66 protein-coding genes, 1 other RNA gene, 1 pseudogene and 1 other annotated feature (1 of these 69 cut by a window edge) are annotated in these 54,613 nt (G+C 49.8%); of the genes and pseudogenes, 46 read left to right on the top strand and 22 right to left on the bottom strand.

Annotated features, from left to right (window positions below; genetic code table 11):
• The 3 genes from A7Z29_RS19150 to A7Z29_RS19140 form a co-directional block, all read right to left on the bottom strand.
• Positions 1-596 carry the 5' portion of a hypothetical protein gene (locus A7Z29_RS19150; RefSeq protein WP_286135403.1) on the bottom strand. The gene continues 325 nt to the left of window position 1, outside the view, so only the first 596 of its 921 coding nucleotides appear in the window; its start codon is at positions 594-596; its stop codon lies off the left edge, out of view.
• 99 nt (positions 597-695) lie between these two features.
• On the bottom strand, positions 696-1,709 hold the full coding sequence (locus tag A7Z29_RS19145; protein ID WP_105290652.1) for a phage integrase: 1,014 nt from the start codon (positions 1,707-1,709) through the stop codon (positions 696-698).
• Entirely contained in the window at positions 1,709-2,284 is a 576-nt protein-coding gene (locus A7Z29_RS19140; RefSeq protein WP_105290651.1) for a phage repressor protein CI, read from the bottom strand. The genes A7Z29_RS19145 and A7Z29_RS19140 overlap by 1 nt, the downstream gene beginning before the upstream one ends.
• Positions 2,285-2,435: 151 nt before the next feature.
• Here A7Z29_RS19140 and A7Z29_RS19135 point away from each other — a divergent pair, with 151 nt between their 5' ends.
• The 9 genes and pseudogenes from A7Z29_RS19135 to A7Z29_RS23820 all read left to right on the top strand — a co-directional run bounded on the left by A7Z29_RS19135 (position 2,436) and on the right by A7Z29_RS23820 (position 6,927).
• A complete protein-coding gene (locus tag A7Z29_RS19135; RefSeq protein WP_021558615.1) occupies positions 2,436-2,624 on the top strand; it encodes a hypothetical protein in 189 nt (62 codons plus the stop codon).
• Between the two features lie 43 nt (positions 2,625-2,667).
• Positions 2,668-3,171 carry a phage regulatory CII family protein gene (locus A7Z29_RS19130; RefSeq protein WP_021293717.1) on the top strand — a complete coding sequence of 168 codons (504 nt, stop codon included), beginning with the start codon at positions 2,668-2,670 and terminating at the stop codon, positions 3,169-3,171.
• A gap of 9 nt (positions 3,172-3,180) precedes the next feature.
• Positions 3,181-3,354 (top strand): phage filamentation protein Fil family protein, encoded by a 174-nt coding sequence (locus A7Z29_RS23420; RefSeq protein WP_105290650.1) that lies wholly within the window; start codon positions 3,181-3,183, stop codon positions 3,352-3,354.
• A gap of 8 nt (positions 3,355-3,362) precedes the next feature.
• A complete protein-coding gene (locus A7Z29_RS19120) occupies positions 3,363-3,791 on the top strand; it encodes a hypothetical protein (protein ID WP_105290649.1) in 429 nt (142 codons plus the stop codon).
• Positions 3,791-4,192, top strand: a complete 402-nt coding sequence (locus A7Z29_RS19115; protein ID WP_105290648.1) for a hypothetical protein — start codon at positions 3,791-3,793, stop codon at positions 4,190-4,192. The genes A7Z29_RS19120 and A7Z29_RS19115 overlap by 1 nt, the downstream gene beginning before the upstream one ends.
• A 67-nt stretch (positions 4,193-4,259) precedes the next feature.
• A complete protein-coding gene (locus A7Z29_RS19110; RefSeq protein ID WP_105290647.1) occupies positions 4,260-4,493 on the top strand; it encodes a DUF2732 family protein in 234 nt (77 codons plus the stop codon).
• Positions 4,484-4,570, top strand: a pseudogene (locus tag A7Z29_RS23290) (DNA adenine methylase); the annotation flags it as partial. The gene A7Z29_RS19110 and the pseudogene A7Z29_RS23290, both read left to right, overlap by 10 nt.
• A gap of 7 nt (positions 4,571-4,577) precedes the next feature.
• Positions 4,578-6,593: a replication endonuclease gene (locus A7Z29_RS19105; protein WP_123058424.1), complete on the top strand. Its 2,016-nt coding sequence runs from the start codon at positions 4,578-4,580 to the stop codon at positions 6,591-6,593.
• A 115-nt stretch (positions 6,594-6,708) separates the two neighbouring features.
• A complete protein-coding gene (locus A7Z29_RS23820) occupies positions 6,709-6,927 on the top strand; it encodes a hypothetical protein (RefSeq protein WP_024169177.1) in 219 nt (72 codons plus the stop codon).
• Here the strand turns inward: A7Z29_RS23820 and A7Z29_RS19095 are convergent.
• The 3 genes from A7Z29_RS19095 to A7Z29_RS19085 are packed head-to-tail and all read right to left on the bottom strand — an operon-like array spanning position 6,901 to position 10,054.
• Positions 6,901-7,224 (bottom strand): Ogr/Delta-like zinc finger protein, encoded by a 324-nt coding sequence (locus A7Z29_RS19095; RefSeq protein ID WP_105290645.1) that lies wholly within the window; start codon positions 7,222-7,224, stop codon positions 6,901-6,903. The genes A7Z29_RS23820 and A7Z29_RS19095 overlap by 27 nt on opposite strands.
• Positions 7,221-8,282 (bottom strand): phage portal protein, encoded by a 1,062-nt coding sequence (locus A7Z29_RS19090; RefSeq protein ID WP_000038357.1) that lies wholly within the window; start codon positions 8,280-8,282, stop codon positions 7,221-7,223. The genes A7Z29_RS19095 and A7Z29_RS19090 overlap by 4 nt, the downstream gene beginning before the upstream one ends.
• Positions 8,279-10,054, bottom strand: a complete 1,776-nt coding sequence (locus A7Z29_RS19085; protein WP_105290644.1) for a terminase large subunit domain-containing protein — start codon at positions 10,052-10,054, stop codon at positions 8,279-8,281. Before A7Z29_RS19085 ends, A7Z29_RS19090 begins: the two co-directional genes overlap by 4 nt.
• Positions 10,055-10,215: 161 nt before the next feature.
• On the opposite strand from A7Z29_RS19085, the gene A7Z29_RS19080 reads away from it, so the two are divergent.
• From A7Z29_RS19080 to A7Z29_RS18965, 24 genes are all read left to right on the top strand, one after another.
• The gene (locus A7Z29_RS19080) at positions 10,216-11,019 is read left to right on the top strand and encodes a GPO family capsid scaffolding protein (RefSeq protein ID WP_105290643.1); all 804 of its coding nucleotides are present in this window, start codon (positions 10,216-10,218) and stop codon (positions 11,017-11,019) included.
• 62 nt (positions 11,020-11,081) lie between these two features.
• Positions 11,082-12,104 carry a phage major capsid protein, P2 family gene (locus tag A7Z29_RS19075; RefSeq protein WP_040080377.1) on the top strand — a complete coding sequence of 341 codons (1,023 nt, stop codon included), beginning with the start codon at positions 11,082-11,084 and terminating at the stop codon, positions 12,102-12,104.
• Between the two features lie 3 nt (positions 12,105-12,107).
• On the top strand, positions 12,108-12,809 hold the full coding sequence (gene gpM, locus A7Z29_RS19070; RefSeq protein ID WP_040080376.1) for a phage terminase small subunit: 702 nt from the start codon (positions 12,108-12,110) through the stop codon (positions 12,807-12,809).
• A 96-nt stretch (positions 12,810-12,905) separates the two neighbouring features.
• Positions 12,906-13,358: a head completion/stabilization protein gene (locus tag A7Z29_RS19065; protein WP_170283460.1), complete on the top strand. Its 453-nt coding sequence runs from the start codon at positions 12,906-12,908 to the stop codon at positions 13,356-13,358.
• Positions 13,355-13,861: a phage tail protein gene (locus tag A7Z29_RS19060; protein WP_105290642.1), complete on the top strand. Its 507-nt coding sequence runs from the start codon at positions 13,355-13,357 to the stop codon at positions 13,859-13,861. Before A7Z29_RS19065 ends, A7Z29_RS19060 begins: the two co-directional genes overlap by 4 nt.
• On the top strand, positions 13,858-14,565 hold the full coding sequence (locus A7Z29_RS19055) for a hypothetical protein (protein ID WP_105290641.1): 708 nt from the start codon (positions 13,858-13,860) through the stop codon (positions 14,563-14,565). The genes A7Z29_RS19060 and A7Z29_RS19055 overlap by 4 nt, the downstream gene beginning before the upstream one ends.
• Entirely contained in the window at positions 14,562-15,689 is a 1,128-nt protein-coding gene (locus A7Z29_RS19050; protein WP_105290640.1) for a DUF2586 domain-containing protein, read from the top strand. Before A7Z29_RS19055 ends, A7Z29_RS19050 begins: the two co-directional genes overlap by 4 nt.
• On the top strand, positions 15,686-16,141 hold the full coding sequence (locus A7Z29_RS19045; RefSeq protein WP_000166744.1) for a phage protein: 456 nt from the start codon (positions 15,686-15,688) through the stop codon (positions 16,139-16,141). Before A7Z29_RS19050 ends, A7Z29_RS19045 begins: the two co-directional genes overlap by 4 nt.
• Positions 16,142-16,150: 9 nt before the next feature.
• Complete coding sequence (locus A7Z29_RS19040; RefSeq protein WP_001155239.1) at positions 16,151-16,453, top strand: phage holin family protein; 303 nt, start codon at positions 16,151-16,153, stop codon at positions 16,451-16,453.
• Positions 16,440-16,781 (top strand): M15 family metallopeptidase, encoded by a 342-nt coding sequence (locus tag A7Z29_RS19035; protein WP_052912098.1) that lies wholly within the window; start codon positions 16,440-16,442, stop codon positions 16,779-16,781. Before A7Z29_RS19040 ends, A7Z29_RS19035 begins: the two co-directional genes overlap by 14 nt.
• Entirely contained in the window at positions 16,781-17,119 is a 339-nt protein-coding gene (locus A7Z29_RS19030) for a hypothetical protein (RefSeq protein ID WP_105290639.1), read from the top strand. Before A7Z29_RS19035 ends, A7Z29_RS19030 begins: the two co-directional genes overlap by 1 nt.
• Positions 17,091-17,279, top strand: coding sequence for a hypothetical protein (locus A7Z29_RS19025; protein ID WP_001270302.1), 189 nt, complete (start codon positions 17,091-17,093; stop codon positions 17,277-17,279). Before A7Z29_RS19030 ends, A7Z29_RS19025 begins: the two co-directional genes overlap by 29 nt.
• Positions 17,266-17,523 (top strand): putative phage tail assembly chaperone, encoded by a 258-nt coding sequence (locus A7Z29_RS19020; RefSeq protein WP_052912093.1) that lies wholly within the window; start codon positions 17,266-17,268, stop codon positions 17,521-17,523. The genes A7Z29_RS19025 and A7Z29_RS19020 overlap by 14 nt, the downstream gene beginning before the upstream one ends.
• Entirely contained in the window at positions 17,520-17,714 is a 195-nt protein-coding gene (locus tag A7Z29_RS24100; RefSeq protein ID WP_371000211.1) for a DUF6890 family protein, read from the top strand. Before A7Z29_RS19020 ends, A7Z29_RS24100 begins: the two co-directional genes overlap by 4 nt.
• The gene (locus tag A7Z29_RS19015; protein ID WP_105290638.1) at positions 17,711-19,678 is read left to right on the top strand and encodes a phage tail tape measure protein; all 1,968 of its coding nucleotides are present in this window, start codon (positions 17,711-17,713) and stop codon (positions 19,676-19,678) included. The genes A7Z29_RS24100 and A7Z29_RS19015 overlap by 4 nt, the downstream gene beginning before the upstream one ends.
• Positions 19,675-20,004, top strand: a complete 330-nt coding sequence (locus tag A7Z29_RS19010; RefSeq protein WP_040080368.1) for a DUF2590 family protein — start codon at positions 19,675-19,677, stop codon at positions 20,002-20,004. Before A7Z29_RS19015 ends, A7Z29_RS19010 begins: the two co-directional genes overlap by 4 nt.
• The gene (locus A7Z29_RS19005; protein WP_105290637.1) at positions 20,001-21,185 is read left to right on the top strand and encodes a baseplate J/gp47 family protein; all 1,185 of its coding nucleotides are present in this window, start codon (positions 20,001-20,003) and stop codon (positions 21,183-21,185) included. Before A7Z29_RS19010 ends, A7Z29_RS19005 begins: the two co-directional genes overlap by 4 nt.
• Positions 21,178-21,765 carry a hypothetical protein gene (locus A7Z29_RS19000; protein WP_123058422.1) on the top strand — a complete coding sequence of 196 codons (588 nt, stop codon included), beginning with the start codon at positions 21,178-21,180 and terminating at the stop codon, positions 21,763-21,765. Before A7Z29_RS19005 ends, A7Z29_RS19000 begins: the two co-directional genes overlap by 8 nt.
• A 10-nt stretch (positions 21,766-21,775) precedes the next feature.
• A complete protein-coding gene (locus A7Z29_RS18995) occupies positions 21,776-23,350 on the top strand; it encodes a phage tail-collar fiber domain-containing protein (RefSeq protein ID WP_105290635.1) in 1,575 nt (524 codons plus the stop codon).
• On the top strand, positions 23,350-23,937 hold the full coding sequence (locus A7Z29_RS18990; RefSeq protein WP_105290634.1) for a tail fiber assembly protein: 588 nt from the start codon (positions 23,350-23,352) through the stop codon (positions 23,935-23,937). Before A7Z29_RS18995 ends, A7Z29_RS18990 begins: the two co-directional genes overlap by 1 nt.
• Positions 23,927-24,652 carry a hypothetical protein gene (locus tag A7Z29_RS18985; RefSeq protein WP_105290633.1) on the top strand — a complete coding sequence of 242 codons (726 nt, stop codon included), beginning with the start codon at positions 23,927-23,929 and terminating at the stop codon, positions 24,650-24,652. The genes A7Z29_RS18990 and A7Z29_RS18985 overlap by 11 nt, the downstream gene beginning before the upstream one ends.
• Positions 24,624-25,169: a baseplate complex protein gene (locus A7Z29_RS18980; RefSeq protein ID WP_000200800.1), complete on the top strand. Its 546-nt coding sequence runs from the start codon at positions 24,624-24,626 to the stop codon at positions 25,167-25,169. The genes A7Z29_RS18985 and A7Z29_RS18980 overlap by 29 nt, the downstream gene beginning before the upstream one ends.
• Positions 25,169-26,872: a hypothetical protein gene (locus tag A7Z29_RS18975; RefSeq protein WP_105290632.1), complete on the top strand. Its 1,704-nt coding sequence runs from the start codon at positions 25,169-25,171 to the stop codon at positions 26,870-26,872. Before A7Z29_RS18980 ends, A7Z29_RS18975 begins: the two co-directional genes overlap by 1 nt.
• Positions 26,873-27,453: 581 nt before the next feature.
• Positions 27,454-28,851: a DNA cytosine methyltransferase gene (locus A7Z29_RS18965; RefSeq protein WP_105263914.1), complete on the top strand. Its 1,398-nt coding sequence runs from the start codon at positions 27,454-27,456 to the stop codon at positions 28,849-28,851.
• A gap of 32 nt (positions 28,852-28,883) precedes the next feature.
• On the opposite strand, the gene A7Z29_RS18960 is transcribed toward A7Z29_RS18965, so the two are convergent.
• From A7Z29_RS18960 to smpB, 3 genes are all read right to left on the bottom strand, one after another.
• Positions 28,884-29,654, bottom strand: a complete 771-nt coding sequence (locus A7Z29_RS18960) for a TdeIII family type II restriction endonuclease (RefSeq protein WP_105263913.1) — start codon at positions 29,652-29,654, stop codon at positions 28,884-28,886.
• A 233-nt stretch (positions 29,655-29,887) separates the two neighbouring features.
• Positions 29,888-30,250: a transfer-messenger RNA gene (ssrA, locus tag A7Z29_RS18955) on the bottom strand.
• A 215-nt stretch (positions 30,251-30,465) separates the two neighbouring features.
• Complete coding sequence (gene smpB, locus A7Z29_RS18950; RefSeq protein ID WP_000162574.1) at positions 30,466-30,948, bottom strand: SsrA-binding protein SmpB; 483 nt, start codon at positions 30,946-30,948, stop codon at positions 30,466-30,468.
• A 170-nt stretch (positions 30,949-31,118) separates the two neighbouring features.
• Here smpB and ratA point away from each other — a divergent pair, with 170 nt between their 5' ends.
• Together ratA and A7Z29_RS18940 are read left to right on the top strand one after the other, a co-directional pair.
• A complete protein-coding gene (gene ratA, locus A7Z29_RS18945; RefSeq protein ID WP_024191158.1) occupies positions 31,119-31,556 on the top strand; it encodes a type II toxin-antitoxin system toxin RatA in 438 nt (145 codons plus the stop codon).
• Positions 31,546-31,836: an RnfH family protein gene (locus A7Z29_RS18940; RefSeq protein WP_032226002.1), complete on the top strand. Its 291-nt coding sequence runs from the start codon at positions 31,546-31,548 to the stop codon at positions 31,834-31,836. The genes ratA and A7Z29_RS18940 overlap by 11 nt, the downstream gene beginning before the upstream one ends.
• A 57-nt stretch (positions 31,837-31,893) precedes the next feature.
• On the opposite strand, the gene bamE is transcribed toward A7Z29_RS18940, so the two are convergent.
• From bamE to nadK, 3 genes are all read right to left on the bottom strand, one after another.
• Positions 31,894-32,238, bottom strand: a complete 345-nt coding sequence (gene bamE / locus A7Z29_RS18935) for an outer membrane protein assembly factor BamE (RefSeq protein WP_001203438.1) — start codon at positions 32,236-32,238, stop codon at positions 31,894-31,896.
• 148 nt (positions 32,239-32,386) lie between these two features.
• The gene (gene recN, locus A7Z29_RS18930) at positions 32,387-34,048 is read right to left on the bottom strand and encodes a DNA repair protein RecN (protein ID WP_105280593.1); all 1,662 of its coding nucleotides are present in this window, start codon (positions 34,046-34,048) and stop codon (positions 32,387-32,389) included.
• Between the two features lie 85 nt (positions 34,049-34,133).
• Entirely contained in the window at positions 34,134-35,012 is an 879-nt protein-coding gene (gene nadK, locus A7Z29_RS18925; protein WP_001059169.1) for an NAD(+) kinase, read from the bottom strand.
• A gap of 122 nt (positions 35,013-35,134) precedes the next feature.
• Here nadK and grpE point away from each other — a divergent pair, with 122 nt between their 5' ends.
• Positions 35,135-35,728, top strand: a complete 594-nt coding sequence (gene grpE / locus A7Z29_RS18915; RefSeq protein WP_010351929.1) for a nucleotide exchange factor GrpE — start codon at positions 35,135-35,137, stop codon at positions 35,726-35,728.
• 54 nt (positions 35,729-35,782) lie between these two features.
• Here grpE and A7Z29_RS18910 read toward each other — a convergent pair whose 3' ends face one another.
• Together A7Z29_RS18910 and A7Z29_RS18905 are read right to left on the bottom strand one after the other, a co-directional pair.
• On the bottom strand, positions 35,783-37,069 hold the full coding sequence (locus tag A7Z29_RS18910; RefSeq protein ID WP_010723175.1) for an HlyC/CorC family transporter: 1,287 nt from the start codon (positions 37,067-37,069) through the stop codon (positions 35,783-35,785).
• A 20-nt stretch (positions 37,070-37,089) separates the two neighbouring features.
• The gene (locus A7Z29_RS18905; protein ID WP_024165125.1) at positions 37,090-37,881 is read right to left on the bottom strand and encodes a cytochrome C assembly family protein; all 792 of its coding nucleotides are present in this window, start codon (positions 37,879-37,881) and stop codon (positions 37,090-37,092) included.
• Positions 37,882-38,047: 166 nt separating this feature from the next.
• Here A7Z29_RS18905 and ffh point away from each other — a divergent pair, with 166 nt between their 5' ends.
• The 5 genes from ffh (at position 38,048) to rplS (ending at position 41,659) form a co-directional block, all read left to right on the top strand.
• Entirely contained in the window at positions 38,048-39,409 is a 1,362-nt protein-coding gene (gene ffh, locus A7Z29_RS18900; RefSeq protein WP_000460035.1) for a signal recognition particle protein, read from the top strand.
• 247 nt (positions 39,410-39,656) lie between these two features.
• Positions 39,657-39,905 carry a 30S ribosomal protein S16 gene (gene rpsP / locus A7Z29_RS18895; RefSeq protein ID WP_000256450.1) on the top strand — a complete coding sequence of 83 codons (249 nt, stop codon included), beginning with the start codon at positions 39,657-39,659 and terminating at the stop codon, positions 39,903-39,905.
• 18 nt (positions 39,906-39,923) lie between these two features.
• Positions 39,924-40,472, top strand: a complete 549-nt coding sequence (gene rimM, locus A7Z29_RS18890; RefSeq protein WP_000043335.1) for a ribosome maturation factor RimM — start codon at positions 39,924-39,926, stop codon at positions 40,470-40,472.
• Between the two features lie 30 nt (positions 40,473-40,502).
• Positions 40,503-41,270: a tRNA (guanosine(37)-N1)-methyltransferase TrmD gene (trmD, locus tag A7Z29_RS18885; RefSeq protein WP_000264784.1), complete on the top strand. Its 768-nt coding sequence runs from the start codon at positions 40,503-40,505 to the stop codon at positions 41,268-41,270.
• A 41-nt stretch (positions 41,271-41,311) separates the two neighbouring features.
• The gene (gene rplS, locus A7Z29_RS18880) at positions 41,312-41,659 is read left to right on the top strand and encodes a 50S ribosomal protein L19 (protein ID WP_000065253.1); all 348 of its coding nucleotides are present in this window, start codon (positions 41,312-41,314) and stop codon (positions 41,657-41,659) included.
• Positions 41,660-41,735: 76 nt separating this feature from the next.
• On the opposite strand, the gene A7Z29_RS18875 is transcribed toward rplS, so the two are convergent.
• The 4 genes from A7Z29_RS18875 to A7Z29_RS18860 all read right to left on the bottom strand — a co-directional run bounded on the left by A7Z29_RS18875 (position 41,736) and on the right by A7Z29_RS18860 (position 44,484).
• Complete coding sequence (locus tag A7Z29_RS18875; protein ID WP_000595359.1) at positions 41,736-42,218, bottom strand: OmpA family protein; 483 nt, start codon at positions 42,216-42,218, stop codon at positions 41,736-41,738.
• Positions 42,219-42,233: 15 nt separating this feature from the next.
• Positions 42,234-43,457, bottom strand: coding sequence for a diguanylate cyclase DgcN (gene dgcN, locus A7Z29_RS18870; RefSeq protein WP_000368159.1), 1,224 nt, complete (start codon positions 43,455-43,457; stop codon positions 42,234-42,236).
• The gene (locus A7Z29_RS18865; protein ID WP_001212410.1) at positions 43,450-43,968 is read right to left on the bottom strand and encodes a YfiR family protein; all 519 of its coding nucleotides are present in this window, start codon (positions 43,966-43,968) and stop codon (positions 43,450-43,452) included. The genes dgcN and A7Z29_RS18865 overlap by 8 nt, the downstream gene beginning before the upstream one ends.
• 150 nt (positions 43,969-44,118) lie before the next feature.
• Positions 44,119-44,484 carry a DUF2799 domain-containing protein gene (locus A7Z29_RS18860; RefSeq protein WP_000976011.1) on the bottom strand — a complete coding sequence of 122 codons (366 nt, stop codon included), beginning with the start codon at positions 44,482-44,484 and terminating at the stop codon, positions 44,119-44,121.
• A gap of 209 nt (positions 44,485-44,693) precedes the next feature.
• Here A7Z29_RS18860 and aroF point away from each other — a divergent pair, with 209 nt between their 5' ends.
• The gene (gene aroF / locus A7Z29_RS18855) at positions 44,694-45,764 is read left to right on the top strand and encodes a 3-deoxy-7-phosphoheptulonate synthase AroF (RefSeq protein ID WP_001168056.1); all 1,071 of its coding nucleotides are present in this window, start codon (positions 44,694-44,696) and stop codon (positions 45,762-45,764) included.
• 10 nt (positions 45,765-45,774) lie between these two features.
• A complete protein-coding gene (tyrA, locus tag A7Z29_RS18850) occupies positions 45,775-46,896 on the top strand; it encodes a bifunctional chorismate mutase/prephenate dehydrogenase (protein WP_105290631.1) in 1,122 nt (373 codons plus the stop codon).
• Between the two features lie 39 nt (positions 46,897-46,935).
• On the opposite strand, the gene pheA is transcribed toward tyrA, so the two are convergent.
• The 4 genes from pheA to bamD all read right to left on the bottom strand — a co-directional run bounded on the left by pheA (position 46,936) and on the right by bamD (position 49,696).
• The gene (gene pheA, locus A7Z29_RS18845) at positions 46,936-48,096 is read right to left on the bottom strand and encodes a bifunctional chorismate mutase/prephenate dehydratase (protein WP_085461039.1); all 1,161 of its coding nucleotides are present in this window, start codon (positions 48,094-48,096) and stop codon (positions 46,936-46,938) included.
• A gap of 22 nt (positions 48,097-48,118) precedes the next feature.
• Positions 48,119-48,244: a sequence feature (Phe leader region), on the bottom strand.
• Positions 48,196-48,243, bottom strand: a complete 48-nt coding sequence (pheL, locus tag A7Z29_RS18840; RefSeq protein ID WP_001386991.1) for a pheA operon leader peptide PheL — start codon at positions 48,241-48,243, stop codon at positions 48,196-48,198. It overlaps the preceding feature by 48 nt.
• Before the next feature lie 102 nt (positions 48,245-48,346).
• A complete protein-coding gene (raiA, locus tag A7Z29_RS18835; RefSeq protein WP_000178456.1) occupies positions 48,347-48,688 on the bottom strand; it encodes a ribosome-associated translation inhibitor RaiA in 342 nt (113 codons plus the stop codon).
• 270 nt (positions 48,689-48,958) lie between these two features.
• A complete protein-coding gene (gene bamD / locus A7Z29_RS18825) occupies positions 48,959-49,696 on the bottom strand; it encodes an outer membrane protein assembly factor BamD (protein ID WP_000197686.1) in 738 nt (245 codons plus the stop codon).
• 134 nt (positions 49,697-49,830) lie between these two features.
• On the opposite strand from bamD, the gene rluD reads away from it, so the two are divergent.
• The 3 genes from rluD to clpB all read left to right on the top strand — a co-directional run bounded on the left by rluD (position 49,831) and on the right by clpB (position 54,242).
• Positions 49,831-50,811, top strand: a complete 981-nt coding sequence (gene rluD / locus A7Z29_RS18820; RefSeq protein WP_000079097.1) for a 23S rRNA pseudouridine(1911/1915/1917) synthase RluD — start codon at positions 49,831-49,833, stop codon at positions 50,809-50,811.
• Positions 50,808-51,539, top strand: a complete 732-nt coding sequence (gene yfiH / locus A7Z29_RS18815) for a purine nucleoside phosphorylase YfiH (RefSeq protein WP_000040123.1) — start codon at positions 50,808-50,810, stop codon at positions 51,537-51,539. The genes rluD and yfiH overlap by 4 nt, the downstream gene beginning before the upstream one ends.
• 129 nt (positions 51,540-51,668) lie before the next feature.
• On the top strand, positions 51,669-54,242 hold the full coding sequence (gene clpB / locus A7Z29_RS18810) for an ATP-dependent chaperone ClpB (RefSeq protein ID WP_002431841.1): 2,574 nt from the start codon (positions 51,669-51,671) through the stop codon (positions 54,240-54,242).
• The last annotated feature ends 371 nt before the right edge of the window (positions 54,243-54,613 follow it).

Genomic DNA, 54,613 nt, shown 5'->3' with positions numbered 1-54,613 from the left:
TCTAAACGCTTTAGTCCATAAAGGTTGTGCAATAATTCTAATAGTTTTTCAATGCTATGTATATGGGTGTATAACTCTGTATAGTCATTAATTTCTTCTTTTTTAAATAGTTCAACTAGTTGGCACCAAATTAATTCTGCATTTTGTATGTAGTCCTTGGAAGCATCAAAATTATTATTAGTAGTTGAAGCATAAGGATAGCATTTACGATATGTAGAATAACAATTTTCAAATTCTAATTTTGCGTTCTTTTTTATCAAAGGAATGTCTAAAGATTCAAGGTGTTGTAATGCTTCTATAGTGTTTTTTCTATGGGTATAGAAAAAATCCACTTTGTTTTTCTTTTCTGCTTCTTTGATTTGTTTATCTGTTTGTATTGTTCGATGAATATTATTGACAACTACTCCCAGTGGAATCGATAAAGATAAAACAGCTAAAGGAAGTTTACTAATGTTTAGGAAATTATTAAATCCTTCCGTATCGATTTGAACATTGTGACCATTCCATGCAACAAATCCGAGCAGAAAAAAACTAATTATTGGAATTGCCAGTGCGGCTTTGAATAATGGTTGATGCGTAAGAGGTTCAGCATTCATCTTGAATGCATTTATCTTGAATAAATAACCCATGTAAACAACCACAAATAAAATGTTAAATAAAACGATGCATTGATTGATTGTAAGGTTCATTTTTCTCTAAATTATTAATGATAAAGGATTTTTTGTTATTACATCTTCAAGATGCGTTGGCGCAAAGTGAGCATAGATCATAGTCATTTTTATATCTGAATGGCCTAAAATCTCTTTAAGAACAAGTATGTTTCCGCCATTCATCATAAAGTGGCTGGCAAATGTATGTCGTAATACATGTGTACACTGGCCTTCAGGCAGTTCAATCCCCGCTTTAGCTACAGTACGCTCGAAAGTTTTACGGCACGGGGTAAACAACTGGCCTCGTTTTTTTGGTATCTCGTTATAAAGCTCTTTTGAGATAGGTATAGAACGTACCTTTCTACTTTTCGTATTTTTGTAAGTGATACGGTATGGCGTAACTTGAGAGCCTTCTAGATTTTCCGCTTCACTCCACCTTGCACCGGTAGCAAGGCAAATCTTAGTGATGATGAGAACGTGCGGGCTATTAGATTCGGATAAATATTGTAAAAGAGTTTTGATTTCTTCTGAATAAAGAAAAGAAACCATTTTTTCATCAACTTTAAAGGTTGGAATTCCTGCCAATGGATTTGGAAGCGACCAATGGCCTAGTTTTTTTAGTGTACCAAATACGGCAGATAGATAGCGTTGCTCATGATTTACTGTCCGTGGTTGTATCGGCATACAACGTCCATTTATATCCGGAATTTCACCCTTTAAGCGACCTTCTCTGTATTGGCTGAAATCCGCCGCTGTGATTTGTGCTGCAATCGGATTTCCCATACCAGCACAAATACCTTTCAATTTCGACATCATGCGGTCGGCATCTGCTAATGTTCGACCATATAGATCATGCCACTGCTCAATCAGATCTGATAAGCGTCGATTATCTTGCTTCTCACCCAGCCAGGGTTTGCCTTCCATTTCGCTGGCGATATATTTTTCATATGCCAGTGCTTCACCTTTCGTGGCGAATTTTTTACGAATACGCTTACCTTTCACCCCATTAGGGCGAAGATCGCACAACCATTCACCGCTTTCGATTTTCCGAACTGCCATTACTCACTCACTAAGTATGTGGCCACAACCTTCCCAATCAATTGCACATCAGATACGTCGCAATCAACTGGATATTTTCCCCAGTCAATCCGCAATTTGTTACCAGGAAGTAACGTCAATTCTTTGATGCTTTTCGTACCAGAATACTCAAGAAGGAACTTACCGTCCGTAACAGGGTAATCAGCGATATCTACGAAAAATCTTACTGAACTATCACTGATTATTTGAAGTTCACCTTTGTAGTTGGGGAGTATTGTCTTATCGAAAATTACGGATGCTTGGCGAACCATATCAGACCCTTCGATTTTATAGGCTGAGATTCGAGTGGTATCACTTGCCACCTGATTAAATCTAACGCCATCACCAGTGGTTAGCCAGTAGATAGAAGCTCCTGTTTCTAGAGCACAAAGTAGCACTAAATCAGCAGGAAAGTTGTCACGCATGATACGTGTACTTAAAGCACTTGGAGACATTCCAAGATAATTTGCTAACTGCATTCTGGATGTAAAACCATAGGCCTCACACACCCTTTCGATTGCTTCGCGTGCACCTGTCTTGATGTTGTAAGTTGTCATGTTTGTAGTTCGCAATTATTGACAAACGACAATTTTAAAAATAGTCTCTGCATTGTTTCGAATGTAGATACTGATAATTGCCGTTTGTAGATTATTAACAACTATTGTCACCGACGCTCATTAGTGACAAACGAAGGAGGAATTTTGCCGTATGCAAACTAAAGCTGCAACACATTCAGAAAGCAGGTGGGTACCTCTGAAAACTTTTTGCGACAGGGTTGAAATAAAACTGCGCACGGGACGTTACTGGGTACACACCGGCAAACTCAAAATCAAACCTAAAAGCAAACCGAAAGAACATGTGTTTGTAGATTGGCTTGCGTGGAACAGTGAAAAGTAATCATCACTTTTAGTGATTTTGAGATTGGGATGGAAGAAAAACAATGTTTGATTATCAGACTTCCAAACATGCGCACTTTGATGCGGCTTGCCGAGCATTTGCAATTGAGCACAATCTGGAAGATGTGGCCGCTGCTGTTGGTATGAGGCCGCAGATCCTGCGCAACAAATTGAACCCGGCACAGCCGCACCGTTTAACCTGTGACGAGCTTTTAGCTATTACGGATTACACCGAAGATGCGCGTTTACTTGATGGGATGCTGGGGCAGATTAACTGCCTTCCATCCGTACCGGTGAACAATGCCACAGAAGGCAACATGCAGCTGTGCGCACTGAGTGCCACAGCCAGTGTGGGCGCAATTGCTGGGGAAGCCGTATCAACTGGTCATATGACCGCCGCCCGCCGTACACAAATTCTGGATCGCGCTCGCGATGCAATCCGTAGCTTATCCGTGTTGGCTTATACCGTTGAAAGCCGTATCCAATCCGCGCCCGTTCTTGCTGCAGCGGTGGATCTGGTGACGGCTAACGCCACCGGCTTGATGTGAGGGAGCACCATGAAAGCGTTTGTTACTTATCTGAAAAAAGAATCGCCACCCATGCAGTTGCCGAGTGGTTCAACGGGATGGATAGAACTGCCGAACGGTCAGCGCTGGAACCCTGGCCACATGCACAAATTCAATGGCCATCAACCGCACCGCCCGTGGTGGCGTCGTCTGATGGGGTTATAGGGGGTGCTATGGCGATTAACCAGGAGCAGCAAAAGCGTGGACTGGAGCATTTAAAGCAGATCCGCCGCAAATACTTCAGCGAAAGCAGTGAGGCTGCTGAATGGTGGGACAACCTGACACCGGAGTGGCGCGGAGTGGTTCTTCATGCTGCTGCGGTTACTTCTGGTGCCGGGGGGTTTAAAGCTCACTTAAGCAAGTGTTGCTGGCGTGAGCTTTATGAACGCCTGGGCTATCGGGGCATGATTCAACTGCGCCAGGGCATTTCACGGGCGCGTTTAACGTTTGAAGGTTTCGGCAGTTTACGTGACAGCGATTTTTCGAAGCGCACCGCGAACCGCCCGATCAAAAAGGTACATCCAATTTATAGCAGTAGTGGGGTGCAGATGGTGATCGCGCCTCATATCATCCATAAGTTGCAGCAGCAGGGGAATCACTAATGACCATTATTTCCGTTGAGGGTAAGTCGCTGGGGGCTGAACTGGCCGTGTGGGGAGTCCCGCATAGCTACGCTGTGGCGTTTGCAGAGAAAAGCACCAGTAAAAATGGCCGTATCGCTTTGCATCCGTTTTTCTTCAATGACACAGAACATATGACTAACCCGCGCCACTGGCTGGCTATTAACGCCGCTTTCTGGTGCTGCGTGTATCGCGAAGCGGAGAGCAAAGAGGCACGGATCGAGGCACTATCGGGGATTCGCGCGATTTTCTACACAGCTGGGGCGCTGGGGGTTGGTGAGATAAAATCGCTGATCCAGGAGTGGTGGCGGACAACGTATGAGCTTCACCTTATTCCGGCACCGAACTACTCAGCCGCCACAGTACAACCCGCTTTTCACTAATTAACCGCCTGAATTTTTTGGCCACGTTTTAAGTGGCCGGGGATTTTTTTGCCTTAAGGAAACCAAAATGCACATGACACGTCAGAATTTACCAGTAACAAAATCAGGCACTGAACTGCTGGCCATGCTCACCAAAGCCACGCAGGAAGGTAAAGCCGCAGCTGCTGATCTGTGTTCCACCCGCCTGGATAAGCTGGCCACCCATGCAGCCAAGGAAGGTTTAAGCGCAACGGAAATCGTTGAGTTAATCCGCGAAGAAGCCACAGCGATTTGCAGCAAAGGCGGTGCCGCATGGCAGTAAAAACCCCACTTGAGTGGGTGGGCAGCAATGCCCGCCTTATGCCACAGCTGCTTTCCCACCTGCCGGAAGGTAACCGTGGTTGATATGCTGGAGCCTGGCCAACACCATGCCGTCAATGCCTGGCGGCGTGAAACCTTTGCGCCTAGCACCCCGTCAGATGCGACGATCACAGAACGTCGCCTGTGGGCTGTTAACCCACAGGATTATGAGTGGCGTTCCCAGTACCTGCATGAGATACCCGACTGGTTAGCCGGGTATTTCGGCAACCGTTACGAAAAGCTGCTGGCTGGTTGTGACGGGCGTCGCCGTGCCAATACATTCCTGCGTAAAACTATCGGTGAGAATGTATTGCCACGTCTGCGCAAAGTGGCTGCACGTTACAAACTGGCCGCTGATGCACTTGATCTTCCTTTCGGTAAGTCGCTGGAGCGACTACCGTCACTTGACCGCCCGGACATCAAAAAACTGGCTGGCCAGATATCTGGCTGGCTCTCTCAGTCACTTTATGAATTCACCGATCAGTTTGTGGGCAGCACTGACGATGCCGCAGAGATGCGCCGCCGTACGCTGGAGTCTTACCGCCATTTATGCACGTGTTCCGTGATGCTGAACAATCAGCCGCCATACTGGGCAGAACATGAAGCCAATGGCGGGCAACTGGAAACACGTAAGGCGGAATCCGGGATACTGCGCATGATGGCGCCAGAATGGTGGTATCTGCGCCTGAAGCGAGCGCGTGACACGCAGCGCGAACATATGGCCATAGCTGTGGGACAGGTGCAGAAAGCGGCCAGCGCTTATGTATCCCGTAAAACCCTGGGCGAATGGATAGACCAGAAAAAGCGGAATCTGGAGTTCTTTAAAAAGTTTGATCTGCTGAATGATGAGGGGTTGCGCATTGCACTGGACAGCATGGTGCACCACAGCGTTGCAAATCCGGCGATCCGTCGCTGTGAGCTAATGGTAAGAATGCGGGGGTTTGAAGATATGGCCAATGAAGAAGGGCTGGCCGGTGAGTTTTACACCATCACCGCGCCATCACGTTTCCATGCGGTACACAGCAAAGGGGGCTTTGTATCGCAATGGGATGGATGTACGCCGCAGGATACCCAGCGCTATTTATGCGGCGTATGGGCAAAAGCCCGCGCAGCGATCTCGCGTGCGGGTATTCATGTATTTGGGTTTCGGGTTGTTGAGCCTCACCATGACGGGACACCACACTGGCATATGTTGCTTTTTATGCGCCCGCAGGACGTAGACACAGTGCGCGATATTCTTTGTTATCACGCCAGAATTACCGATTCTGAGGAACTGCAATCTGAAAAGGCGCTTAAGGCGCGTTTTCACGTTGAAGCTATCGATCCCACCAAAGGTTCGGCCACGGGCTACATCGCGAAATACATTTCAAAAAATATTGATGGTTTTGCGCTGGATGGTGAGCAGGACGAAGAAACCGGCGAGAACCTGCGTGATATGGCTAAATCAGTTTCTGCGTGGGCTTCACGCTGGCGCATTCGTCAGTTTCAGCAGATTGGAGGTGCGCCGGTTACCGTGTGGCGTGAGCTGCGTCGGTTGCGGGATCAGGTGCTGACCGATCGCAGAATGGACGCGGTTCTGGCTGCTGCTGATGTCGGAGACTGGGCTGCATACACCCAGGCGCAGGGCGGTGCACTGGTTGCCCGCCGTGATCTGGTTGTTCGTCTGGCCTATGAAATTACGGAACAGGGAAACGAATACGCAGAGGACGTGCAGCGCGTACAGGGTGTTTATTCTCCTTTGGTTCCTGATTCAGAAGTCTGCACCCGTCTGGTTAAGTGGCAAAAGGTTGCGAAGTTGGCCGAAGCGCCAGCGGAGGCGGGTTTTTCTGGCGGCAACGCCGCCCCTTGGAGTTCTGTCAATAACTGTACGGAGGGGGGAACCCGCAGACGGTTAAAACTGGAATTACGCAGTCGGGGTTTTGATGGTTCTGATGAAGAAATAGCCATTCTCCTGCGGGGTAGTGGTTTGAGATTTGGTCAGGGCGCACTGATTTACCGCAACGGGTGGCTTAAAGAGACTCAAAACGAGCCATTACAGGAACTGTGGCCGGGGTGGTTGTAGTGGTGTAAGTATGTGAAAGGCATTCATTTGTCAGTAGATGGCAGGAAAAAGCACTTTCACATTTTGTGCTTAAATGTATACTGTATTTATATACAGTTATTCTGTTTTTGGGAGGATGCTTGTGCAGGATTTGTTTTTGGAAACTATCGCATTGCAGCGGATTGCGTTGTTTACAAGGCTTATAGCTAAAAGTAATTGCACCGGCTGTGAGAAAGACATAGCACTTGCCTGGCTGAGCGAACTGACTTCAGATCTAGAAAGTAAGCTCGATGAGTATGAGAACAAAACCCCCAGTAATGGGGGCATTTCAGGCGGCGGGAGTCGCTTTCAGTAGGTCTAATGCCATCTGGCGCTGATCGGGTGAAAGTGCATTCAGTATTTTTTGCACCATCGCATCACCCGTTTTAACGCTGGGGCTGAGAGTGTGGGAGAACGTCAGATTCATAACAAACGTGTGGCCACACTCAACATCTGAACAGGCGCAGTAAATATCCGCAATCTGCCGGTGCTTCCTGTTCGTTTTACGAATAACAGCCTTTGAGCCGCATTCCGGGCATTCGATTTTCAGAACTCGCATATTCCATGCTCCAGCTGTTAAATGATGCCTGGATTTTAGCCTGTTTCGCCTCATGCCGCACCCTTATCCGTTGATTCTGTGTAACTTAAATCAAAGTTAAGGTGTAGCCTTTCCGGGATTTCGGGATCGTTGTTAACGGCCAGCATGAAGCGGCGCTGGATGGGGGCAATTTCGCTTTTCTTGTAAATGCGTTCAGCCTTTTCAACATCCCCCAGTCCGGCAGTGTTCTGCGGGACAATACCGGCGAGGCCAGCAGGGAAACGGTGCGCGTTCAGAATGTCCTGGGCGCTGATGTTTTTGATGTTGGCAAATTCATCCTTCGCGGAAATATCCCCCATTTCAATGAATTTGATGGCGTCGCCGTCTCCACCGGGAATGTTTACAAGGATGGTGGAGAAGTTACCGATCCCTTTGCTGTCACGCAGCTGCTGTTCAATTTCTTCCTCCATTTCGTCCGTCATGCTGGGATCACGGGTATAAAGAATACCGCCTGTGTGCGCACCGTTGTGGTAATAGCGGCGTCGGAAAATGACCGCTTCACTGTTAAGTAACGCGGAATGCACACCGCCGATGTAGTCCGGCAGTCCGTAGATATGCTGTTGCGGGTCATACATTTTGATGAAGATAATATCTTCTTCTGGCCATACCTGCGGTTCCCCTTCCTGTAACACTACGTAGTCACCGGGCTTATCCAGCGCGTTATCTCTGACTTTGCGGCGGCGAATATACAGACCGGGCAAGGGTTCAAGTGCGATCACGTCGCCCCAGCCGTTACGAATTTTTGCAATCGCAATATCCCCAAAGGTTATATAGTCAAACGCTGCCGCTTCCAGCTGGTCATGAATAAGCCCGCCCCCCTGGTAGTCTGAAACAATCATGTTTTTACGGGCGTGAATGATGCCGCCGTGCTGACCGTTAAGATTAATCAGTTGCGCGAGTGCCAGCCGGTCTATCGGCTGGGTGAAGTGATCGGCTGCATTGTCGTACCAGATATCACGGTAATCTGTGCCGGTAGTCAGAACCGGTTCAGGCTTGCCGAATGTGATAATGCTCATCTTTTTTGATTTGTCGCCACGCTGGTCGCGCTTAACAAAGCGTTTCTTTTTACTCATGCTGCCTCTTTCCTTACACCCCAGCGGGATTTAGGTTTGTTTTCATAGTTAAGGGGTTCGTTATACAGACCGTGGGTAATTGCCCAGAATGCCTCTGCGTGGCCGGTATCCTGGCTGCGGTCAGCGACAAACGTCATGGCGTTGCCGCTTTGTGTGGTGGTTCGACGCACAGACATAAAGCTGGCCGCGATCTCTTTCAGGTTTTTATCCCACTCAATACGCTGGCTTTCCACCACGTCCACCGCTTTCAGTACCAGCTTATTTTTGGTGTTCAGGTCGTAACGAATAGGGACGGCCACACGCATGGCAAAATGCTGAATGTTGTCAAAAACACCCTGGCCAATGCCGGTAACGTCCACCCCCAGATAAGTGAAGTTATATTTTTTGAACAACTGCTCGATCTGTTTTGCCTGGTAACGGAAGTTCATGCCTTTCCAGTAAATCACCTTCAGAACGCGGAACTTCTCCACGGCGAGCATCGGCGGGGCGATGATGACAAAACAGGACAAATCCCCGCTGCGAGCCGGGTCAAAGCCGCCCCACACTGGCCTGTCACCGAATGGACGGGCTGCATCAGGGTTGTGATCCTGCCAGGTGTCGACTTCAACGCCGCAGGCTTCCAGGTCGGAAAAGCTGAAAACGGAATCTTTGCTGTCAACGAACACGCACATATAGAGCATGTTAAAAGTGGTGTCGTTGTAGCGGTTGCGCAGTTTTTCGATATTCGCCAGGTTGAAACCGCCCGCAATGGCATCTTCCATCGTAATGACGTAGCGCCATTGTCCATCCGGGCAGAGCCGCCCGCCGTCACGCATTTCGTCAAAGGACGGAAACTTAATGGCTGCACGTTTTTTGCTGCCCTGTTTCCACTCATCGCCCGTCCAGAACGGGTACGCCTGGTGCGTTTTTGCCGATGGCGTTGAAAAATAGGTGGTGCGCCACTTGTCATGTGTGGCCATTGCGCTGGCCACTTCGTTAAGTTTTGCAAAGTTTGGCACCCAGAAATATTCGTCACAGTACAGGTGGCCGCTGTAGGACTGGGCGGTGTTTTTGTTGGTGGACAGAAAACGCAGTTCTGCGCCATTGCTTAAGCGGATCGGGTTGCCGGTTAGCGTAATACCGAAATACTGCTCTGCAATATTCACGATGTAAGACCGGAACACTTCAGCCTGTGCCTTTGACGCTGACAGAAAGATTTGCGGATCGCCGGTCATCACCGCATTTTCAAACGCTTCAAACGCAAAATACCAGGTCGCACCGATCTGGCGGCTTTTCAGGATGTTCCTGACAAGCTGGCCAATGTTATTGCGCAGGTGTTTCTGATATTCAAAAAGACGTTCCTCAGCCCATGCGCCAAAGTCCTCCTGCGTCAGCGACGTAATATCGTTTTTCTTGTATTTCCGTTTGCTGCGTGGTTCGTCGTCATTGTTGTCCCGCGCAGCTGCTTGCCCGGAACTCTGACCGCTGGCCATTTTCTCTTTGTGTTTATTACTCTGCGCACGCAGTTTCGTGGCATGAGCAATGAGCATGTCCATTTCTTTCAGGTCGAGCTCGGTTTTGTTATCGCGGCTGGCCAGCAGCTGGTAACGGCGTTCAATTGCTTCCTCAGTGCTTTCAAAACTGAGCAAATCCGCCCAGCTGTATTTTTCCGCCCAGTAGTAAACGATCCGCGCATTCGGCAGATTTAATTCAGATGCGATTTCCTTTGGCGTATAGCGGCGCAGATAAAGTGCGCGAACAACGCCTTTTAATTCTTCAGAGTATTTAGCCATACGGATAATTATGCCGTGGCTGTGATGAAAAAACGGTGGTGTTAATTCGTGTCTGTTCGGTAAAGCGTTATAACCGAACTGTTCAGAATAAAGCGTAATGCGGTGGCGGTTTTATTTGGCAATAATTGATTTGCAGCGTCAGGGAGTGGAACAGGGGGGATATGTCACATTTAAAAACTGACTGGCTGTGTGTTGCTACTGAAGGGGATACCGTTGATGGCAGGGTAATTAAACGGCAGTGGATCATTGATATGGGGGAAACCTATGACTATAGCCACTATGTCGCTTTAATCTGGCCAGAACATGAGGATGATTGCGGGAATTTTGGTGAAGTGCTGGAAGCCACCTGGAATGATGGTGAAGATGGACTGGCACGGTTATATGTCAGCCTTTGCCCGAATATGCGTCTGATTTTCGCAAATCATGAAGATCAGCTTTTGTTCTTCTCCATTGAGCCGGAAGAAAACTGGCGTGGTAGCGGGCGTACTTACCTGAAAGGGCTGGCGGTAACAGATACACCTGCCAGCGTTGGCACCACACGGCTGCGCTTTAGTCGTCGGCGCAATAAATTAACAAAGCAGGGATATTACAGCTGTGTAATTTCCCGCGACGGAAAAATTAAACAGGAAGCAAGAATGAAGAACTGGCAGAAACTGTTTGGTATTAAGCCAAAGTTTGAAGATGAAACGCCGCAGGATAATCCTGCTCCGGATGAAGATAAATTACAGGCGCTTGCCAATGTGGTGAACGATCTGGAAGCGCGAGTGGCGAAAATTGAAACTCAACTGAATGACGTTCAGGGTGATGTTGACACAATTGCTGAAGTGGTGGATACGCAGGAATTTGCGGCAATTCGCGATAATGCAAAAGAAATCGTAACCCGCTTTAACGAACTGGGTAATAAAAACACCCGTACACCGGGGCGTACTATAAAAGATAAAGCTGGGAAATTTAATTTCCTGTAATTCGCTTTATTGCTAATTAGCCCAGAATATATTTTTAAATCGCTTAATTGCGAGGGAGTTTTATGCACCTTAATAATCGTGCGCGGGATTTACTGGATAAATATTCGGCGGGGATGGCGCAGCAGTTTGGTGCGCGTGATACCAGTCGATATTTTTCCCTGAATGACCCGCAGGAAAATGCGCTGCGTCTTGCGTTGCTGGAGTCCGTCGAGTTCCTGAACATGATCACCTGTCTGGATGTTGACCAGCTGAGTGGCCAGGTGATCTCTGTCGGTTCCTCTGTGCTGCATACCGGCCGCAGCGAAAATGGCCGTTTCATTCGTCAGGTAGGCGTTGACGGTAATGACTATTCCCTGGTTGAAACAGACAGCTGTGCCGCGTTGCGCTGGGATCTGCTTTCTGTCTGGGCAAACGCCGGTAAGGACGAAAACGAGTTTTACAACCTGGTACAGGCATTCACCACGCAGGCTTTTGCGCTGGATATGTTGCGCATTGGTTTTAACGGTAAAAGTCGCGCGAAAACCACTGATCCGGAAACTAACCCGAACGGCGAGGATGTGAACGTTGGCTGGCATGAGCGTATGAAAACGCTGCTGGGCGGCAATCAGATTATGACGGATGCCGTGGTGCTTGATGAGGCCGGGGATTACAAATCACTGGATGCAATGGCGTCCGATCTGATTAACGCCAAAATCCCGGCACAGTTCCGCAATGACCCGCGTCTGGTTGTTCTGGTTGGTGCCGATCTGGTCGCAGCTGAACAATACCGACTGTATCAGGCAGCAGACCGTCCGACTGAAAAAATCGCGGCGCAGATGCTGGGAAGCACCATTGCTGGCCGTCCGGCTATTATCCCGCCGTTTATGCCGGGTAAACGCATGGTGGTTACGCCGCTTTCTAACCTGCACATCTACACCCAGCGCAATACCCGTATGCGTAAGGCGGAGTTTGTTGAAGATCGTAAGCAGTTCGAAAACAAATACCTGCGCAATGAAGGTTACGCGGTGGAAGTGCCGGAGCTGTATGCGGCTATTGATGAATCCGCTGTGACAATCGGCAAAGTCTCCGAACCGGTGGAGGGTTGATAAATGGCACTTTCCCCCGCGCAGCGTCACAGCCAGCGTATTGCGATGGAACAAAAGCTGAAGCGCAGCCAGGCACTGGAAACCACGGAAAGCATGCACTTGCTGGTCAGGGCGCTGGAAACGGATGTGGAATATATTCGAAGTCTGCCTACCATCGCCGATCGCGTCGAGTACAAACGCAATGTGCTGTTGCCGCGCTGGGTTCCCACTGTGGAAGCCTATCTGGAGAGTGGCCAGGAGTATGCAAATCCGGTTTTTGCCTGGTGTGTTATCTGGCTGTTTGACGTGGGCGATCTGGATAAGGCGCTGGACTGGGCTGACATTGCTATCAGCCAGCAGCAGGCAACCCCGGATCGGTTACGCAGCAATTTTCCCACTTTCGTGGCGGATACGATGCTGGCATGGGCGCAGGAAACCGCAGGGCGCGGGGAAAGTGTGGAGCCTTATTTCACCCGAACGTTTGAGCGGGTGGCAAACACCTGGCGACTGCATGAGCAGGTGACGGCCAAATGGTTCAAGTTTGCCGGTCAGGAGTTGCTACGCAATGACGATGGCCAGAAAACGGCGGCGGGCGTGGATGATATTGAAACGCTGGAAAAAGCCGATCAACTGCTGGCTATTGCAGAAAAACACTACTCAAAAATTGGCGTCAGAACGGCGCGGCAGACAATTGCCGCCCGTATCCGAAAACTGACTCAAGGGTAAAGACTACCGCAAGCCAGGCGGACGCGGTGGAGGGCAGAACACCTTGTGTGTAACTGCGCCGTGGAAACCGGCCAGTCCGCCTTTTTCGGGGGATTTATGTTTAGCGGAAAGCCGCTGGATTATCAGGATGAACCGCTGACCAATAACGGATTTTGGCCAGATCTGAATCTGAAGGATTTTCAAGCGCAGCGGTCACTACCGCCAGATATTGACGCTGATACCATCAGCCAGGCGTTGCTTGCAGCGGTGGCGGAGGTGAATGCGGAACTGGAAAACGTGGAGTCCAGTTGGATAGCGAAAGGCTACACGCTGGCGGCAGAGGTACCAGGTGTAAAAATGGGCGGACTGAACAGCCTGTGCGCCCAGTATATGAAGGCCGTTTTTGCAAGGGCAAAAGCGGATCTGCTGGGGGAGTTCGCCACTATCGGGCGGCGCGATACTCATCCGGGACAGGAAAGTATGGAAACCCGAGCGGGGTTACTGGCTGAAGCATCGGTGGTGATCCGCCGTATGAAAGGGCTGAAACGGGCAACGGTGAAAAAAGTATGAGCCAGACGCAGATCCAAAGCCTGACCACATTTTTTAAAGATAACGTCCCGCCCCGTGCGATGCAGTCATTTGACAGTGTGCTGAATGAGATGAAGTTCATCCCTGCGGCGAAGGATTACGGGCTGGGACAATATCGCCAGGCGGTTATCCGATATGACGCGGTTCTGAGCTGGGAGCGTTTCCCGTATCGCCTTTGCCCGCCGCAGTTGCTTATGTCCTTACTGGCGGCGTGGCTGGATGATGCTGACAGGGAACTACTGGATGAAGTGGGGCTGAGTGAAGCTGAACCTGACTGGGATGTGTCGGTGGAGGATGAGGAAGTGGCCACTGTGGTGCTGACTGTTCCGATGGTAGAAGAACTGGTGATCAGGCAGGACGAAAACGGGGCTATTCCGTGGCGGGGTGAGCGCTGGTCACTGGTTGAGCCTGAAATCTGGACGGCACTGACCGCCAGTATTTACAGCGTGGATGAGGCCGGTGCGCCGGTGGGGGATAGCGAATGATTGCCGGTGGCGAGCTGAATAAAAAACAGCTGGCCGAATTGCGCAAGGCACTGGCCAGCATGGAGCTGCCGCCGAGAAAACAGCAGCGTCTGATCTGGCGTCTGGCCAAATATGGCGTGATTGCTGCGGCAAAACGGCATGTGCGCAATCAGGAATCCCCGGATGGCCAGAAGTGGCCGGGACGTAAGACAAAACGCAAAGGGAAGATGCTGCGCAACCTGCCAAAGCTGCTGCATATCCGTGAAATGCCAGAAATTCAGGCTGTGTGGATCTATTTGCAGGGCGGCGGATACCGGAACGGGGAAACGCCGGTACCAGCCGGAACAGTGGGTTACGCGCAACAAAACGGAATGCGCGTAAAGGTCAGCCGCAGTAATCAGCCACGGAAGGCAGAGGCCGGGAAAATGGCGACGCCTGCCCAGGCCAAAAAATTACGGGCGCTGGGATACCGGGTGAAAACCGGTAAGAGATGGAAAAAGCCCACACTGGGCGAAATCACCAAAACGATGCCATACAGCCAGGCGGGGCTGCTGATTCGAAAACTCAGCGGTAAAGCCGTGAAAACCAGCTGGACAGTGGATCTTCCTGCCCGTGTGTTTTTGGGCATGAATGATGATGAATTTGACAAGGCGCTGGCGCGTCAGCTTCAGGCCATCGGCTTTGGCTGGGACGTTAAAGCGCAGGATATTAAGGGGAAAGCATGACCTGGCCAATTGTGACCGTAAACCAGGTAAATCAGCTGTTGGGTGAAACCAATGAGGTGGAACGCACACTGCTGTTTATCGGTACGGGTACCAAAAATGTGGGGAAAACGCTGGCGGTGAATGCCCAGAGTGATTTTGATTCACTGCTGGGCGAGGAAGCCAGCCCGCTGAAAAATGATGTTCTGGCTGCGCTGGCGAACGCTGGCCAGAACTGGTGGGGGTTCATTCACGTCCTGCCAGCTGATGCGGAGGCAGATGCTTGGGTGAAAGCGGTTCTGGCCGCGCAGGTGGTGTGCTCTGTGGAAGGCGTGGTGCTGTCTGACGATGTGACCGCTAAAGCGCAGGTAAATCAGGCCGTGACGTTACGAACCACCCTGATTTCAAAGTATGGCCGCTGGGTGTGGTTCATCCTGGCCGCACAGGGAATGCAGGATGAAGAAGCCCAGGCGGATTATCTGGTACGCATGGCCACCCTTCAGGATGGTATTGCAGAAAAAGCGGTGCAGCTGGTTCCCCGCTTGTGGGGAAATGAACCGGGCGTGCTGGCTGGTCGCCTGTGTAGCCGTGCGGTAACCATTGCTGACAGTCCGGCGCGGGTTAAAACCGGTGCTCTGATGAATCTGGGCAGTGATGAAATGCCGGTTGATGGTACCGGAGAAGTGCTGGAACTGGCCACACTTCAGGCGCTTGAAGCACAGCGTTTCAGTGTGCCGATGTGGTACCCGGATTATGACGGTTTTTACTGGGCAGATGGCCGCACGCTGGATGTTGAGGGCGGCGATTATCAGTCGATTGAAACCCTGCGCGTTGCGGATAAAGCGGCCCGCCGTGTTCGTCTGCTGGCTATCAGTAAAATCGCAGATCGCTCGCTGAACAGCACGCCGGGAAGTATCGCCGCACATCAGACACTGTTCGCCCGTCCACTGCGTGAAATGTCCACTGCAGCCAGCATTAATGGTGTGTCATTTCCGGGAGAGGTGAAGCCGCCGCAGGATAGTGATGTGACCATTGTCTGGAAGAACAAAAAGGCGGTGGATATTTACATTGTGGTGCGCACCTGGGAAGTGCCGCTGCAAATCACCATCAGTCTGTTACTGGATGCCAGTCTGGAGGCCACAGCATGACCAAACGTATTTCGGGTATGTCGTTTGACACCTATATGGACGGCGATCTGATCCATATCGAGAAAATCACGCTCGATATTACGGATAACAGCGCTGCCGCCCAGACGCGTGGCGTCCCTGATGGGTATGTAGACGGCGATGTTGCCGCCGAAGGGGAAATTGAAGTCAGTTCAAAAACACTTCAGGTGCTGACAGCCAAAGCCCGCGCAGCGGGTTCATGGCGTGGGCTTCCCCCACTTGATTTTCTTTTCTATGCCAAAGCCAGTAGCGAAGAAATGAAGGTGGAGACGTTCGGCAATAAATTGCAGGTCAGCAACCTGCTGGATATTGATCCGAAAGGGGGCGGCGTGACCACGCACAAAATCAAATATTTCGTGACCAGTCCGAAATTCGTCAACATCAACGGTGTGCCGTATCTGGAAGCGGAAGCCACAGAAAACCTGATCGGATAAGGGGCAGGGATGCAGGAGCATGAAAAGAGTCTTTATTCACTGCTGATCATTGGCGCACTGATTGCCATCGGCAATGTGCTGACCAGTAATGACCCAATCACGCCGCGCCTGTTTGCCGGTCGCGTGATCCTGGGCAGTCTGGTTTCAGTGGTGGCCGGGGCGGTACTAATTCAGATCCCGGATGCCAGCCCGCTGGCCATTCAGGGGCTGGGGGCGGCGCTGGGGATTGCCGGTTATCAGGCGGTGGAAGTGTGGCTGCGCAGACGTGCAGCGGGAAAGCAGAACGGGAGCAAGACAAATGACCCTGAGTGAAAAACAGCAATTATTCACAGTCATGGTGGCCAGTCTGATCCACTGGGCAGAAGAACATGGCTACAGACTGACGTTCGGTGAGGCTTACCGTACACCAGAACAGGCCGCGCTGAATGCGAAGAAAGGCAGCGGCATTTCTAACAGCCTGCACACCCAGCGGCTGGCGGTGGATTTCAATCTGTTCGTGAACGGTCAGTACAAAACCCGTACAGAAGATTATCTGCCACTGGGGGAATACTGGGAATCACTGGGTGGTTCCTGGGGCGGACGCTTCAAATCCAGACCTGATGGTAATCATTTCAGCCTGGAACATAACGGGGTGCGCTGATGAGCAGCGGGCAGTGGCTGGTTGTGGTGGCGCTGGCGTTTGTCTGGGGCTGGCTGACCGCTGACTGGCGGCGTGACAGCTTAGAGCTGGCGATCAATACAGCGGCGCAGGTGGCCGGTAATGAATCGCGAAAAGTAATGCAGGGCATTGCCAGTGATTCAGCCAGAGCGCTGGAAGATAAACTGGAGGCGTTAAAAAATGTGGCACCGCGTGAGATACGCACGGAAATACTTAAGCCCGTTTTTACCAATCATTGTCTGTCTGATGAGTTTGTCAGCATGTACAACAGCGCCGCAGCTGGTACCGAGCGTGCGTTATCAGGAAAACCTGAAAACTAAATGCACCACGCAGCTGCCGCGCCTGAACGGTACGACAGGAAAAGATGCAGCGGAATTACTGACAATTTATCCTGAAATTTATGGCCAGTGTGCTGCGCGTCATAATCAGTTAGTGGACGAAATTAATTTAAGAGAGAGTATGAGTGATGGAACAAATTAAACTGTGTGTTTGTGGTGTTGATATTGTTTTTGAACCAAATCAGACCGCCTACAACAAATTTATTAATGAAATGGCGATGGATAATAAAGTTGCCCCGGCACATAACTATCTGACGCGAATTGTGGCAACGGAAAGTAAAGAAGCACTGACCGAAGTATTAAAGCGTCCGGGTGCTGCACTTCAACTGGTTGGCAAAGTAAATGATATTTATGCGCCAGAACTGGAAATTGAAGTAAAAAACTGACAAAGCGAGTCCATGAAATTGAAAGAAATGGACTCGAACAATATTTAATTCTACGCCGTCATTATTTACCGCATGGTCAGGACTCTGTTGACGATATCGCCGCCGCTATATGGCTGGATAATCGGCACTGGGAATATACGGGGATCGCCGTGGCCAATGGTGTGGCAAAAGCATTTAAAGGCACTGAATGAAACAATTAGATTTTACATTAAGCCTGATTGATAAATTATCCCGCCCGTTAAAACAGGCGCAGGGTAATGTCACCGGCTTTGCGGAAAAATCAAAAGCGGCCTTTATGCAGATTGGCGGCGGCGCGATGGCGCTGGCCGGTGTCGGGATGGCGATCAGGGGCGCGTTATCACCGGCAATTGAAATGTATGACGCGCTGAATGATGTCGCCGCAAAAGGTATCGATGATTCCGCGCTTAAGACCGTTCAGCGTGATGCCCTGCGCTTCAGTACAACCTACGGTGCCAGCGCGGTGGAGTTCGTTAAATCCACGGAAAATATTAACGCTTCCATTGCCGGACTGACGGGTAATGAACTGCCGAAGGTGACGAAAGTCGCCAATACCCTGGCTTTTGCGCTCAAGTCCACAGCGGCGGACACGGCGGAATTTATGGGGCAGATGTTTGGTAACTTTTCCGCCGATGCCGCCAGACTGGGCAAGGTTGAATTTGCCGAACAGCTGGCGGGCAAGATGCTTTATATGCGCAAAACATTTGGCACAGAAATGGCCACTATCAAGGATTTGATGGAAGGTGCGCGCGGCGTAGGGACTAACTACGGCGTGGGACTGGATGAACAGCTGGCCGTTCTGGGGCAACTTCAGCGGACACTGGGAACGGAAGCCAGCAGCGCCTATGAAGGATTTATGACTGGTGCGATTGATGGCGCTAAAAAGCTGGGGCTGTCCTTTACTGACTCCACCGGCAAAATGCTGTCCATGCCTGAAATGCTGATCAAGTTGCAGGGCAAATATGGCAAAAGCCTTGAAGGGAACCTGAAAGCCCAGGCGGAACTGGATGCAGCCTTTGGTGACAGTTCTGCAGTGGTTAAACAGCTTTACGGCAATGTCGCGTTACTTCAGCGGAACATCACCGAACTGGGCGGCGCGGACGGTCTGAAGCGTACCCAGGAAATGGCTCAAAAAATGGTTAAGCCGTGGGATCGCTTTGTGCAAATCCTGAAAGCCATTCAGACCGTGATCGGGCTGACGCTGATCCCGGTGCTGTATCCGGTTCTGAATCGCCTGGCTGATATGGGGCAGACCTTTGCCCGCTGGATGCAGTTATTTCCTAACATTGCCCGTGTGATTGGTTATGCGTCGATGGCACTACTGAGCTTTGCCGCCGTGGGTGCGGTGGCCAATATCGTGATGGGAGTATCCAGATTCATCATGATGGGACTGCGCGGGATCTGGGGGGCGTTAACGGCGGTTACGAAAATCTACACGGCCACTGTCTGGCTGTCGCAAATGGCGGTAATCGCCTGGAATACCACGCTGAAGTTTTTGCGCGGTGCGTTACTGGCGGTACGCATGGCCGCAATAATGGCCGGAATTGGTATCAACCTGATGAGCTGGCCGATCCTGCTTGTGATTGGTGCCATTGCGCTGCTGGTTGTCGGTTGTTATCTGCTGGTTAAGCACTGGGACACGATAAAAGCAGCGGTGATGAATACCGAAGCCTTCCAGACATGTGCCGCCGTGGTGAAATGGCTGGCGGGGATCTTTGCTTCAGCCTGGCAATATATCAGTGAAGGATGGAACAGCTTTATTTCTTTGCTGACAGGATTTTCACCGTCTGAGGCATTAAAGGGAATGGCCACCGACATTATGTCGCTGTTTGATAATGTCTGGAAGTCAATCAAAGGGGGATTTCTTAAATCGTGGAACTGGATTGTTCAGAAACTGAATAAAATTCCCGGCGTGGATATTTCACTGGCCAGTGAAACCACGCAGCCATTAACCGGAAATACACTGTCGACGGGTGGTGATTTAAAAGGTGTGGATAAAGGTGGTATCAGCAAAACAATCAGCAGCAACAGTAAATCTGTAACCGATAACAGCCGGAAAATTGGTGAAGTGCATTTCCATACCAAAGAAGCACTTTCTCCATCCCAGCTTATGGAATGGCAGGAGCTTGGCGCATGAGTAATGTTCTCTATATCGACTTACTGATTCAGGGCGGTGACTTTGTTCTGAATACCGGTAATGAACCTGAATTATGTAATAACCGAAAAAGTATCGGGCAGGACATTATTCATTCCATTATTGAAAGCGGGTTAGCGACGGAATTAATCGCCGAACGTAGCCCGACAATGAGAGCGGATATTTTTACCCGCATGGAATTACTGATTGAAGATGATGAACGCATTGTGCCGGGTACGGTGGAAATCAGTGAAGAAAGTCAGAAGCGGCTGTGGGTAACCGCGAGTACATACGATTTTGGCGGGATCTCTGCGCAGGTGGATTTATGACGGAAAAACCGCAGGTTGATTTTGAAGAAGTGGTGAAAGACAGCGGTATGCCGGTAACGGAAGCCGAAGTGCGGGAACGCTTCAATGCAATTGCAGCAGATGAGGGAATTATCACCAATACATCCCGAATGTCACCGTTCTGGCGATTAATCACCGCTATTGTGACCGCCCCGGTGATGTGGCTTAAAGACGTTCTGGTGTTAACCGTGCTGGCCAATATGTTTGTGGCCACAGCCAGCGGGAGCATGTTGCGTTTGCTGGCCTGGGCGGTGAACGTCACGGCAAAACCGGCGAGCGCTGCACAGGGGGGGATTCGGTTCTTCAAAGAAGATGCAAAGGCCGTTGTGACGGTCAAAGCCGGGACGATTATCCAGACAGAACGCATTAACGGGCGAGTGTATGAGCTGGCTACCACTGAGGATGTGGTGATCGCTTCCGGTGCGGCCAGCGCATTGCTACCGGTGAAAGCCACTGGCACCGGGGGCGCATATAACCTTGCGCCCGGATATTACCGCATTCTGCCGGTGGCGGTCAGTGGTATCAGCCACGTGGCCAGTGAGGAAAACTGGTTGACCGTGCCGGGGGCTGATGAGGAAAGTGATGATGAACTGCGCGAGCGTTGCCGCAATCAGTTCAATCTGGTGGGGAATTACCACACCGATGCGGTTTATCGCTCAATGATCGCCAGTGTTGCCGGGTTGAGTATCGATCGGATTTTCTTTGAGCATGAAGCACCGAGGGGGCCAGGAACAGCCAACGCCTTTTTATTACTGGACAGTGGGGTGGCATCAGCGCCGTTCGTGGATGCGGTGAATGACTATATCAACACGCTGGGGCACCACGGGCATGGTGATGATATGCAGTGTTACCCCATGCCGGAAACGCTTCACGATCTGGCCGTCACGGTTTATGTCAAAAATCTGAACAACTTCAGTGACGAAGAAGTGAAAACTCTGAAGGGCGGCATTGAAAACATGATCCGCTGTGCCTTTCGTGAAAATGCTGATTATGACGTCAGAAAGACGTGGCCATATTCGCGGTTTTCCTTTTCGCAACTGGGGCGGGAAATTCATAAAACCTTTGCACAGACGGAATCACTGACATTTTCGTTGGGAGACATTACCAGTGAACTGAGCGTGCCGCGTCTGAAATCACTGACGGTGAATATTGAGAATGAATGAGTTCATGAAAAAGCTGGCCGGGATGTTCCTGCCGTCCTGGATGAATAAAGGCGAACCGGGGAAATTGCTGAAAACGGCGCGGCGGTTCTGGGCTGAGGTTTACGGCTGGGTTACCTGGCCAATGAGTCAGTTTGATCCGCTGACGTGTACACCGGCATTACTGAACCTGCTGGCTTATGACCGGGATATCACCCGCTTTGATGGTGAACCGTTGACCTTGTTCCGCAAACGCGTGGCTTTTGCCTTTGTGAATGCGCGGGATGCCGGTTCAGTAGAGGGGTTTATCAATATCTTTGAACGGCTGGGGATTGGTTATGTGGAGCTGTTAGAACGGCAACCGGGTATCGACTGGGATGTGATTCTGGTTCGGGTTACAGACAGCCAGATTGCAGACAACACGCAGTTGCTGATCCAGATAATCCGCCAGTACGGGCGAACATGCCGCCGTTATCAGTTTGAGGTGATCACGTCTGAAAGCCTGGTTATCAGGGCTGGGTGGGATCAGGGGGAATATGTGGTTTACCCGGCGACGTTAGCAGGGACGGAAGCCCGCAGCGCAGCATTCAGCGCGAGTTTGTAAGGAGGTTTTTATGTCACAGACAGCCATCACACAGGCGTTTGAAAACTGGAAAGCACAGCAGGGTGCAACGGGTGAACCGGTACTACTGGACGAATTTGTTTTTGCCAGTGTGCCGGATTTAAACCCGGATACACCTGTTGACCGCAATGAAGGGTTGCCCCCGACAGCACAGATTGTTCACCGGCAAGCTGTTACCCGTACCGGTGTGGTGGATGAAAACAGGGTGGTCTATTCCGTAGTGCTGGGCGCAGATGTGGGGGATTTCAGTTTTAACTGGATTGGTTTGCTCAATAAGGCCAGCGGTACGCTGGCAATGATTGTCCATGCACCATCACAGCAGAAACTGAAAACAAGAGAAGGGCAACAGGGGAACGTGCTGACCCGCTCATTTCTGATGGAGTACAACGGTGCACAAACAGAAACTGGGATTAATACGCCCGCTGAAACCTGGCAGATTGATTTTACTGCACGTTTGGCCGGAATGGATGAGCGCCAGCGTCTGGAAAATACAGATATTTATGGCGCGGCGGCGTTTTTTGGTAACGGGTATCTGGTAGCCAAAACCGGCAATCAGTTTTATGTCACGAAAGGCACGGGGTATGTGGCTGGACTGCGTGTGTCACTGGATGCGAATCAGGATATTACAGTGACGACAAAGTCGGTAAAAGTCTGGCTGGATGTGTGCTGGACAGGGATTCTGAGCTGTGTCTGGAGTGTACAGAGTAAAGTCACGGTTGTAGAAAATCTGACTGATTATGTTCAGAACGGTATTCAGCATTTTGTATTTGCGGTGGCCAGCATTGATGTGGATGGCAACATCACGGATTTAAGGCCAAAAGGCAGTCTGAGCGATCAACAGGCCAGCAGCGATTTTTTGCGTAAGGATGCAAACCTTACCGATATCAATGACAAGGCGGAAGCCAGAAAAAATCTTGGGCTGGGTGAGCTGGCGGTCTTAAGCATTAGCGATGTTGTGCCGGTTGGAGTACCACTTCCTTGGCCGACTGATATTCCACCAGCGGGTCACGCAATCATGCAGGGGCAGGTGTTTGATCCAGTGGCTTACCAGCGACTGGCTATTGCATACCCATCGGGTGTTCTTCCTGATATGCGCCGCCAGACGATCAAAGGAAAACCTGATGGCCGTGCAGTTTTGTCCTATGAAGATGATGGCAATAAATCCCATGCCCACACCGCTAGTGCATTCAGTACCGATCTGGGGACGAAGTCAACATCATCCTTTGACTACGGCACTAGAGCTGTGAGCACATTTGATTACGGAACCAAAACAACCGATACAACTGGTGCACATACTCATACATATGTTAAGGGGCAGGCCACTCAAAACGGAGATATCAATAGAGGTCAGGGCGGCGATAACGTAACAACTGGTAATACGGATTTGGCTGGCAACCATGCTCATATTGTAGGGATTGGCGCACATAGCCATTCTGTAGGAATTGGAGCTCACTTTCATACCGTAGCAATAGGCGCACACAGTCACACCATTACCGTCGCCGCGTCGGGCAACGCAGAAACGACAGTTAAGAATATTGCATTTAACTACATAGTGAGACTCGCATAATGACTTTTAAAATGAGTGAAACCGATCAAACAGTTACTGTTTATAACCTGCGTTCCGATACGAATGAATTTATTGGTTCGGGTGATGCTTTTATTCCTGCGCATACCGGACTGCCAGCTAACTGCACCACGATAAAGCCACCGGCAATCAAAGCGGGGTTTGTGGCGATTTTTGATTCAGAGAAGCAAAGATGGATTTCCCGTGAGGATCACCGTGGTGAGGTTGTGTTTGATACAGAAAACGGTAATGAACTGGTGATCACCGAGCCAGGCGCTTATCCGGAAAGGACAACCACGTTAGCACCAGCTAATGCCTGGCAAAAATGGAATGGTAAGGCGTGGGTGGATGATGCGGAGGCCATGCGAATTGCATTAGTCAGCGAGGCAGACGCCGAAAAGAAAAGCCTGCTTAAACAGGCCAATGACGCCATTGCCACGTTGCAGGATGCCGTTGATTTAGACATTGCGACTGAAGAAGAAGTACTTCTACTTACTGCATGGAAAAAATTCCGGGTTTTATTGAACCGTATTCAACCGGAAGATGCTCCGGAAATTGTGTGGCCGGAGGTGCCTGGAAATGTGGCGTGAAGCACGTCTGGCCTTCACAGATTCTGTTGCTGCGCTGAACTGTTCGATCGCCCCTGCGCATCCGTGGATTTATGGGCTGGGACAGCAGACAGCGAACGGGGCATATCTCAGCCCGGTTAATGCTGTTCGCTATCTTGCTGAACGCCTGGCCGGAATAGGGGGAAATGCGGACGTGGTGATTATGATGGTCACCGGACAGACGCAGGAAAACTTTATGGCCAGCCTGAATAACCTGGTCGAAATTTTCCCCGCCCCGGCATTCACGCAGGTCAAACGGCTGGCGCAATCCGCCGCTGCGCTGGCTATTGAAAAGATGCAGATCCCTGCGAAAGCCGCCGCAGCGTTACCTGCGTCCATTCCACTGTCTGTACCAACCACCAGGGCTGCGTTATCTGCTGCGGCAATCAGCAAGGCACAAAAAGCGGCGGGTGCCGGGTTTGATATCGAAGGGCTGAAAAAACAGCTGGGCGAGTTCACGCAGCTGCGTGACCAGCTTATCAGTGATGTGGCCAGCGGCCTGAATGATTTACAGGGGAAAAGTGCCAGGGCGTGGGTTTTTACTGCCAGCGGAGACACCGGCACCACGTTACTGGAACTGGTGAGGGACATTCCGCAGCAGTCTGCCGTTTACACCGCTGCCATGATGCTGGTTGGCGATAATCTTGATGGAATAAAGGGAATGATTCATGACTTCGATCCCGACACTGGCGCTTAATGGCGAGGCCATCCAGCTGAAAAACATGCGGGTGACCGTTTCACAGCAGTTTCAGGATAAAGATCAGTCCGGCCAGACCAGCGCCACAACAAAATCAGAGCAGGGAGCAAAGGGAAAGGAACTGCGGATTAGCGGTGAAATACCTTTTAAACAGCCTGAAATACTGAAGCGTATTTTTGAGCTGGCCAGTGCTACCGATGCCAGTGGTAATCGTCAGAAGTACCGCGTGGCGCATGAAGTTGCCCGTGCAGTTAATTTTCGTGAAGCAACGTTCAGCGGAATGCTGGATGCGCCCCAGCAGGACGGGAAAATGTCCTGGCTGGTGACATTCACACTGGCGGAACATATCAGCGTGCAGGAAAAGCGAGAGGCCAGGGCAACAGGTAAGACGACCGCAAAAAAACAGACTGCCGGTAGTGCGGGACAGTCCGGTGGCCAGTCTGCCGGAGAGGATGAAGAAAAACTGACGTGGTTTGAACGCAAGGTGCTGAAGCCCGTCAATGATGCTTTGGGTTAATGATGAAACCAGTAAAACGCCTTTACCTTTCAACGAATGAAGTTCACCTCGTGGATGCCAGCCTGGTACTGGAGCTGAACAGCTGCGGCCGGGGCTTCATCACCGCAGAGACAACAACCGATTACACCGGAAAACTGGTGCGGCTGGATGTGGGGTATACCGAGCTGCTTTTGCGCTGGTTTACGGGGTATGTGGAGCGATCGCAGCCCGCTGAAAACGGTTTTCAGCGTCTGTTCATTCGTGAACTGGTAGGTGTGTTTGAAAGGATGTGGCCATGTTCGTTTCAACATCCAACTTTACGCGAGGTTGCCAGCTGGCTGGAAGAAAACAGCGGGATCACGGTCAGTGTGCCTGATGCAGAGTACAGCGATACCCCTATCCCACATTTTACCCATAACGGTACCGGCTATCAGTTGCTGAACAATCTGGGCAGGGCGTTCAGTATCCAGGATTACATCTGGTACCAGTTGCCTGATGGTTCGCTTTACGTCGGCGGCGCAGAAAAATCATTGTTTGCCGGTCGTTCCGTAGAAATCCCTTCAGAGTTCAGCCAGGGGGCTGCTGGTGGTAACTCTGTGACATTACCAATGATCCAGACTATGCGGCCAGGGGGGGAGATGAACGGTGAACGCGTGACTAAAGTTCACCTGACTAATGACACGATGGCGATCACATGGACGCCGAGAAACCGCGCAACGGGTAAACCTTTGCAGAAAACACCAGCACAACGGCAGATTGAAAGCCATTACCCGGAACTGGCATCCGGGCTTCATTTGCCAAAGATGGCCAGAGTCGTGGCGCATTCAGAGCCGGTAAAAAGCGGTAATTTTGCCGATCCCTTCCGGCCACGTTACGCCGTGGACGTTCAGCTGCTTGACGCAGACGGAAACCCGGACAATCAGACGCCTGTTTACTCAGCGGTGCCGCTGCCGGTGCCAATGGCCGGGAATGATTCAGGTATGTTTCAGTTTCCGCCAGAAGGGACGCTGGTTGAGGTTGCATTCACGGGAGGCAGACCGGATAAACCCTTTATCAGGCAGACGCTGCCGGATGGTACCAGCCTGCCGGACGTTAAACCCGGTGAGCAATTGCAGCAGCAGCGGGAAGAAGTTTCCCAGCGGGTGACTCAGGCAGGAGACTGGGTAAGACAGACCGATCAGACCATCAGTGAAACATCGATGGCGCGAACCGTAAAAGCCGATACGGAACAGCGCGAACTGGTCAGCCGTGAAACCACGGTGAAAGCCACGGATAAAACCACGGTACTGGGAACCACCACATTGCTGGCCGGAGCCATCCAGCAGGTAAGTGCCGGTGATTATAGCCAGGCGGTGAAAGGTAACAGGCTGGCCAGTATTGAAGGAAACGAAGAAACGGACATAGCAGGACAGCAGTCCACTAAAGTGGGCGGTGCTGTAGCCGTGGAGGTTGGCGAAAGCCTGACAGAGAAAATTGCCGCACTGCGTAAATCAGTGGCCGCTGGCGGTCAGCAGGTCATGGGGGCAACTGTCCATATTGGCAGTGAGAGTATCAACGCCCTGACCATGATGTTGGATACCATTGATTTACTGGCAGAACTGGCACAGCAATGCGCGAGCCATTCGCACCCCACCGTTGGGACGCCAACTAATGCCGACGCGTTCACCCAGACGGCGACGAAAGCCGGGCAGACCCGGAGCAAGTACCAGAATATAATTGCCTGACCATGACCACACGCCCGCATAATGCGGGCTTTTTTATACCCATCCTCAGACGCAGCAGAACGCGTTCTCAGCACTTAAAACAACAAATTAACCCAACGCAACACATATAAAAGATCGTGCGGGCGCTGCGCTGGCGCAGCGATGCACCGACAAAATAAATCTTTCGCAGACAAAAACGTCGCTACACCGCACCCGCCTGCGGTTTCTGGATCTGGAAATTTTTTCAGTTTTATTTTTCTACAAACCTGAGCGCCAGACCGCGCCATTACTGGCGGCTTTGCGGAGAACAGAAACTGAAATGATTGACAGGAATTTCAGGTAATTACAGTTTTTAGAACCGTAAGATGATTAGGTTTTTTTATATCATTTTGATTATAAAGCAAAAATTTTATTTTTATCATATTAAATAATATTTGAAAATCGGCTCCACCAACAACGCTGATGACTGACACCTAAGCTCCACGTGGTTTAGCAGCCTTTCATGGAATGGCTACGATTGAAAAGTCTTTCATGAACGTTGACTTTATTTCTGTATCTTGGCAAATTTGGTATATAGACATCTATCGGTTGGGAAAAAAAAAGTGAGTACCACTTTAACTGTGAGTGAAGCTGCTAGCATATTGGGAATATCCCCACAAAGAGTAAGGTCATTGTGTCGTGAAGGTAAGATACCCTCGGCGAGACAGTCCGGTAAGATATGGCTCCTGGAAAGTAGCAATATTATTGAACTAAAAAATTTGATGAAAGATGAAGATAGAATGTCAAAAATTGAAACTACAAAACCAATAGCTCTTAGTTTTTTTAGTGGTGCAATGGGGTTGGATTTAGGTTTAGAGAAAGCTGGGTTTAAGACTCTCTTGGCATGTGAAATTGATAAAAGTGCGCGTAAAACGATAAAGAAAAATAAACCTGATATGGCTTTAATTGGGGATATTCGTGATTATTCCTCTCAAGAAATTTTAGAGCATGCTGGGCTTTCGCTTGGGGATGAAGTTGATTTAATTATGGGAGGGCCTCCTTGTCAGGCTTTTTCAACCGCAGGTAAACGCTTAGGATTTGAAGATGAGCGTGGTAACGTGTTTCTTAAGTATCTTGAAACAGTTTTCGAGATCAGGCCAAGATATTTTATAATCGAGAATGTTCGAGGATTATTGTCTGCTCCCCTTCAACATCGTCCCCATAGTGAGAGAGGTGAGGATTTCCCCCCCCTGAAGAATGAAGAGCAGGCTGGGGGGGTGCTAAGTTATATATATAGAATGATAAAGGCTAATGGATATAGCTGCTCATTTGAACTTTATAATGCAGCTAATTTTGGTGTTCCTCAAACACGTGAGCGTGTCGTAATGTTGTGTTCCCGTGATGGTAGAAAAATACCTTACCTTGAACCAACACATTCGCAAGCGGGAGAGTTTGGTTTACCGGTTTGGAAAACATTTGCAGAAACAGTGGCTGATTTAAATGGCATTCATCATACTCATCTTGATTTTCCTGAAAAACGGAAAAAATATTATAGAATGCTTGGGCCTGGAGAGTATTGGAAAAATCTACCGATAGAGCTTCAAAAGGAAGCATTAGGTAATTCTTTTTTTTCAGGTGGGGGTAAAACGGGATTCTTACGACGGCTGTCATGGGACAAACCGTCACCAACATTAGTTACACATCCTGCAATGCCTGCCACTGATTTGGCTCATCCTGAAGAGGTAAGGCCTTTATCTATAGAGGAATATAAAAAGCTTCAGCAATTTCCCGATTCTTGGGCTATTGAGGGGAAATTATTAGATCAATATAAGCAGCTTGGTAACGCTGTTCCTGTGGGGCTTGGTTATGCTATAGGGAAACACCTGATTAACTTTGATAATGGCATTTTACCTAAGAAGTATCCGGGGTTTAAATATTCGCGCTATAAGAATACATCTGATTTATTTTTAGAGGAAAAGTTATCTGAACAAGATGATCTTGATTTGAATTTGGCTGTGTAAAAATAAGGGGGGGGTTAGCCTCCCTTACCTGATTATACAAAATTATCTATACCATACTGTCTGATTTTTTGTTGCAGTTCTTCACTTACAGATGAAGCTATCTCTAAAACAGTTTCATATGTTCCATGCCCACCTAGTGTATCCCAATAATCTCGCCCAATTAAAATGCAAGGATCAGTATGGAAATTAAATATTTTCATGGGTGGAGTCCAGTTATATAATTCACGACGATCGCCGAATGGGTTGTAATATAAACCGAAATAAACATTGCAATCAGGGTCATTAATTTTAAGCTTAAGTAAATCTCGTTTTGCTTCTGCTGTTTGATCTATATTAGGTTTTACAGTTTTAATCGAAAAATAATTATGCTTGCCATCTCTGAAAAAATAGAGGTCTGAAATGACGCGCAACTCGTCAAAACCAGATGATGAGTGAATCTGTAGAATATGAGAATAATCATCGTTCCAACAAGGACGAGCGCCAGAACCTCTTAATCTTAGTTGCCCAATATGATGTTCTATGGCTCTTAATTGATCATGGTCAATGGTAACGAAAGTTTCTTTTTGTGTTTGGACATTTTCTGCACCTGAAGACTGTGCAATAAATGCTGAGATTCTTTCTATTACCGACTGTCCAAAACTAGTGCTGAATGATCTTTCAAAACGGCTCCAAAACACAGCTTCTTTACTTAGGAGCGCAGAATGAAAGGGCATAATTGTAGCTTCTTGTTGAAGACGCTGTAATGTCCTTTCAACACAGCTTATGAACTCTGCTCGAACTTTTTGATAGCAAATCTTATCCATGAGAAAACCGCCTATCTTTTATAAAAAATAAAGGCTGGTTGAATGCTTATAGGTATTAACCGACGAACCATGCAATGCACTACCAGCGCCATCCTCTGTTGGTAGAGCAAACATTGAAATCCTTTCCTAGATCTTGATGTGGTCAGAACGACCAAAAGAAAGGCTAAGTGGACGCAATATGGACTCAACCAACTATGAAGGGGCTACGTTTTCACGTAACCCCTTGTTTTATTTGGTGGAGCTGGCGGGAGTTGAACCCGCGTCCGAAATTCCTACATCCTCGGCACTACATGCTTAGTCTGTCTTTACATTCGCTTGCCAGCTGCGGACGGACACGCCACTAACAAACTAGCCTGATTAAGTTTTAACGCTTCAACCCCAGGCAGGGCTTCCACGCGATCTCTTTTGGGTTTGACCTCTCTTGATCCCCGTCCTAAGAGCGGAGGCTAGGGAGAGAGGGCTCTAAGCAGGTTATTAAGCTGCTAAAGCGTAGTTTTCGTCGTTTGCGACTATTTTTTGCGGCTTTTTACGAGGCCAACCGCCCCTCGGCATGCACCTTGGGTTTCGCAAATCCCGTCGAATCCAGAATCAGCCCCAATGTGTAACGGCGAGTATACCAGATTTGTGAGCGTCATGACCAGCCCCAATGGCGTTATCGTTCAGGATTTAGCGCCCGCGTAGCATGATTTTTATTCGATTAAGCAAAGGGATGACGACATCTGTATCAAATATGATAGCCGATAAGATGTGCATTCGCGCCACCGGAGAGGGGAGGCGCGGTGAGGAGCTGGTCAGTATATGTGATGCAGGTTTAACGGTGAGCGTTTTTCATGATACGCGCTTTATCAACCTGCCATTCACGTTCTTTGATGTCGGAACGTTTATCGTGCTGTTTCTTACCTTTCGCGACGCCGATTTTCACTTTGCACCAGGCATTTTTCCAGTACAGAGAGAGCGCCACTACGGTATAGCCTTCACGATTGACGCGACCATATAATGAGTCCAGTTCGCGCTGATTGAGAAGTAACTTGCGGGTACGAGTAGGATCGCACACCACATGTGTGGAAGCCACAGCCATCGGCGTGATATTTGCGCCAAACAGGAACGCTTCTCCGTCGCGCAGAAGGACATAGCTGTCGCTAATATTGGCTTTTCCTGCGCGCAGGGATTTAACTTCCCAGCCTTGCAGGGCAAGTCCCGCTTCGAACTCTTCTTCAATAAAGTATTCGTGACGGGCGCGCTTGTTAAGCGCGATGGTCGCTGAACCAGGTTTATGTGCTTTTTTCTTCGTCATAAGCGTCGTGAATCATCGGTAATCTGAAATCGAAAATACCCCATATCAATCCTGCGGGGGACAAGGCTCTATCTTAGCATGAACACGATGTTACCCAGCGCCGGGATAGCGTTTTTTTTACAGCAGGATAAATGATATTATTTGTTGGATTTTTGTTGATGGAATTTGTTATGCCTCAAATTAGCCGGACCGCACTCGTTCCCTACAGCGCGGAGCAAATGTATCAGTTAGTGAATGACGTTCAGTCTTATCCTCAGTTTTTGCCAGGTTGTACTGGAAGTCGGATTCTGGAGTCCACTCCTGGACAGATGACCGCTGCGGTAGATGTCTCTAAGGCTGGGATCAGCAAAACGTTTACTACCCGCAACCAGTTGACCAGTAACCAAAGTATTCTGATGAATCTGGTTGATGGGCCGTTCAAGAAATTGATCGGCGGCTGGAAGTTTACACCGTTGAGTCCGGAAGCGTGCCGTATCGAGTTTCATCTCGACTTTGAGTTTACTAATAAGTTGATTGAACTCGCCTTCGGTCGCGTGTTTAAAGAGCTGGCGGCTAATATGGTGCAGGCTTTCACCGTGCGAGCAAAAGAGGTTTATAGTGCCAGGTAAAATTGCTGTAGAGGTAGCTTACGCGTTACCAGAGAAGCAGTATTTGCAGCGTGTAACATTGCTGGAGGGCGCGACGGTTGAAGAGGCAATTCGCGCAAGTGGTTTGCTGGAATTGCGTACAGATATCGATTTAACTAAAAATAAAGTCGGCATTTACAGTCGTCCGGCAAAACTGAGCGATATCGTGCGCGAGGGCGATCGTGTAGAGATTTATCGACCACTGATTGCCGATCCGAAAGAGCTTCGTAGACAGCGCGCAGAAAAATCGGCGAATAAATAGCAGGCAGAAAAAAGGTGCTCACTGAGCACCTTTTTTAATCGCTATAAACAGCAAGTTTTATTCGTTGCCACTCAGCGCAGGTTTGTTATCAATATTGGTCAACACACCGCTGCTGTTAAAGGTCAGCGTCAGAGTTTGCTGCGTTACACCTTCATGGCCTGGTTGCTGGCGGAAGACATAGAACCAGGTATTCGTACCAAATGGATCGGACATCAGCGGTGTACCCAATGCGTACGCAACTTGTTGTTGCGTCATGCCAACGCGTATTTTGGACACGTCGTTAGCGGTCAGATAGTTCCCCTGGTTGATGTCAGGACGGTAAACCACTCGCTCCAGAGTGGAACAGCCTGCGGTCAACATCAATAGTACTGCTGCTGCAGCAGTCAGCGTTTTACAGCGCATAGTGATTTGATTCCTTTTCGGGCCCGAGCAGTACGTGGCTCATCTGTAATATGCCGATGATAATAGACCTTTCATCACTTTAAAACCTTTTGCTTTCCGGTCTTACGGCGTTTTGCTGTTTATTCTGACCGTGAAGCAGGAAAAAAGTTTACGCTGCCAGTAGTTCTTTCGCGTTCGCCAGCGTGTTGCGTGTGACTTCACTGCCGCCAAGTAGGCGCGCCAGCTCTTGTAACCGCGCCTTTTTATCCAGGGATTGCATATGCGTTTCGGTCATCGAACCATCGGTTTCTTTGCTGACAAAATAGTGTTGATGACCGCATCCTGCGACTTGTGGCAGGTGGGTAACACACATCACCTGGGTTGATTCACCAAGCTGACGTAGCAGTTTGCCGACAACTGCCGCTGTCGGACCGCTAATCCCCACATCCACTTCATCGAAAATAAGCGCCGGGGTTTCCATTTTACGCGCGGTGATGACCTGAATTGCCAGTGCGATACGGGACAATTCACCACCGGAGGCGACTTTGGCAATAGGCTGCATTGGCTGACCTGGGTTGGTGGTTACCCGAAACTCAATACGATCAGCGCCGTCAGTGCCCAGGTGATGTTCGTCAAATTTAACATCAATCGTAAACTGGCCATGCGGCATTGAGAGCGCATGCATACTGTCGGTGATCAGCTGTGCAAGTTCTTCTGCATATTGCTGGCGTTGTTGGTGTAATGCGCGCGCGGTTTCCAGTGCCTGCTGATGATGTTTCGTTACCGCCAGCGCGAGCGTTTCTTGTGAGTCGGCCTGATCGTCCAGTTGCTGCTGTTCTTCCAGTAGCGACTGGTAATACTGTGGTAATGCCTCAGGGCTGACGTGATGTTTACGTGCCAGCGAAATCTGTTTTGAGATGCGCTGTTCAAGTTCAAACAGTCGGTTGGGATCGAGATCCAGACGATCGCAGTAGTGGCGCAGTTCGTCGCTGGCTTCAGCAATCTGGATGGTAGCTTCTTCCAGCATATCAAGTACGCCGGACAGTTTGCTGTCCATGCCAATCAATTCGCTCACCAGTTGTTTAGCCGTGTAAAGCTGACTTTGCAGGTTTGCGTCTTCACCGTCGGCCATTAATGCCAATGCATTCTGGCTGGTGGTCAGCAATTGACCGCTGTTCGCCAGACGTTTGTACTCTTCGTCGATTTGCTCAAACTCTCCGGGCTGCGGATTAAATTCGTTAAGTTCTTTTAATTGGTATTGCAGCAGTTCCGCACGGGCAGCGCGTTCCTGACTTAACTGTTGATGATGCGCGAGGTCACGGCAGCTTTGATGCCACAACTGATAACGTGCGGTCATTTCCTGGAGCAGAGACGTTTCATTGGCGTAGCCATCAAGCAGGAATTTCTGATGCTCAGGTTTGGTGAGTAACTGATGAGCGTGTTGACCATGGATCTGAATCAGCAACTGACCCAGTTCGCGTAGCTGAGACAGCGGAACAGCCGTACCGTTGATAAAACCACGAGAGCGGCCATCACTACTGATAACACGACGAAGCAGGCATTCGTGGCCATCTTCCAGTTGGTTTTCTTCCAGCCAGTGCAGTGCTGCGGGCGTATCTTTTAGAGAAAAACGGGCGCACAAATCAGCGCGGGCAGCGCCGGTACGCACCATGTCGGCTTCAGCGCGACCACCGAGACACAGGCCGAGAGCATCTATCGCAATAGATTTACCCGCGCCGGTCTCGCCGGTTATTACGGTCATGCCGCTGTGAAAATCAATCTCAAGCTCACGAACGATAGCAAAATTGCTGATGGTCAGTTGTGCCAACATAGTTGTTTTCCTGTATGAAAAACCATTACTGTTATTGTGTACAGTATAAACTGGTTTTATATACAGTAAAGAGGCTGGCATAAAATTAGAATAATTTTTTTGACCAGCCGAGTTTGGTACTTAATGTATTGAAATAGCTGTAATCTTTCGGATGAATTAGATTCAGATGGTAATCACAGCGACGAATCAGGACATCTTCACCTTCCTGAATCGGCAGTGCTATCTGACTGTCACAACTGATTTCCAGGTCGTTACGTCGATGCGAAAAACGCAGGCGGATCGTGCTGCTGCTGTTTATGACCAGTGGTCGCGCTGACAACGTATGCGGGAACATGGGCACCAGGGTAATCGCATCCAGAGAGGGGGTCAGAATTGGGCCACCCGCCGACAGAGAATAGGCGGTAGAGCCTGTAGGTGTCGAAATAATCAGTCCATCAGATCGCTGAGAAAACGCAAAGATCTCGTCGATGTACACTTCGAACTCAATCATATGCGCCACTTTGCCAGGATGTAGTACCACTTCATTAATCGCGGTGCTGATGCGTTTCTGGCAATCTTGCTGACAGACCTGCGCTTCCAGCAAAAAACGTTTCTCGCTGATGTAATGACCTTCCAGCACATCGGCTAATTGTTGCTGGGCGTTATCGGGATCAAGGTCAGTCAGGAAACCCAGGTTGCCACGGTTGATTCCAATAACTTTAATATCGTAACGGGCGAGCGTGCGCGCCGCGCCCAGCATATTACCGTCGCCACCAACGACTACCGCGAGATCAGCCAGTTGCCCAATCTCCGCGAGCGTACCAGTTTTCACATTCTTCAGTTGTAGTTCGTGAGCGATTTGCTGCTCGACGATGACCTCGTAACCTTTTGTGCACAGCCAGCGGTAGAGCATTTCATGTGTTGTCAGTGCAGTAGGGTGCCGTGGGTGTCCCACAATGCCAATACACTTGAAATGATTATTCATTTTTCCGAGGTCCTTGTTGCGAAGATTGATGACAATGTGAGTGCTTCCCTTGAAACCCTGAAACTGATCCCCATAATAAGCGAAGTTAGCGAGATGAATGCGAAAAAAACGCGGAGAAATTCATGAGTAGTAAAGAACAGAAAACGCCTGAGGGGCAAGCCCCGGAAGAAATTATCATGGATCAGCACGAAGAGATTGAGGCAGTTGAGCCAGACGCTTCTGCTGAGCAGGTGGATCCGCGCGATGAAAAAATTGCGAATCTCGAAGCTCAGTTGGCTGAGGCTCAGACCCGTGAACGTGACGGCATTTTGCGCGTAAAAGCGGAAATGGAAAACCTGCGTCGTCGTACTGAACTGGATATCGAAAAAGCGCATAAATTCGCGCTGGAAAAATTCATCAACGAATTGCTGCCGGTGATTGATAGTCTGGATCGCGCGCTGGAAGTGGCTGATAAAGCTAATCCGGATATGTCTGCGATGGTTGAAGGCATTGAGCTGACGCTGAAGTCGATGCTGGATGTAGTACGTAAGTTTGGCGTTGATGTGATTGCCGAAACTAACGTGCCGCTGGACCCGAATGTGCATCAGGCTATCGCAATGGTGGAATCTGATGATGTAGCGCCGGGTAACGTACTGGGCATTATGCAGAAAGGTTATACGCTGAACGGTCGTACGATTCGCGCGGCGATGGTTACTGTAGCGAAAGCAAAAGCTTAATTACTGTTTTCGTAATAAATTACGGCCCGGCATGTGAATGCTGGGCCGTTTTCGTTACTCCGCCACACTCTCGCGCAGCGGTTTCACAGGAAAAACTTTTACCTGCTTAATCATATTGTCCTGTACGTCGAGAATATCGATATCGTACTCGCCAATACGCACGCGAGTGCCTGCGACAGGAATCTCTTCCAGTGCTTCCAGAATGACGCCATTAACCGTGCGTGCATCGTCTTCCGGCAGATGCCAGTTAAAGGCTTTGTTGATTTCTCGCACGTTGGCGGTGCCATCAATAATCACCGAACCGTCGTTTTGCGGAGTGACTTCTTCGGCAAGCGTTGGCGACATCGACGTGGTGAAATCGCCGACAATCTCTTCCAGAATATCTTCAACCGTCACCAGCCCCTGAATATCGCCGTATTCGTTGACAACCAGGCCGACTTTCTTTTTATTGCGTTGAAATTTAACTAATTGGGTACTGAGCGGCGTGCCTTCCGGCACAAAATAGATTTCGTCCGCAGCGCGCAGCATAGTTTCTTTAGTGAACTCTTTTTTCTCCGACATGAGCCGCCAGGCTTCACGCACACGCAACATGCTGATAGCGTCGTCCAGCGAGTCGCGGTACAGCACTATGCGCCCGTGAGGAGAGTGGGAGAGCTGACGGAGAATCGATTTCCAGTCATCGTTGATATCAATACCGATAATTTCACTGCGCGGCACCATGATGTCATCAACGGTCATTTTTTCCAGATCGAGTACCGACAGCAGCATATCCTGGTTACGACGGGAAATTTGTGACCGCGATTCGTGCACAATGGTGCGCAACTCTTCTTTACTCAAAGAGCCGCTAACCACGATATCGGTTTTGATGCCCATCATGCGCATTAACATGCGGGTGATCGCGTTCAGCAACCAGACCAGCGGCATCATCAAAATTTGCAGCGGAGCTAACAGAAAACTACTCGGATAGGCGACTTTTTCCGGGTACAGCGCGGCAATGGTTTTCGGCAATACTTCGGCAAAAACCAGCACTACGAAGGTCAGTACGCCAGTCGCAATTGCCACACCCGCATCGCCGTACAAGCGCATCCCAACAATAGTGCCGAGCGCGGAGGCAAGAATATTGACCAGGTTATTGCCGATTAACACCAGGCTTATCAGGCGGTCTGGCTTGCGTAGTAATTTTTCGACCCGTTTAGCCGAACGATTACCCTGCTTCGCCATATGCCGCAGACGATAGCGGTTGAGTGTCATCATTCCGGTTTCGGAGCCGGAAAAATAGGCTGAAATGACCACCATGATGATCAGAATTATGATCAACGTGGTAGTAGAGATATGTTCCAGGGGAAACTCCTTTTCTGGTTTTAGCTGATTAACTGCTGGACAATTCGGCTGCCAAAGTAGGCCAGTGTAAGGATGACCGCTCCTGCAACGTTAAACCAAACGACGCGGCGCCCACGCCATCCTTCATGATAATGCCCCCACAGCAGCACAATATAGACAAACCACGCCACAATAGAGAGCACGGCCTTGTCAATATTTTCCATGCTAAATAAGTTGTGCATGTAGAACAGGCCGGTACAAAGAGTGAGCGTTAACAGCACCACGCCAATTTGCGTAATGTGGAACATTTTACGCTCAATACTCATCAGCGGCGGCATTTCCTGATTGAATGCCAGCTTCTTGTTCTTCAGTTGATAATCAATCCATGCCAGTTGCAACGCGTACAGGGCGGCAATAATTAGCGTGGCATAGGAAAAGAGCGATAAGCCAATGTGCACCAGCATTCCTGGCGTTGCTTCCAGATGAGTGATGTATTCATTGGGCATGAAGGTCGCCAGCGCCAGATTGATGAGCGCAAAGGCATAAACAATCGGCAACAGCAGCCAGCCACGGTTGCGTGAGGCCACGATGGTCATTACCGTACAAATCATCAGGCTGACCAGCGAACCGACATTCAACAGGCTAAGGTTTTGTCCGCTATCGCCGCCAGGCAAAATGCGGGCTTCAAGAGCGATAGCGTGGCAGACCAGCGCGATGACCGCAGAAATAATAGCCATTCGCCGCCAGCCGCCGTTTTTTTGCAGCAGACCGGGAACAATCAGCGCGAGACTGACGGAGTAGGCGACGAGCGCGAGCAGAGCAAAAACGGGCATAGTGATGTCGACAGTTTGAGCAATGAGAAAGAAAAGCAGTATAGCGTCAGGTGAACGCTGCTCCAACCGTTGCATAACAACAAAGACGCCTTCATGTTATACTGCGGCAAAATACAGATGATGTGTCGCGATTGCGGCCAACCGTTTCCACCCCAGGCGAGAGACAATGTTTGATAATTTAACCGATCGTTTGTCGCGCACGCTGCGCAATATCAGTGGCCGTGGACGCCTTACTGAAGACAACGTTAAAGATACGCTGCGCGAAGTGCGCATGGCGCTGTTGGAGGCGGACGTCGCTCTGCCGGTAGTGCGTGAGTTTATCAATCGCGTAAAAGAGAAAGCGGTTGGTCATGAAGTTAATAAAAGCCTGACGCCGGGGCAGGAGTTCGTCAAAATCGTCCGTAACGAGTTGGTTGCGGCGATGGGCGAAGAGAACCAGACCCTGAACCTGGCTGCGCAACCGCCTGCGGTGGTGCTGATGGCGGGCCTGCAAGGTGCCGGTAAAACAACCAGCGTGGGTAAACTCGGTAAGTTCCTGCGCGAGAAGCACAAGAAGAAAGTGCTGGTGGTTTCTGCCGACGTTTATCGCCCGGCGGCAATCAAACAGCTTGAGACGCTGGCCGAACAGGTAGGCGTCGATTTCTTCCCTTCAGATGTTGGTCAGAAGCCGGTTGATATTGTTAATGCGGCGCTGAAAGAAGCCAAACTGAAATTCTACGACGTGCTGCTGGTGGATACCGCCGGTCGTCTGCACGTTGACGAAGCGATGATGGATGAGATCAAACAGGTCCATGCGTCGATTAACCCGGTTGAAACCCTGTTTGTGGTTGACGCCATGACCGGTCAGGATGCCGCCAATACGGCAAAAGCGTTCAATGAAGCGTTACCGCTTACCGGCGTAGTGTTGACTAAAGTGGACGGCGATGCGCGTGGCGGTGCGGCGCTTTCTATTCGCCATATTACCGGCAAGCCCATCAAGTTCCTCGGTGTTGGCGAGAAAACAGAGGCGCTGGAGCCGTTCCACCCGGATCGTATCGCTTCACGCATTCTCGGCATGGGCGATGTTCTGTCGCTGATCGAAGATATCGAAAGCAAAGTTGACCGCGCGCAGGCTGAGAAATTAGCCAGCAAGCTGAAAAAAGGCGATGGCTTCGATCTCAACGATTTCCTTGAGCAGTTGCGCCAGATGAAAAATATGGGCGGCATGGCCAGCCTGATGGGCAAGCTGCCGGGCATGGGGCAGATCCCGGATAACGTGAAGTCCCAGATGGACGATAAAGTGCTGGTGCGTATGGAAGCCATCATCAACTCGATGACGATGAAAGAGCGCGCTAAGCCAGAAATCATCAAAGGTTCGCGTAAACGCCGTATCGCTGCCGGTTGCGGTATGCAGGTGCAGGACGTTAACCGTCTTCTGAAGCAGTTCGACGACATGCAGCGCATGATGAAGAAAATGAAGAAGGGCGGAATGGCGAAGATGATGAGAAGCATGAAGGGTATGATGCCCCCAGGCTTCCCAGGCCGCTAATCGGCCTGGCTTATTTGCCATTTTGGCACCGGGGTATGCTCGTCATCCTCACGTACTGGGGTACGCTCCGGTGACTGCGCGCACTCCGGCACCAAACTGGCTGCGCCGCCAGCGGCCTTTTAATGCCGGGTTAGCAACTGTTGGTTGCAATTTCTGCAAAAATGAGTAAAATTTTCGGGCTTTTAATATGACACCGGACTCCGTTCCTCGATGGGGTCCGGTTGTTTTATTCACACAAGAGGATGTTATGGTAACTATTCGTTTAGCACGTCACGGCGCTAAAAAGCGTCCGTTCTACCAGGTTGTTGTCGCTGACAGCCGTAATGCACGCAACGGTCGCTTCATCGAGCGCGTTGGTTTCTTCAACCCAATCGCTAGCGAAAAAGAAGAAGGCACTCGCCTGGATCTGGATCGCATCGCTCACTGGGTTGGCCAGGGCGCAACTATTTCTGATCGCGTTGCTGCGCTGATCAAAGAAGTAAACAAAGCAGCTTAATCTGTCACGGTGGTCATGATGAGCAAACAACTCACCGCGCAAGCACCTGTTGATCCCATCGTTTTGGGAAAAATGGGTTCGTCTTACGGTATTCGTGGGTGGCTCAGAGTGTTTTCTTCCACCGAAGACGCCGAAAGCATTTTTGACTATCAGCCCTGGTTTATCCAGAAGGCGGGTCAGTGGCAGCAAGTCCAGCTGGAAAGCTGGAAGCACCACAATCAGGACATGATCATCAAGCTGAAAGGTGTTGACGATCGTGATGCGGCGAACCTGCTGACGAACTGTGAAATTGTCGTGGATTCATCGCAGCTGCCTCAGCTTGAAGAGGGTGACTACTACTGGAAAGACCTGATGGGCTGTCAGGTAGTGACCACTGAAGGCTACGATCTCGGTAAAGTCGTCGACATGATGGAAACCGGATCTAATGACGTTCTCGTCATTAAGGCAAACCTGAAAGATGCGTTTGGTATCAAGGAACGTCTCGTACCGTTCCTCGATGGGCAGGTTATCAAGAAAGTCGATCTCACTACTCGTTCAATCGAAGTAGATTGGGATCCTGGTTTTTAAACCACCGGATAAACGGTAAAAGACGGCGCTATGTGGATTGGCATAATTAGCCTGTTTCCTGAAATGTTCCGCGCAATTACCGATTACGGGGTAACTGGCCGGGCAGTGAAAAATGGCCTGCTGAGCATCCAGAGCTGGAGTCCACGTGACTTCACGCATGACCGGCACCGTACCGTGGACGATCGTCCTTACGGCGGCGGACCGGGGATGTTAATGATGGTGCAACCTTTACGGGACGCCATTCATGCAGCAAAAAGCGCGGCGGGTGAAGGCGCTAAGGTGATCTATCTGTCACCACAGGGGCGCAAGCTTGATCAAGCGGGCGTCAGCGAACTGGCAACGAATCAAAAATTGATTTTGGTGTGCGGTCGCTACGAAGGTATAGATGAGCGCGTGATCCAAACCGAAATTGACGAAGAATGGTCAATCGGCGATTACGTTCTCAGCGGTGGTGAGTTACCAGCAATGACGCTGATTGACTCCGTTTCCCGGTTTATTCCGGGGGTACTGGGACATGAAGCCTCGGCAACGGAAGATTCCTTTGCTGAAGGATTGCTGGATTGCCCGCACTATACGCGGCCTGAGGTGTTAGAAGGGATGGAAGTTCCGTCAGTGTTACTGTCGGGAAACCATGCCGAGATACGTCGCTGGCGTTTGAAACAGTCGCTGGGCCGTACCTGGCTTAGAAGACCTGAACTTCTGGAAAACCTGGCTCTGACTGAAGAGCAAGCAAGGTTGCTGGCGGAGTTCAAAAAGGAACACGCACAACAGCAACATAAACATGATGGGATGGCGTAAGCCCCCGAGATATCAGTTTACCCAGGATAAGAGATTAAATTATGAGCAACATTATTAAGCAACTTGAACAAGAGCAGATGAAGCAGGACGTACCTTCCTTCCGTCCGGGTGATACCGTGGAAGTGAAAGTATGGGTTGTTGAAGGTTCCAAAAAACGTCTGCAGGCATTCGAGGGCGTGGTTATCGCTATTCGTAACCGCGGTCTGCACTCTGCATTCACTGTTCGTAAAATTTCCAACGGCGAAGGCGTTGAGCGTGTCTTCCAGACTCACTCTCCGGTAGTTGACAGCATTTCTGTCAAACGTCGTGGTGCTGTTCGTAAAGCTAAACTGTACTACCTGCGTGAGCGTACTGGTAAGGCTGCTCGTATCAAAGAGCGCCTCAACTAAGATTTCGCTTAAGCGACATCCTGTTAAGAAGGGCTGGCCAATTGGCTGGCCCTTTTTTTATCTACTGAAATTGTATTTAAGGCGCACTAATTACCACCGCAACGCGGCGGTTTTCAGCCCGGCCCTGTGCTGTCTTGTTGCTGGCAATAGGATATTTTTTCCCTAAACCCTGAGTGGTGAGATTGCTGCGCGGAATCTGTCCACCCTCGGCCCAGGCATCGGCGACGACATTCGCTCGCTTCAGTGATAAGGCTTCGTTGTAGCTATCTTCACCATAGTTATCGGTATGACCATCCATACGGGCATGTGTTAGCCCGGTAGAGGTCAGTTTTGCCGCCATAGTCTGGATTTGTTGCTGACTTTCCGGAAGCAGTTTGTAGTCATTTTTAGCAAACAGAATAGTGTCGGATAAGCCAAGCGACCAGTCACCGGCAGATTCAGTAAAACCATAAGACTGCATAGCAGCGACTTGCTCTGGGGTAAATTTGCCTTGTGGAGTCTGGCAACCAGCCAGTATCAGAGTGGAGAAAACCAGAGGTGCTACCAGTTGCTTTATCATGTAGATATTTCCTTGTTATTTCACCAGCTTTTCGGCGCGCTGATGTTTGGCCTGATACATATTACGATCGGCAAGCTCTTGTAATTTTTCCGCAGAAGCGTGTTCGCGAGTCAGAGCGTATCCAATACTTAAGGTCATACTGGTCTGGTGACCGTTATGGAGATCGAATGGGCGATGAAAGGTTTGTGTGAGAGCAGTACAAATACGCTGTACTTCATATTCTGACAGTACGCCATACAGAATCATGGCGAACTCATCGCCTCCTATACGGTACGCTTGATGCCGTTTCCCGCTAAATTCCATTAACCGTGTTGCTATCTCGATCAAGACCTGATCACCCGTCGCGTGACCCCATGTGTCATTGATATATTTAAAATTATCGCCATCAAGAAAAAGTAAGGCTGAGGTTTCCCGAACGGCAGAATCACTCATTAACGTATTGATGCAGTTGCGGAATGCAGCGCGGTTAGCCAGGCCGGTTAACGGATCATGCAGGGCAGTACGTAAGAGTTGCGCATTTTTTGCCTGTAAACGAAGCTGCCACTCTTCCATTTCATCCAGCAGACTATTGAAGTCGAGAGCAAAGCGGTGAAATTCTTCGATACGCTCTTCCGAAACTCGTCGGGAAAAATTGCGGTTGGATCGCACATCATGAACTACATCAGTAATGTTTTTTAGCGCCTCCACCAGTCCGTTATGCAAATGGCGGGTGAGGGTGATTGCAATGCCTGATGCCAGCAGAATACAACCGGTAAGCACAGCGAGTGAAAACCAGATGAAATGGCTGATTGAACTGTCGCGAGCGGTTAACTGAACTTCGCCGATGATTTTTCCGTTGTGGCGAATGGGCTGAATTACCGGTGCGGGAAAGAGCCAGTGGCTAATGAAATTGCTGAATCTATCTCCCGGTTCTCTGGCTGTGTAGCGCCAGGATGCAATGATATTTTGCTGATTATCACGTACTTCAGCGGTTGAAAATTGACCTTGCTGCCCTAGTGCGGCCAGGGTTTCTGTCGCTGCCGAACCATCGGCAAAAACGACCGCTGCTTCCAGACTATAAGTCATGGTTGCTGCGGTGAGCGCCAGGTTTTTTTGTGCGTATTGTTTCAGTGTCAGTACCGACGTCACGGAAAGCAGCAGCCAGATCAGCGTCATGGTGATAAAGATGCTGGTCATGCTGATGTTGCGTAATGCTCTTTTAAACGTTGGTCGCTTATTAAGAGAATTATCGTTATCCATCTTTTTTCTTCCGAGCGAGCATTAAGACATCCGGGTTGACCTTTACACCACTACGCGATAAGGCATCCAGGTTGACGGCAAATCTGACATCATTATTGTTGATAATCAGACAAAAGGCGCTGCCAATAATGCACTCTGCATTTTGTTCGGCAATTAATAATAACGCCTTAGACGGATATTGTTTGATTAATTCTATCTGGAATGTCGGTGATTCGTTGCCAAAATAAAAACCATTGCAGTCTGAAATCAGTGCTTCTTGTTTGCTGTGAATGATGACGGGCAGATAAGGTAAAGAAGTCGCGCCATTATCTTGTAGGGCGGTACTAAAACGTGAAGATGAAAAAATACATAGCTTTGGCGGGCCAGATAACGCTGGCCAACGAGTGTAGCTGACAATACCGGAAACCATCAGACGCACATTTTTCGCGGCGTTAGTGGTTTCCTGAGCGAGTAATGGTGCACTCGCCAGGAGGGGCATCAGCAGTAAAAATAACCGGTGGGAAAAACGCATTCAGGGATCCTCACCACCGTCGCTCGAAATGCATCGATAATTTTTTCAGAATGCTCATTAAAATATCATTCTTTTATGCGGGCGTCATCACGATGAGAATTAAAGTTTGAATGAGTTAAATCTTATGATTAATTTATTGAGGCGCTCCAGTTAATTCAATCGCATCGTGCTGGCATTTTCATCTGCCCCTTTTTGCCATGCTTCATGTAGTTGGTTGGCATTTTCAACATTGTTGCAGCTGGCAGGGAAACTTTTACCGGAAAGCCCTCTGGCATAAGTAAAATCGATTTGGCAGGTTTTCTTTTGTCCTTCGGCATATCCTTTAAGGTATACCCCCCGATCAGCCTGTGAATCGCTAAATGTATCGCGATCTTTTATGGCAATGCCAGATATAGCATCTTCCATACCAACATCATACCAGTCGGTGCTGGTTAAGTTTGGCGCGTGAGTATAAGGATCAATCTGGCAACCACTAACCACCAAAGCCAATAAGGAACCGATAAATTTTTTCATCATTTTCTCTCCTTTTTTCAAAGCATAGCGGATTGTTTTTAATGATGGTGTAAATTTATTTATACGAATTTTGTGGCTTGTAGCTTATTAAAATTGCATGTGTAAAGTAATATTTACGTAATTTGGATTGAAATCTTTACTAGCTGTGTTATCGTTACGTCATCCTCATTGAGGATCAACTATCGCAAACGAGCATAAACAGGATCGCCATCATGCAAAAAGACGCGCTGAATAACGTACACATTACCGACGAACAGGTTCTGATGACCCCGGAACAGTTGAAGGCCGCTTTTCCATTAAGCCAGCAACAAGAAGCCCAGATTGCTGATTCGCGTAAAACTATTTCAGATATTATCGCCGGGCGCGATCCTCGTCTGTTGGTGGTGTGTGGTCCTTGTTCCATTCATGATCCTGAAACCGCTCTGGAATACGCTCGTCGATTTAAGGCCCTTGCCGCAGAGGTCAGCGATAGCCTCTATCTGGTGATGCGCGTCTATTTTGAAAAACCCCGTACGACTGTCGGCTGGAAAGGGTTAATTAACGATCCTCATATGGATGGCTCTTTTGACGTCGAAGCCGGCCTGCAAATCGCGCGTAAATTGCTGCTTGAACTGGTGAGCATGGGGCTTCCGCTGGCGACGGAAGCGTTAGATCCAAATAGCCCGCAATACCTGGGCGATTTGTTTAGCTGGTCGGCAATTGGTGCTCGTACCACGGAATCGCAAACGCACCGTGAAATGGCATCCGGGCTGTCTATGCCGGTTGGTTTTAAAAACGGCACCGATGGCAGTCTGGCAACGGCAATTAACGCCATGCGCGCTGCTGCCCAGCCACACCGTTTTGTTGGTATTAACCAGGCAGGGCAGGTTGCGTTGCTACAAACTCAGGGGAATCCGGACGGACATGTGATCCTGCGTGGCGGTAAAGCGCCGAACTACAGCCCTGCAGATGTCGCGCAATGTGAAAAAGAGATGGAACAGGCGGGACTGCGTCCGTCTCTGATGGTAGATTGCAGTCACGGTAATTCCAATAAAGATTATCGCCGTCAGCCTGCGGTGGCAGAGTCCGTGGTTGCCCAGATTAAAGACGGTAATCGCTCAATTATTGGTCTGATGATCGAAAGTAACATCCACGAAGGCAATCAGTCTTCCGAGCAACCGCGCAGCGAAATGAAATACGGTGTATCCGTAACCGATGCCTGCATCAGTTGGGAAATGACCGATGCCTTGCTGCGTGAGATTCATCAGGATCTGAACGGGCAGCTGACGGCACGCGTGGCTTAAGAGGTTTATTATGGTTGCTGAGTTGACCGCGTTACGCGATCAAATTGATGAAGTCGATAAAGAGCTGCTGAATTTATTAGCGAAGCGTCTGGAACTGGTCGCCGAAGTCGGTGAGGTGAAAAGCCGCTTTGGACTGCCTATTTATGTCCCGGAGCGTGAGGCATCTATGCTGGCCTCGCGTCGCGCTGAGGCGGAAGCCCTGGGTGTACCGCCAGATCTTATTGAGGATATCCTGCGTCGGGTGATGCGGGAGTCCTACTCCAGCGAGAATGACAAAGGTTTTAAAACGCTTTGCCCTACGTTGCGCCCGGTGGTTATCGTCGGTGGTGGCGGTCAGATGGGGCGCTTGTTCGAGAAGATGCTGATCCTATCAGGTTATCAGGTGCGGATTCTGGAGCAACATGACTGGGAACGTGCAGCTGATATTGTTGCCGATGCCGGAATGGTGATTGTCAGTGTGCCGATTCATGTGACCGAACAGGTTATCGCCAAATTACCGCCTTTACCGCAGGATTGTATTCTGGTCGATCTGGCATCGGTGAAAAATGGACCGTTACAGGCCATGCTGGCGGCACATGATGGTCCGGTGTTGGGACTTCACCCGATGTTTGGCCCGGACAGCGGCAGTCTGGCGAAGCAGGTGGTGGTCTGGTGTGATGGACGCCAGCCGGAAGCATATCAATGGTTTCTGGAGCAAATTCAGGTTTGGGGCGCGCGGCTGCATCGGATTAGCGCCGTCGAGCACGATCAGAATATGGCGTTTATTCAGGCACTGCGCCACTTTGCCACTTTTGCTTATGGTTTGCATCTGGCAGAAGAAAATGTTCAGCTTGAGCAACTTCTGGCGCTCTCTTCGCCCATTTACCGCCTTGAGCTGGCGATGGTCGGGCGACTGTTTGCTCAGGATCCGCAGCTTTATGCCGACATCATTATGTCGTCAGAACGTAATCTGGCGTTGATCAAGCGTTACTATAAGCGTTTTGGCGAGGCAATTGAGCTGCTGGAGAAGGGGGACAAGCAGGCGTTTATCGACAGTTTCCGCAAGGTGGAAAACTGGTTTGGCGATTATGCGCAACGCTTCCAGAGTGAAAGCCGCGTGTTATTGCGTCAGGCGAACGACAGTCGCCAGTAGTCATCTTGTGCCGGGGAGGCATCACCCGGCACGATTTCATCACGCTGGGTCAACAGGCACTACATTCTCACTTGGGTAACAGCCTAATACCTTCATCGAACGGGTAATTTCACCTAACTCTTTCAATGCTTTTTGCATTTCCGCTGATTCAAGATTGGCCTGAATATCCAGATAAAACATCTCTTCCCACGGATTACCGTGAATCGGGCGTGATTCCAGACGGGTCATAATCAGATTATGGTTACGCAGTACCAGCAATGCTTCTACCAGTGCACCAGCTTGTTGTCCGGTCGCCATTAATAATGTGGTTTTTGCCGGAACCTGGTCAGACACGTTAATCGCTTTACGTGCCAGCACCACAAATCGGGTGAAGTTTTGTCGCTGATTTGCCTCAATACGTTCCAGTACCTGTAAACCGTACAAAGAGCCGCCTGCCTCGCTCCCCAGTGCAGCAACATGCGGTGATTTTGCCTGTGCAACCTTTTCCATCGCCGCAGACGTACTTTCGGTATATTCAATCTTCCAGTGCGGGTAACGATTAAGAAATTTACTGCATTGCTGGAACGGCTGTGGATGGCTGTAGACTGTGGTGATGGTTGATAAATCTGTAGTACCAGAAACCAGCAGGCAGTGATCGATGGTCAGCGTCATCTCGCCAACAATCGATAAGCTGGTATGTTGTAGTAGATCGTAAACGTCGTTTATGGCACCTGAACTGGTATTCTCAATCGGTACTACCGCATAGTCGGCCTGACCGGTTTCCACCTGATTAAAAATATCAGCAAATTTTGCGCAACCGCTTTCAATAAATTGTTCGAAATGGCGGGCAGCGTACTGACGTGCGGCAAGGTGTGAATAGGAACCTTTAGGGCCGAGAAAAGCAATACGTGCTGAATGTGGATTAATTTTATTGAGATGCTGCTGGAGCAGTGCCTGCTGAGTTAATACGGAATCTTCAATGATGAGCTGGAACAGGCGAGTAATGTAATGGGCGTCCAGATGGTGCGTTTTACCGAGCGTAATTAATCTTTCCAGTAAATCGCGTTCACGATCAATATCACGCACGGGGCGATGAGAGAGCAGTTTGGCTTTTCCCACCTCGACAGCCAGTTCACGCCGCTCTGCCAGTAACGCCAGTAATTTTTCATCCAGCGCGCTGATTTTCTCGCGCAGCGCCAGTAATGGGTTTTCCGATGTCATAGTGTTGCCTTTTTTGTTATCAATAAAAAAGGCCCCCCGGTTTGGGAGGCCTTATTGTTCGTCTTCGCATTCTGTTTCACACGACGAAACGCCTCCCATTCAGGGGAAGGTAAAAAAGAATGCGAAGAAGAACGGCGTGTGTTTCATGTTTGTTTCCTTAAGCGACTTAAGTACAGTACCTGTACTGTTTTCACGCTGTCAACAAAAAACGCGCCCGAAGGCGCGTTGGCGATACACTCAATATAAAGGACTACTCTTCTTCAACTTCTTCGACGAAGTTGGCGTCTTTCACCGATGTTGCGGCACGACGTGCTTCGCCTTTGTGCTGCAGTTTATTGAGCTGCCGTTCCAGCTTGTTGATCAATTCGTTAATTGCGGTGTACATATCTTCATGTTTACCACTGGCAACCAGAACGCCGTTAGGTGTATTGATTGTGGCGTCAGCAACGAACCCTTGTGGCTCTTTGGACAAAATGATATGTGGATTAATCAGATGTGTTTGCCATTTTTCCAGTTTGGCGAGACGGTCTGCGACATGTTGGCGGATGGCCGGAGTAATTTCCATTTGTTTGCTGGTAATGTTCATTGTCATAAATTTTACCTCTTGTCTTCCCGTCTTGGTGAATTCAGCATACCGTTCCTGATGTCAAAATGTGTGATGGAAATCTCATAATTTTGTCACTTTTTGTCAATGAGGCTTTTTTGTGAGAAATCGCAGGAAGAGGTGTTTTTTTACTTGAGGAATATCTCAAAGCGAGCCATATTTGATGAGATCGGTAGTGACTAAATCGCTTCAGTTTCACAACTGACAGAATAAAAAAACGGCAGCTCAAGGGCTGCCGTTTTGTGTTTCAGATTTCTGTTATGTATTGCTGCTGTTTGCGGCGATGATTTTCGCTACTTTTTCAGCTTGCGCATTCATCTGCATCTGACGGTATGCATTTTCCATCAGCGGCAGCGCATCACGCGTAGCCTGGGTATCCGGGTAGTCGCGCAACATGCCTTCTACACGGTTAACGACGGCAACCCATGCACCACGTTCTGTATAGTACTCAGCAACGGAGTATTCATATTTCGCCAGACGATCTTTCAGGAATACCAGACGTTTGGTGGCATCGGTGGTGTACTGACTGTTTGGATAGCCGCGAACCAATTTGGAAAAGTCACTAAACGCAGCTCGTGCATGTTGAGGATCGCGATCGCTACGGTCAACGCCAAAGAACCCTTGCAGCGCACTGTCATCCAGCGCCATATTGGTCAGGCCACGCATGTACATGACATAATCGATATTCGGATGGGTCGGGTTGAGGCGAATAAAACGATCGATGGCAGCCTGTGCTAACGGCAAATCGGCGTTTTTATAGTAGGCGTAGATGAGATCCAGCTGCACCTGCTGCGAATACGGACCAAACGGATAGCGATTATCTAACGCTTCCAGTTGCGTTATTGCCTGTCTCCAGTTACCGTCCTGCAGCTTTTGTTGTGCAGTCGCGTAAATTTCATTTGGCGGATTATCAGGTACTTCTTCCTTTGACCCCGAGCAACCCGCCAAAAACAGGCTTAGTGTGGCGGCTGCCACCAGATATTTCATGCGCGTCATGACGTTTTGACTTTCCTCAAAATGTAATACGGGAGATTCTCTGTTCCTGCTCCCGGTTAAGACCAGCTACAATAGCACACTATATTAAACGGCAAAGCCGTAAAACCCCAACGATAAACGAAGAAGCAGTATATATGGCACAACGAGTACAGCTCACTGCAACGGTGTCCGAAAACCAACTCGGTCAACGCTTAGATCAGGCTTTGGCCGAAATGTTCCCGGATTATTCACGTTCGCGGATAAAAGAATGGATCCTCGACCAGCGCGTGCTGGTTAACGGCAAAGTTTGTGATAAGCCGAAAGAAAAAGTATTGGGTGGCGAGCAAGTTGCCATCAACGCTGAGATTGAAGAAGAAGCGCGTTTTGAACCGCAGGATATCCCGCTGGATATCGTCTATGAAGATGACGATATCATCGTCATCAATAAACCGCGCGACCTGGTGGTACATCCTGGCGCGGGTAACCCGGATGGCACGGTACTGAATGCATTGCTTCATTATTATCCGCCCATTGCCGATGTACCGCGTGCGGGCATTGTCCATCGTCTGGATAAAGACACTACTGGCCTGATGGTTGTGGCAAAAACCGTTCCGGCTCAGACGCGTTTAGTCGAATCTTTGCAACGGCGTGAAATTACTCGTGAGTACGAAGCGGTGGCGATTGGTCATATGACCGCAGGTGGCACGGTGGACGAGCCAATCAGTCGCCACCCGACCAAACGTACCCATATGGCGGTGCATCCAATGGGCAAACCAGCGGTGACTCACTATCGCATCATGGAACACTTCCGTGTGCACACGCGTCTGCGGTTGCGTCTGGAAACTGGACGTACGCACCAGATCCGCGTGCATATGGCCCATATCACTCATCCGCTGGTGGGCGATCCGGTTTATGGTGGCCGTCCGCGTCCGCCAAAAGGTGCTTCGGAAGCGTTTATCTCCACGCTGCGTAAGTTTGACCGCCAGGCGCTACATGCAACCATGCTGCGTCTTTATCACCCAATCTCCGGTATCGAAATGGAATGGCATGCGCCTATTCCACAAGATATGGTGGAGCTGATTGAGGTGATGCGCGCCGATTTCGAAGAGCATAAGGATGAAGTGGACTGGTTATGAGTAAACTGATTGTCCCGCAGTGGCCGCTGCCAAAAGGTGTTGCGGCCTGTAGCTCTACTCGTATCGGCGGCGTGAGCTTGCCGCCGTATGACTCGCTCAACCTCGGTGCCCATTGTGGCGATAACCCGGATCACGTTGAGGAGAATCGCAAGCGACTTTTTGCTGCGGGCAATTTGCCTTCAAAACCGGTCTGGCTTGAGCAGGTACACGGCAAAGATGTGCTTAAGCTTACTGGCGAACCCTATGCTTCAAAACGAGCGGATGCCTCTTATAGCCACACGCCCGGTACGGTTTGTGCTGTGATGACTGCCGACTGCCTGCCCGTGCTGTTTTGTAATCGTGCGGGAACGGAAGTCGCCGCCGCTCATGCTGGCTGGCGTGGACTGTGCGCTGGCGTGCTGGAAGAGACGGTTTCCTGTTTTGCTGATAATCCCGAAAACATTCTCGCCTGGTTAGGGCCGGCAATTGGTCCACGCGCGTTTGAAGTGGGGGCGGAGGTTCGTGAAGCGTTTATGGCTGTAGACGCCAAAGCGAGCGCAGCTTTCATTCAGCATGGTGATAAGTTTCTGGCGGATATTTATCAGCTTGCCCGGCAGCGTCTGGCGAGCGTTGGTGTTGAGCAGATTTTCGGCGGCGACCGTTGTACATATACGGAAAATGAGACTTTCTTCTCTTATCGTCGCGACAAGACTACGGGTCGTATGGCAAGTTTCATTTGGCTGATATAACCTAAAGAATCAAGACGATCCGGTACGCGTGATTTTCTTTTCACATTAATCTGGTCAATAACCTTGAATAATTGAGGGATGACCTCATTTAATCTCCAGTAGCAACTTTGATCCGTTATGGGAGGAGTTATGCGTCTGGATCGTCTTACTAATAAATTCCAGCTTGCTCTTGCCGATGCCCAATCACTTGCACTCGGGCACGACAACCAATTCATCGAACCACTTCATTTAATGAGCGCCCTGCTGAATCAGGAAGGGGGTTCGGTTAGTCCTTTATTAACATCCGCTGGCATTAATGCTGGCCAGTTGCGCACAGATATCAATCAGGCATTAAATCGTTTACCGCAGGTTGAAGGTACTGGTGGTGATGTCCAGCCATCACAGGATCTGGTGCGCGTTCTTAATCTTTGCGACAAGCTGGCGCAAAAACGTGGTGATAACTTTATCTCGTCAGAACTGTTCGTTCTGGCGGCACTTGAGTCTCGCGGCACGCTGGCCGACATCCTGAAAGCAGCAGGGGCGACCACCGCCAACATTACTCAAGCGATTGAACAAATGCGTGGAGGTGAAAGCGTGAACGATCAAGGAGCTGAAGACCAACGTCAGGCTTTGAAAAAATACACCATTGACCTCACCGAACGAGCCGAGCAGGGCAAACTCGATCCGGTGATTGGTCGTGATGAAGAAATTCGCCGTACCATTCAGGTACTGCAACGTCGTACTAAAAATAACCCAGTGCTGATTGGTGAACCTGGCGTCGGTAAAACTGCCATCGTTGAAGGTCTGGCGCAGCGTATTATCAATGGTGAAGTTCCGGAAGGGCTGAAAGGCCGCCGCGTACTGGCGCTGGATATGGGCGCGCTGGTGGCAGGGGCGAAATATCGCGGTGAGTTTGAAGAACGCTTAAAAGGCGTGCTTAACGATCTCGCTAAACAGGAAGGCAATGTCATCCTGTTTATCGACGAATTACATACTATGGTTGGCGCGGGTAAAGCGGACGGTGCAATGGATGCCGGGAACATGCTGAAACCGGCGCTGGCTCGTGGTGAGCTGCACTGTGTAGGTGCCACAACGCTGGACGAATATCGTCAGTACATCGAAAAAGATGCTGCGCTGGAACGTCGTTTCCAGAAGGTGTTTGTTGCCGAACCAACGGTGGAAGACACCATTGCTATTCTGCGTGGCCTGAAAGAACGTTACGAACTGCACCACCATGTGCAAATTACTGACCCGGCAATTGTTGCAGCGGCGACGTTGTCTCATCGCTACATTGCTGACCGTCAACTGCCGGATAAAGCCATCGACCTGATCGATGAAGCAGCATCCAGCATTCGTATGCAGATTGACTCAAAACCAGAAGAACTCGACCGACTCGATCGTCGTATCATCCAGCTCAAACTGGAACAACAGGCGTTAATGAAAGAGTCTGATGAAGCCAGTAAAAAACGCCTGGATATGCTAAACGAAGAACTGAGCGACAAAGAACGTCAGTACTCCGAGTTAGAAGAAGAGTGGAAAGCAGAGAAAGCATCGCTTTCTGGTACACAGACCATTAAAGCAGAACTGGAACAGGCGAAAATCGCTATTGAACAGGCTCGCCGTGTAGGTGACCTGGCGCGGATGTCTGAACTGCAATACGGCAAAATTCCGGAACTCGAAAAACAACTGGAAGCCGCAACGCAGCTGGAAGGCAAAACTATGCGTCTGTTGCGTAATAAAGTGACCGACGCCGAAATTGCTGAAGTGCTGGCGCGTTGGACGGGGATTCCTGTTTCTCGCATGATGGAAAGCGAGCGCGAAAAACTGCTGCGTATGGAACAAGAACTGCACCATCGCGTTATTGGTCAGAACGAAGCGGTTGATGCGGTATCGAACGCTATTCGTCGTAGCCGTGCGGGGCTGGCGGATCCAAATCGCCCGATTGGTTCATTCCTGTTCCTCGGCCCAACTGGTGTGGGTAAAACTGAACTTTGTAAGGCGCTGGCGAACTTTATGTTCGATAGCGACGAGGCGATGGTTCGTATCGATATGTCCGAGTTTATGGAGAAACACTCGGTGTCTCGTCTGGTTGGTGCGCCTCCGGGATATGTCGGTTATGAGGAAGGTGGCTACCTGACCGAAGCGGTGCGTCGTCGTCCGTATTCCGTCATCCTGCTGGATGAAGTGGAAAAAGCGCATCCGGATGTTTTCAACATTCTGTTACAGGTACTGGATGATGGGCGTCTGACTGACGGGCAGGGGAGAACGGTCGACTTCCGCAATACGGTGGTCATAATGACCTCTAACCTCGGTTCCGATTTGATTCAGGAACGCTTTGGTGAACTGGATTATGCACACATGAAAGAGCTGGTGCTCGGTGTGGTGAGCCATAACTTCCGTCCGGAATTCATTAACCGTATCGATGAAGTGGTGGTCTTCCATCCGCTGGGTGAACAGCACATTGCGTCGATTGCGCAGATTCAGTTGAAACGTCTGTACAAACGTCTGGAAGAACGTGGTTATGAAATCCACATTTCTGACGAGGCGCTGAAACTGCTGAGCGAGAACGGTTACGATCCGGTCTATGGTGCTCGTCCTCTGAAACGTGCTATCCAGCAGCAGATCGAAAACCCGCTGGCACAGCAAATACTATCTGGTGAATTGGTTCCGGGTAAAGTTATTCGCCTGGAAGTTAATGAAGACCGGATTGTCGCCGTCCAGTAATGATAAAACGAGCCCTTCGGGGCTCGTTTTTGTCTATAAGTTAGACGGAAAAGACTATATTTAAGATGTTTTGCTTGAAAAATGAGCGAACGATAAAGTTTTTTTATTTTTCGCTTGTCAGGCCGGAATAACTCCCTATAATGCGCCACCACTGACACGGAACAACGGCAAACACGCCGCCGGGTCAGCGGGGTTCTCCTGAGAATCCTGGCAGAGAAAGCAAAAAAATGCTTGACTCTGTAGCGGGAAAGCGTATTATGCACACCCCGCGCCGCTGAGAAAAAGCGAAGCGGCACTGCTCTTTAACAATTTATCAGACAATCTGTGTGGGCACTCGAAGATACGGATTCTTAACGTCGCAAGACGATAAA

It is taken from the genome of Escherichia sp. MOD1-EC6842 (assembly GCF_002965705.1).
Classification (GTDB): domain Bacteria; phylum Pseudomonadota; class Gammaproteobacteria; order Enterobacterales; family Enterobacteriaceae; genus Escherichia; species Escherichia ruysiae.
The sequence above is the reverse complement of the archived record's forward strand: the minus strand, read 5'-3'. Positions and strand labels throughout refer to the sequence as shown.

Coding starts and splice junctions, on each gene's coding strand:
- A7Z29_RS19065 (WP_170283460.1), top strand. CDS start 12,906: ATGTTTAGCGGAAAGCCGCTGGATTATCAGGATGAACCGCTGACCAAT.
- A7Z29_RS19105 (WP_123058424.1), top strand. CDS start 4,578: ATGCTGGAGCCTGGCCAACACCATGCCGTCAATGCCTGGCGGCGTGAA.
- A7Z29_RS19035 (WP_052912098.1), top strand. CDS start 16,440: ATGACCCTGAGTGAAAAACAGCAATTATTCACAGTCATGGTGGCCAGT.
- A7Z29_RS19020 (WP_052912093.1), top strand. CDS start 17,266: ATGGAACAAATTAAACTGTGTGTTTGTGGTGTTGATATTGTTTTTGAA.
- A7Z29_RS18960 (WP_105263913.1), bottom strand. CDS start 29,654: ATGGATAAGATTTGCTATCAAAAAGTTCGAGCAGAGTTCATAAGCTGT.
- A7Z29_RS19090 (WP_000038357.1), bottom strand. CDS start 8,282: ATGAGTAAAAAGAAACGCTTTGTTAAGCGCGACCAGCGTGGCGACAAA.
- A7Z29_RS19120 (WP_105290649.1), top strand. CDS start 3,363: ATGGCGATTAACCAGGAGCAGCAAAAGCGTGGACTGGAGCATTTAAAG.
- A7Z29_RS19045 (WP_000166744.1), top strand. CDS start 15,686: ATGACCAAACGTATTTCGGGTATGTCGTTTGACACCTATATGGACGGC.
- nadK (WP_001059169.1), bottom strand. CDS start 35,012: ATGAATAATCATTTCAAGTGTATTGGCATTGTGGGACACCCACGGCAC.
- raiA (WP_000178456.1), bottom strand. CDS start 48,688: ATGACAATGAACATTACCAGCAAACAAATGGAAATTACTCCGGCCATC.
- A7Z29_RS23420 (WP_105290650.1), top strand. CDS start 3,181: ATGAAAGCGTTTGTTACTTATCTGAAAAAAGAATCGCCACCCATGCAG.
- recN (WP_105280593.1), bottom strand. CDS start 34,048: ATGTTGGCACAACTGACCATCAGCAATTTTGCTATCGTTCGTGAGCTT.
- dgcN (WP_000368159.1), bottom strand. CDS start 43,457: ATGGATAACGATAATTCTCTTAATAAGCGACCAACGTTTAAAAGAGCA.
- bamE (WP_001203438.1), bottom strand. CDS start 32,238: ATGCGCTGTAAAACGCTGACTGCTGCAGCAGCAGTACTATTGATGTTG.
- A7Z29_RS19075 (WP_040080377.1), top strand. CDS start 11,082: ATGCACCTTAATAATCGTGCGCGGGATTTACTGGATAAATATTCGGCG.
- tyrA (WP_105290631.1), top strand. CDS start 45,775: ATGGTTGCTGAGTTGACCGCGTTACGCGATCAAATTGATGAAGTCGAT.
- grpE (WP_010351929.1), top strand. CDS start 35,135: ATGAGTAGTAAAGAACAGAAAACGCCTGAGGGGCAAGCCCCGGAAGAA.
- A7Z29_RS18860 (WP_000976011.1), bottom strand. CDS start 44,484: ATGATGAAAAAATTTATCGGTTCCTTATTGGCTTTGGTGGTTAGTGGT.
- A7Z29_RS18905 (WP_024165125.1), bottom strand. CDS start 37,881: ATGCCCGTTTTTGCTCTGCTCGCGCTCGTCGCCTACTCCGTCAGTCTC.
- clpB (WP_002431841.1), top strand. CDS start 51,669: ATGCGTCTGGATCGTCTTACTAATAAATTCCAGCTTGCTCTTGCCGAT.
- bamD (WP_000197686.1), bottom strand. CDS start 49,696: ATGACGCGCATGAAATATCTGGTGGCAGCCGCCACACTAAGCCTGTTT.
- rimM (WP_000043335.1), top strand. CDS start 39,924: ATGAGCAAACAACTCACCGCGCAAGCACCTGTTGATCCCATCGTTTTG.
- A7Z29_RS19080 (WP_105290643.1), top strand. CDS start 10,216: ATGTCACATTTAAAAACTGACTGGCTGTGTGTTGCTACTGAAGGGGAT.
- rluD (WP_000079097.1), top strand. CDS start 49,831: ATGGCACAACGAGTACAGCTCACTGCAACGGTGTCCGAAAACCAACTC.
- A7Z29_RS19005 (WP_105290637.1), top strand. CDS start 20,001: ATGACGGAAAAACCGCAGGTTGATTTTGAAGAAGTGGTGAAAGACAGC.
- A7Z29_RS18875 (WP_000595359.1), bottom strand. CDS start 42,218: ATGATAAAGCAACTGGTAGCACCTCTGGTTTTCTCCACTCTGATACTG.
- A7Z29_RS19110 (WP_105290647.1), top strand. CDS start 4,260: ATGCACATGACACGTCAGAATTTACCAGTAACAAAATCAGGCACTGAA.
- A7Z29_RS18995 (WP_105290635.1), top strand. CDS start 21,776: ATGTCACAGACAGCCATCACACAGGCGTTTGAAAACTGGAAAGCACAG.
- A7Z29_RS19010 (WP_040080368.1), top strand. CDS start 19,675: ATGAGTAATGTTCTCTATATCGACTTACTGATTCAGGGCGGTGACTTT.
- A7Z29_RS18865 (WP_001212410.1), bottom strand. CDS start 43,968: ATGCGTTTTTCCCACCGGTTATTTTTACTGCTGATGCCCCTCCTGGCG.
- A7Z29_RS19115 (WP_105290648.1), top strand. CDS start 3,791: ATGACCATTATTTCCGTTGAGGGTAAGTCGCTGGGGGCTGAACTGGCC.
- pheA (WP_085461039.1), bottom strand. CDS start 48,096: ATGACATCGGAAAACCCATTACTGGCGCTGCGCGAGAAAATCAGCGCG.
- ratA (WP_024191158.1), top strand. CDS start 31,119: ATGCCTCAAATTAGCCGGACCGCACTCGTTCCCTACAGCGCGGAGCAA.
- A7Z29_RS19135 (WP_021558615.1), top strand. CDS start 2,436: ATGCAAACTAAAGCTGCAACACATTCAGAAAGCAGGTGGGTACCTCTG.
- gpM (WP_040080376.1), top strand. CDS start 12,108: ATGGCACTTTCCCCCGCGCAGCGTCACAGCCAGCGTATTGCGATGGAA.
- trmD (WP_000264784.1), top strand. CDS start 40,503: ATGTGGATTGGCATAATTAGCCTGTTTCCTGAAATGTTCCGCGCAATT.
- A7Z29_RS19055 (WP_105290641.1), top strand. CDS start 13,858: ATGATTGCCGGTGGCGAGCTGAATAAAAAACAGCTGGCCGAATTGCGC.
- A7Z29_RS23820 (WP_024169177.1), top strand. CDS start 6,709: ATGCTTGTGCAGGATTTGTTTTTGGAAACTATCGCATTGCAGCGGATT.
- A7Z29_RS19140 (WP_105290651.1), bottom strand. CDS start 2,284: ATGACAACTTACAACATCAAGACAGGTGCACGCGAAGCAATCGAAAGG.
- A7Z29_RS19060 (WP_105290642.1), top strand. CDS start 13,355: ATGAGCCAGACGCAGATCCAAAGCCTGACCACATTTTTTAAAGATAAC.
- A7Z29_RS19095 (WP_105290645.1), bottom strand. CDS start 7,224: ATGAGGCGAAACAGGCTAAAATCCAGGCATCATTTAACAGCTGGAGCA.
- A7Z29_RS19145 (WP_105290652.1), bottom strand. CDS start 1,709: ATGGCAGTTCGGAAAATCGAAAGCGGTGAATGGTTGTGCGATCTTCGC.
- yfiH (WP_000040123.1), top strand. CDS start 50,808: ATGAGTAAACTGATTGTCCCGCAGTGGCCGCTGCCAAAAGGTGTTGCG.
- smpB (WP_000162574.1), bottom strand. CDS start 30,948: ATGACGAAGAAAAAAGCACATAAACCTGGTTCAGCGACCATCGCGCTT.
- A7Z29_RS18980 (WP_000200800.1), top strand. CDS start 24,624: ATGACTTCGATCCCGACACTGGCGCTTAATGGCGAGGCCATCCAGCTG.
- rplS (WP_000065253.1), top strand. CDS start 41,312: ATGAGCAACATTATTAAGCAACTTGAACAAGAGCAGATGAAGCAGGAC.
- A7Z29_RS19130 (WP_021293717.1), top strand. CDS start 2,668: ATGTTTGATTATCAGACTTCCAAACATGCGCACTTTGATGCGGCTTGC.
- ffh (WP_000460035.1), top strand. CDS start 38,048: ATGTTTGATAATTTAACCGATCGTTTGTCGCGCACGCTGCGCAATATC.
- A7Z29_RS18975 (WP_105290632.1), top strand. CDS start 25,169: ATGATGAAACCAGTAAAACGCCTTTACCTTTCAACGAATGAAGTTCAC.
- A7Z29_RS18985 (WP_105290633.1), top strand. CDS start 23,927: ATGTGGCGTGAAGCACGTCTGGCCTTCACAGATTCTGTTGCTGCGCTG.
- A7Z29_RS19040 (WP_001155239.1), top strand. CDS start 16,151: ATGCAGGAGCATGAAAAGAGTCTTTATTCACTGCTGATCATTGGCGCA.
- A7Z29_RS19050 (WP_105290640.1), top strand. CDS start 14,562: ATGACCTGGCCAATTGTGACCGTAAACCAGGTAAATCAGCTGTTGGGT.
- A7Z29_RS19085 (WP_105290644.1), bottom strand. CDS start 10,054: ATGGCTAAATACTCTGAAGAATTAAAAGGCGTTGTTCGCGCACTTTAT.
- A7Z29_RS18990 (WP_105290634.1), top strand. CDS start 23,350: ATGACTTTTAAAATGAGTGAAACCGATCAAACAGTTACTGTTTATAAC.
- A7Z29_RS19030 (WP_105290639.1), top strand. CDS start 16,781: ATGAGCAGCGGGCAGTGGCTGGTTGTGGTGGCGCTGGCGTTTGTCTGG.
- A7Z29_RS19000 (WP_123058422.1), top strand. CDS start 21,178: ATGAATGAGTTCATGAAAAAGCTGGCCGGGATGTTCCTGCCGTCCTGG.
- A7Z29_RS19015 (WP_105290638.1), top strand. CDS start 17,711: ATGAAACAATTAGATTTTACATTAAGCCTGATTGATAAATTATCCCGC.
- aroF (WP_001168056.1), top strand. CDS start 44,694: ATGCAAAAAGACGCGCTGAATAACGTACACATTACCGACGAACAGGTT.
- rpsP (WP_000256450.1), top strand. CDS start 39,657: ATGGTAACTATTCGTTTAGCACGTCACGGCGCTAAAAAGCGTCCGTTC.